Below are 57,671 nucleotides of genomic sequence, written 5' to 3' on the forward strand. Positions count from 1 at the left end.
AGCCATGCTTGCCAGCCCGCGGTGGCACTCGCCTAAGTGTCGCCCCCAAAGGCCCAATCGGGCTTGGATCGCGCACGGTCTGCCGCCCGAGAGGTTTCAGCGCGCTGGTTCAGCACCAAATAGCTTCGGCACAGCGCTACGCGCTGCCGTCGGGTATGCGAGGGACACCTTCGAAGAAGAAGCGCGCGCAAACCCGCTTGACCCATCGGCCGCGAAGCGGGCCGGAGCTATTTGGTGCTGAACCAGCGCGCTCAAGGTTATGGCTCGTCAGACCGTGCGCGATCCAAGCCCTTGTCTGCTTGTGGGGGCACTCGCTACTGCCGGGCCATTAGGCCAATCGCCTGTGCCGCGGCCGGTGTGAACTGCTTAGGCTGGGGATAGCTGTTTCTTTGGTTACTTTCTTTGCAGCAGCAAAGAAAGTGACTGCCGCCCCGCACAGGGGCAGTGCTAATGAAACGACGCGAAATCAGGATTTCATAAACTCCGGGATCCGGCAAAAAAACCCAAACCACCAAAGGCAGAACCAATGAAAGTTCAACAGATCAAACAGAGCATTGCGATTGAGGGATTAGAAAACTGGGGCACAGCGGGCCTTCCCGGCCCACAGGAAATCAAAATCTCCGGCGTGCAAAAAGTCATCCCAGGCAGCGAGGCCATCGATACCGGCGTATTCGAATGCACACCCGGCACGTATCGCCGTTCGATCAAGCAGGCGGAAGTGATGCATTTCCTGGCGGGCAACGGCCGCTTCACCCCCGACGGTGAAGACACGATTCACTTCACCGGCGGCGATACGCTCTTCTTCGCGGCGAACACCGAAGGCACATGGGAAGTCGATGAAACCATGCGCAAGGTCTATGTGATCTTCTGAACCCGCGACAGGACGCGGCCATTTCACTGACATAACATCAGGTCATGGTCACTCCAACAATTCCGGCGTTGCCGCCGCGTATTTGACTCAATATATTTTTAGTCATCCACGCGCCGTCCCCGCTTTCGGTCGAAGCCATGCGGGACCGCGCGATCCGCAAGACATCCGCTTCAACCGTGTCGAGGAAAACGCCGTGATGAACATTGCAAGGTTCCGCTGTCCGCACTTCGCCGTTCGCCCGCTCGCCATGACTTTGCTGCTCTCCATCGCAAGCGCGGCACCCGCGTTCGCGGCGGGCAAGATCACGTTCGTGTCGCAAGGCGGCGCGTATCAGGAAGCGCAGACCAAGGCGATTCTCGACCCCGCCGCGAAACAGCTCGGCATCACGATCAACCAGGACAGCATTCCGGACGCGTGGCCGCAGATCAAGGCGCAAGGCGCGACCGGCAAGCCGATCTGGGATGTCGTCGATACGCCGCCCTCCAACTGCCTGCGCGGTGGACGCGAAGGTCTGCTGGAAAAGCTCGATTTCTCGAAGATTCCCAACGCGGCGACGGTCCCCGAGAAATACCGCACGCCGTATTCGGTCGCGTACGAGTTCTATTCGACCGTCATCGGCTATAACAAGAAGACGCTCAAGAAGGTGCCGCAAAGCTGGAAGGACTTCTGGGACGTGAAGAACTTTCCCGGCACGCGCGCGCTGCGCAACGATCCGATGACCGTGCTCGAAGCCGCGCTGCTCGCCGATGGCGTGCCGCGCGACAAGCTCTATCCGCTCGACGTGGACCGCGCGTTCAAGAAGCTCGAAGAGATCAAGCCGAACATCACCGTATGGTGGACTTCGGGCGGACAGTCCGCGCAATTGCTGCACGACGGCGAAGTCGATATGACGATGATCTGGAATGGCCGCGCCAGTGCCGTGATGAAGGATGATCCGGACGTCGCCTTTACGTTCAACGACGGCATTCTGCAGAACACGCAGCTTTGCATCCTGAAGAACGCACCGAATATGAACGATGCCGTGCGCTTCCTGAACGCGGCCCTGTCGCCGGAATTGCAGGCGAATCTGCCGCTGTATATCGACTACGGTCCGGGCAATCCGGCCGCATTCAAGACCGGCAAGATCACCGAAAAACGCGCGGCCGAATTGCCGAGCGCGCCGGCCAATGCGGCGAAGCAGGCGCTGCTGTCGGAGGACTGGTGGGCATCGGAGCCGGGGATTCAGGCGAAGGCGCGCTGGCTCAAGTTCATGCAGTAGCGCGGCTTAAGCGCCTCACGTGTTCGACTATCTGATTCTGGGCGGCGGCTCGGCTGGTTGCGTGCTGGCCGCGCGCCTTTCCGAAGATGCGCACGCGAGCGTATGTCTCGTCGAAGCGGGCCGCGATATCTCCGCGCACACGATGCCCGATGCCATTCGCAGCCGTTATCCGGGCCGCGCGTATCTCGACACGCGCAATATCTGGCAGACATTGAAAGCGCGCATGAGCCGCAGCGCCACCACGCGACGCTACGAACAGGCGCGTCTTCTGGGCGGCGGCTCGGCCATCAACGCACTGATGGCCAATCGCGGCGCTCCCGCCGATTACGACGAATGGGAAGCGCTCGGCGCGTCGGGCTGGAACTGGCGAACTTGCCTGCCCTACTTTCGCGCGCTCGAAACGGATTGCGATTTCAGCGGCGCATTGCACGGCAGCGATGGCCCCGTGCGTATTCAGCGAACGCCGTGGCCGCGCATATCGCCGTTCGTGCGGGCGGTCCTTGGCTCGCTTGCCGAAAGCGGTCATGCATTGCACGACGATCAGAACGGGCCGTGGCAAGACGGCGCGTTCATCGGTTCGATCGCGGTCAGTGCGAAGGGCGAACGCATCCCGACTTCCGTCTGTTATCTCGACGACGCCGCGCGCGCACGCAGCAACCTGACGATACGCACCGGCGAAGTCGTCGAGCGCATTCTGTTCGACGGCAAGCGTGCGACCGGCGCGCGCATCGTGCGCGCTGACGGCACGCGTGAAGACCTGAAGGCGCATCGCGTGATCGTATCGGCGGGTGCGATTCATAGTCCTGCATTGCTGATGCGAAGCGGCATCGGTCCCGCCGATGAGCTCGCCTCGCTCGGCATCGACGTGCTTGCGGATCGTCCTGGTGTCGGGCGCAATCTGATGGAGCATCCGTCGATTGCCGTGTCCGCGTATCTGCCGCGCGCCGCGCGCACGCCGTTTGCGGACGAACATCACGAGCAGGCGATCGTGCGCTTCTCTTCCGGCTTGCCGAATACCGTTCAAGGCGACATGCATGGCGCGATCCTGTCGCGCTCGGGCTGGCATTCGGTCGGATATCGACTCGGCACGATCTTCTTCTGGGTCAACAAGTCGTATTCGCGTGGACGCGTGACGCTTGCATCGGCGAGTGCATTCGATGAACCCGATGTCGATTTCGCCATGCTCTCCGATTCGCGCGATCTCGAACGGCTCAAGCTTGCGTTGCGCTTCGGCGCTTCCGTTTTGTCGTCGCCATCGATGAATGCGCATCGCGACGCGATCTTTCCGTCGAGTTATTCGCCGCGCGTGGCGGCGGTGGCTGTTCCGGGCACATGGAACGCGGTGCAGCGCGGCGCGTTGAGCGCGTTGCTCGATATCGCCGGACCGTTGCGCAGTCCATTGATCGAGCATGTCGTGACGCAGGGCGTGACCATCGACGAACTGCTCGAAGACGATCACGCGATGACGGCGTTCGTGAAGCGTTCGGTGGGCGGCACCTGGCATCCGTCGGGGACATGCCGCATGGGGGCGTCGGACGATCCATTGGCCGTAACCGATGCGCGCGGCGCGGTCTATGGCGTCGAAGGTCTGCACGTGTGCGATGCATCGCTGATGCCGTCGATTCCGTGCGCGAACACGAATGTGCCGACGATCATGATCGCGGAACGCGTGGCGGATGTGTTGCGTGGCACGGCGCATGACAGACGCGAACCGGCCACGCACACGCTCAACTACGCGCCATAACCCACGATCCCCTTCACCTCAAGAAACGCCTCCAGCCCCCACTCCCCATATTCACGCCCATTCCCCGACTGCTTGTAGCCACCGAACGGCGAGCCCGGATCCCACGCCGGATAATTGACATAGACGCTGCCCGCGCGCATCTTCAGCGCCACACGCCGCGCGCGTTCCTGATCCTTCGACTGCACATAAGCCGCCAATCCATAAGGCGTGTCGTTGGCGATGGCGATCGCTTCTTCCTCATCGCGATACGGCATGATCGCGAGCACCGGACCGAAGATTTCCTCGCGCGCGATCGTCATCGACGGGTTCACGTTCGCGAACACCGTCGGCTTCACGTAGTAACCGCGTTCGAGTCCATCAGGACGTCCTGAGCCGCCCGTCACCAGCGAAGCACCCTCTTCGATGCCGATATCGATCAGCCGCTGCACGCGCCCGAACTGGACCTCGCTGACCACGGGGCCCATCGTCGTCGCCGGATCGCCGGCCGGTCCCACGCGATGCCTGCCAGCCGCGCGCAAGGCAATCTCGACAGCCTCGTCATGGCGCGATGCGGGCACGAGCATGCGGGTCGGCGCATTGCACGACTGACCGCTGTTGCTGAAGCACGAGTTCACGCCCGCGGTCACGGCGGCTTCGAGATCGACATCGTCGAGCAGAATGTTCGCCGACTTGCCGCCCAGTTCCTGATGCACGCGCTTCACGGTCGGCGCGGCCAGTTTCGCGATCTCGATGCCCGCGCGCGTCGATCCGGTGAACGACACCATATCGACATCGGGATGCGCGCTCAGTGCCGCGCCGACGGTCGGTCCATCGCCATTCACGAGATTGAACACGCCTTTGGGCACGCCCGCCGCATCCATGATCTCGGCGAACAGCACCGCATTCATCGGCGATACTTCGCTCGGCTTCAGCACCACCGTGCATCCCGCCGCAAGCGCGGGCGCGACCTTGCACACGATCTGATTGATCGGCCAGTTCCACGGCGTGATGAGCGCGGCCACGCCCACCGGTTCGTGATTGACGAGCGTCGTGCCCTTCCTGCGCTGCCACGGGAAGTGCTCGACCGTGCGCAGCGTCTCCTCGATATGCCGCCTGCCGAGCGCGGCCTGCCATGCATGCGCGAGCTTCGTCGGCGCGCCGATCTCGCGCGAGATGACGTCGGCCATCTCGTCGTAACGCGCGATATACGCTTCGAGCATGCGCTCGAGCAACGCGACGCGTTCTTTCACATGCGTCTGCGAGAACGATACGAATGCACTCCGCGCCGCGGCCACCGCGCGATCCACATCGCGCGCATCGCCGAGCGCGACTTCGCCGATCGATTCTTCCGTCGATGGATCGATGACAGGCAAACGCGTGCTGCCGAAAGGCTCGACCCATTCGCCGTCGATATAAAACTGCTGTAGATGTCGCATGTTTTTCCGTAGTGAAAGAGTCAGGCCCGCGCGGCCGGCGATGAACGCCTGCTCACGACGACGATCATCACGAGGCACAAGGTCAGCGCCGTCAGCATCGTGCTGATAGCGGCGATGGTCGGATCGATTTCATCGCGCAACGTGACGAACATGCGGCGCGTGAGCGTCTGATTATTGCCGCCGGAAATGAACAGCGCAACGACGGTTTCATCGAGCGCCTGAATGAACACGAACACCGCGCCGGAAATCACGCTGGCCTTGATCTGCGGCAGCGTCACCGCCATGAATGCGCGAAAGCGGTTCATGCCGAGACTGCGCGCGACCATCTCCTGCGTGCGATCGAACGTGCGCAAGTCCGCGCCGACGGAAATCAGCACATAAGGCAATCCGAGCATCGTATCCGCGATGATGAGTCCGCCGAGCGTGTTCACATAACCCATCTGCGTGAATACGAAGAACACGCCCACCGCGACGATGATGATCGGCACCATCAAAGGCAGCATCAGCAGCGGGCGCAGATAGCGCAAGGACCAGTGCGATCCGTACTGAATGCCATAAGCCGCCGCGACACCGACCGGCGTCGCGATGAGCGCCGCGCACGTCGAAGCCGCGAAGGTGGTCTTCGCGGCTTCGATCCACGCGGGGTTATCGAAGAACGCGTGATACCAGCGCAACGAATAAGCTGGCGGCGGAAACGTCAGAAAGCGCGCATCGGAAAAAGAAAGCGGCACCACGATGATCACCGGAATCATCAGGAACGCGAGTATCAGCATCACCGTTGCGCCCAGCGTCACGCGTCCAAACGATATCGAGTTCATTTCGCCCCCAGCGTCTTTTCGAGCGGAATCACGCGGCTCACGCCGTAGAAGATCGCGAACACGCAGATGAGCAGCACCACGCTCACCGAACTCGCCGCACCCCAGCTGTTATAGATCTCGACGTTGCGGCTCACGATCATCGACACAATCATCGACTTGCCGCCGCCCATCAGTTCCGGCGTGATGTAAAAACCGAGGCACAGCACGAACACGAGCGTCACGCCCGCGAGCACGCCGCTCATCGACAGCGGCAGGAACACGCGCCAGAACACATGCAAGGGCGATCCGCCGAGACTCGCGCCGGCCTGCGATAGATTCGGCGGTATCTTCTGCATCGCGGAATAGAGCGGCAGCACCATGAACGGCAGAAGGATATGCACCATCGCGATGATGGTGCCGAACTGGTTATACGAAAGCTGCAATGGCCGGTCGATCAGGCCCGCACCGAGCAGCGCCTTGTTGATGAGGCCCGTGCGTTGCAGCAACACGAGCCATGCATACGTGCGCACGAGCACGCTGGTCCAGAACGGCAGGATCACCATGCCGAGCACGAGCGCGCTCCATCGCGGCGATATCGACGCCGCGAAGTACGCGACCGGATAGCCGAGCAATAGCGTGATGGCCGTCACGATGAGACTGAGCTTGAACGTCAGCAAAAACGTGTCGAGATACGCGCCCGTGAAGACGCGCCTGTAGTTCACGAGCGAGAACACGCCATCGTGATAGAAGGACTGCCACGACAGCCATGCGAGCGGCGCCACGAGCAGCACCACGATCACCAGCAGCGCGGGCGCCATCAACAGCAGCATCGTGCGATCTTCACGACGCTGATGGCGCACCGAAGGGTCGATGGTCGCGGCTTGCATCACGGCGGTGTCCTGGAGAATCCGTTTGGCTGTCGTCATCATGCACCCACGGCGTCGAGAAACTGATACCACGCGGCGACAAGCCTCACGCCCGGCGCGCGCAGCGCATGGAACGGCACGGGCCGCAAGCCGTCTTGCGCGAGCAGCGCGAGTTCCGGCTTGTCGCCGAGCGCCAGCGCAGCCGCGTGCTGGCCGATGAGGCTCGCCATCGCGACGCCCGTGCCGTTGTAGCCGAGACAGAACGTGGTGGCGTCGTCGCTGCGTCCCACGTGCGGCAGCGCATTGAACGTCATGCCGACATAACCCGACCAGCGATATTCCACGGCTACGCCCTTCAGTTGCGGAAAGAGCGCGACCATCGCGCGTTGCAGCGCATCGAAGCCGGTCGGCTCGCCTTCCTTGCCGAACGCATCGCGGCCGCCGAAGAGCATGCGGCCATCGACCTTGCGGAACCACTTCATCATGCGGCGCGTTTCCGTATAGCTGCGGCGATTCACCATGAGTTGCGAATCGAGTTCAGGCGATAGCGGCGCCGTCGCGATCATCGCGCTTCTGAACGGCACGAGCTCACGATGATACGAAGCGGTTGCATCGGTCAGATTCGAGTACGCGTTGGTCGCTACGATCACCTGCTTCGCGCGCACCGTTCCGCCGGGCGCCTTCAACAGCACGCGGCCGTCCTGCGCGCGCGACATGTCGATGACAGGCGTCGCTTCGTAGATCGGCACGCCGCGCGCGGTCAGGGCCGCCGCGATGCCGCGCACGTATTCGAGCGGCAGGATCGTGCCCGCATCCGCGCTCAACACGCCGCCGACGAATGCCTTCGAACCCGTTTCTTGCTCCACTTGCGCGCGCGACAGCACGGTCATCGACGTATCGCCGAGCGTCGTGCGCACCCAGTCCGCTTCGGCGCGTATCGAGTCGAATGCGCGCTCCGTATGCGCGCATCGCAAGCTGCCGGTGTGTTCGAACTGCGCGCGAGTCAGCTTGAACTCGTCGATGAACGCCTCGACCGTGCGCACGCCTTCATGCGCGAGCCGATGCATGCGCTTCGCCACATCGACGCCATGTGCGCTCGCAATCGCCGGAAACGAGAGACGAAACTTCGACGACACCACGCCGCCATTGCGACCGCTCGCACCCCAGCCGACCGGATTCGCATCGAGCACCGCGCATTCGACGCCGCGCTTTTGCAGCGCATAGGCGGCGCTCAAGCCCGAATAACCCGCACCGATGATCGCTACGTCCACGCCGATGTCGCGTGCGAGCGGCGCGCCCGTGCTGACCGGCGCGTCCATCGTGGGGACGCGCGCGGCCATCGCCCGCCAGAGCGAATCGGGTTGCGGGCGCGATGGTGTCGTCGGGGCGCGCATCGTCACGCGGCGGCGCGCACTTCGTCATCGACGGCATCCGCGAGCGCTGCGAGCGTCGCGAACTTCCATGTCGGCGTCGTGACGGCTTCGGGCACCGGCGTCGCACCGAAGCCCTTCATGCCCTGACGCCGCTCGATCCAGCACGTCGCATAACCGAGCTTCGTCGCGATGCCGATGTCGTGATACTGGCTCTGCGCCGTGTGCAGAATCTCCTCGAACTTGTAGCCGAACGCGGCCTGACGTCCACGGTTATAAGCGAAGAATTGGGGATCGGGTTTCGCGACGCCGGTTTCATCGCAACACACGGTATCGTCGAACGGATTGCCGAGCGTGTGCGAATACGCCGACAACGCGACTCGGTCCGCATTGGTCATCGCCACGAGTCGAAAGTGCTTGCGCAGCCGCTTCAACGCAGCGACGGAATCTTCGAATGCGGGCCATTCGAGCACGTCGCGCTGAAACGCGGCGGCGGATTGCGGATCGTCGGGCAGGCCGAGTTTCTTCGCGAGATGCAGATACACGTTCGCCATCTCATGGCTCGATCGGCCCGGATGCTTCGCGCGCCCTTCCATGTACGGCTCGAAAATCTGATCGTCGGTCAGGTCCTTCGCCTTCGGCCCGCCCAGGCGGCGCACGGAGTCGAGCACGCCCTTTTCGAAGTTGATCAGCGTGCCGACGACATCGAACGTCAGGACCTTGAAATCGGTGAGATTCATTGCTTCATCCTCTACGGGTTGCGGTGAAAAGAATCAGGCCGACACGACGATCGTGTCTTGCGGATCGAGCGCGACGGTCATCGATGCACCCGGCGCGGGAATGCGTCTGCGCGCGTCGTGGCCTCCGGGTTGACGCAGACTGATCGCGGTGCCGTCGGCGAGCGCGGCGAACACACGCAGGCTCTCGCCTTGATAAAGCACTTCGGTCACGCGGCATGAAAGGCGGTTCGCGTTCGCATGACGATTCTCGCCGTCGATGACGAGCTTTTCCGTTTGCACCGCGAGCAGCAGCTTGTCACCGCTCGGCAACGGATGTGCGGTACGCAGGACGGTATCGCCGAGACGCACGGCATCGTGGCCGGCGCGCGTGACATCGAGCATCGTCGCTTCGCCGATGAAGCTTGCGACGAAGGCATCGCACGGGCGATCGTAGAGACGCTCGGGCGTATCGATCTGCACGAGCCTGCCGTCCTTCAGCACGGCGACGCGATCGCTCATCGTGAGCGCCTCGCGCTGATCGTGCGTCACGTTGACGATGGTCGCGCCAAGCTGCCGATGCAGTCTGCGCAATTCGATCTGCATGGTCTCGCGCAATTGCTTGTCGAGCGCGGACAAAGGCTCGTCCATCAGGATCAGTTGCGGCTGAAACACGATCGCGCGCGCCAGTGCGACGCGTTGCTTCTGTCCGCCCGAAAGCTGATGGATGCCGCGGCTTTCATAGCCTTTGAGCTCGACCATCGCGAGCGCTTCGGCGACGCGCTTCGCCCATGTCGATTTCGGCTCGCGACGCGCGCGCAACGAGAACGCGACGTTCTCGCCCACGCTCATATGCGGAAAGAGCGCGTAGTTCTGAAACACGATGCCGATATCGCGTTTGTGCGGCGGCGCGAATGTAATGTCTCGCTCGCCGACCCACACGCTGCCCGAAGTCGGCTGGACGAAGCCGCCGAGAATCCCGAGCAGCGTCGTCTTGCCCGAGCCCGAAGGTCCGAGCAGCGAGACGAACTCGCCCGGCGCGATATCGAGCGATACGTCGTCGAGCGCGGTAACGCCGCTGTATCGCTTGGTCGCGGACCTGATCGACACTCCAGTTTTCGCGCGTGCATCCATGGCGTTCATCTCGTCGGAAAGGAGAGCGGTTGAGAAAATACTAAGTCGCGATGTTTTTGACGGCAATTCCAAAATTGTTGGATCGGGCATAACATGAAGTCATGCCAAACCTTCGCAGGAAACTGCCGAGCGCGAATGCGCTCTTCGTGTTCGAAGCGGCCGCGCGCTGCGGGAATTTCACGCGTGCCGCGCAAGAGCTTTATGTGAGCCAGCCCGCCGTCAGCCGCATGCTCGCGCGCATGGAAGACCATATCGGCGTGCGGCTTTTCGAACGCGTGCGCGGCGGTATCGAACTCACGGAAAGCGGAGAGATTCTCTATCGCAAGATTTCCGAAGGCTTCAGCGGCATCGAAAGCGCGATCCGCGAAATCGAGGCGCGCGCGACGGGCGTCGAAACGGTCACGCTGTCCGTGTCCACCGGCTTCACGACGCATTGGCTCATGCCGCGCATGAGCCGCCTGAATCAGGCGTTTCCTTCGATCGACATGCGGTTTCAATTGATATCGGGGCGCATCGGCGGGCCGCTCGTCGATGTCGATCTCGGCATGCGCTTTCTGCACGATGAAGAGATCGATGAAAACGCCGTGCTCGTGATGCCCGAAATGCTGCTGCCGCTGTGCAATCCGCGTTATCACGAACTCGCGCAGACGGAAGCGGCGCGCGCACATGGCGATACGGTCATCGTCATGGATGACGAGGAGCGCGGCTGGCACGAGCGTTTTCATGCGTTCGCTTCAAAGGAGCGTCACGCGGCGGGGATGCTGCGCTTCAACGATTACGCGATCGTCGTGCAGGCGGCGCTGCTCGGGCAAGGCATCGCGCTCGGCTGGCTGAACGTGACATCGCACTGGCTCGCGCAAGGCGCGCTCGTGCCGGCCGAAGAGGAACTGCTCGTCACGAGCCGCCGCTGCTGTCTGCTCACGCCGCCGAACCGGCCGATTCGGCCCATCGTCGCCAGCGTGCGCGAATGGATTATTCAGGAAGCGTTAAGCGACATGCGCACTGTCGAGAGCAAATACCCGCGATTGGGTTTGCGCGACGCGCTTCGTCAAACCGGCATCGAACTCGGCTGAGCGCGCCTTTTTTCGCGTGCGCTCGACGAATGCGCTCGGCGTCATGCCGCACAAGCGCTTGAAGTGCCGCGCGAGATGACTCTGATCGAAGAAGCCGACTTCAGTCGCGACGACCGACCCCGGCACGCCCGCGAGCAGCAAGGTCTGCGCGCGTTGTACGCGCAACTCGCACAGGTACTTGTAGGGCGAAAGCCCGAATTGCTCGCGAAACACGGTGGCGAAGCGCGATACGCTCAGCGCCGAGAGATCAGCGAGTTGCGCAAGACTCACGGTCTGGTCGAAATTGGCTTCGATATAAACGAGCGCGTCGATCAGATTGGCCTGGCTCATGGCGAAGTCTCGGAGGTGATCGATTCGGCGTGCGTCGACGAGGCGCGCTGAAATCGTCTAATGGAAAACGATGTGAGATCGATGGGCGTGCTGCCGCTATCGAGCACTTCGGCAAGCGTTTCGCCGACGCCCGGTCCAATTTGAAAGCCTGAACCGCTGAAGCCGAACGCGTAGAAAAGGCCATCGGTTGTCGAGCTCGGGCCGATCACCGGCTCCGAATCCGGCAGATAGCTTTCCACGCCGCTCCACACGCGAATCACATGCAGCGCGCGCATCGCGGGCACCATGCGGCGAAACTGCGCCATCTGCGCGACGGTATTCGCGGGCAGGACCGATGCGCGTCGCGTGCCTGCATCGGCGGGACCAGGAGGGCCGCCACCCAGCACGATATTGCCGCGCGGAATCTGCCGGAAATACACGCTCTCTTCCTTGATCGACGTGTACACGCCCATCGAAAACGGGAAGACGTAGGGCACGGGTTCGGTCACGGCCATCTGCGGACCGCGCGCGCTGAGCGGCACAGGTTCGCCGAATTGCGTCGATAGCGCATTGGCCCACGCGCCCGCGCAGATCAGTACTTGCTCCGCGCGATACACGTCGCCCGTTGCGGTTTCCACGCGAAAGCCGCCCGCTTCCTTTTCGACGCGCACCACTTCCGTGTTCTCGACGATATGCGCACCGAGCCGCGCCGCCGCGCGACCGAACGCGGGCGCGGCGAGACGCGGGTTCGCGTGACCGTCCAGCGGCGAGATCGATGCGGCGAGCACATCGCGGCCCAGAAAAGGAAAACGCCTGAACATGGCCGCGCCTTCCACCACTTCGAGATCGAGGCCACAGGCGCGCGCATCGGCGGCATAGCGATGAAAATATTCCGCATCATGCGCGTGATAGCACACACGCGTATGACCCGATGGCAGGAACTCCACGTCCTCGCCGAGCAACTCGCGCGAACGACGCCAGGTTTCGAGCGCACGATTCGACATCGCAAGTTGTTCGAGCGCGCGGCCCTGCCGGCGCACGCCGCCGAAGTTCACGCCGCTCGCCTGCTGTCCCGTCAGACCACGTTCGAGCAGAATCACCGAACGGTTGCGCTGGCGTAAAAAGAAAGCGGTCGACGTACCGACGATGCCGCCGCCGATCACGATCACATCGGCGCGCGCGGTCATTCGCTCGTCTCCATGTCCTGATGCGGCGCGAGCGCCATCGGCAGCGGTTTGACGGGCGCCTGCCCGCGCAAACGGCCGACAGCTTCGAGCGGCACGCGTGCCTCCGCCGCGATGACCTCCGCGCCCGCATGCGCGCAGAAGCGGCCCTGGCATCGGCCCATGCCGACGCGCGAGAAAGCCTTTGCGCGATTCGCTTCCTTCGCGCCCATGTCGTTCACGACGCGTCTCAGTTCGCCTGCGCTGATCGCTTCGCAGCGGCACACGATGGTCTCATCCGGCAACGTGGCGGCGAATCGCGCGGGCCACGGGAACGCCGCGCGCAAGCCAGCCGCGAAGCGTGTGAAGCGGCCTAGCTGGATGCGCAACTTGTTCGCCTCATCTTCATTGGAGATCATGCCGATGTCTTTCATCGCCGCGAGCGCCGCGAGCCGCCCGGCGCGTTCAGCCGCATCCGCGCCGCGCACGCGTGCGCCGTCGCCTGCGAGATAGACGCCTTTCACATTGCTGCGGCCGTCTTCATCGGCGACAGGAAGCCACTGCTGCAACGCTTGATCGAAACGGAATTCACAGCCTGCGAGATCGGCGAGTTGCGTTTCGGAGCGCAAGTGATAGCCGAGCGCGACGGCATCGCATTCGACTTCGAGCATCGCGCCATCGGCGAGTTTGACGCGCACGCCTTGAACGCCATGCTCCGGTGTGCCTCGAATCTCGACCGGCGTGATGCCGCGATGAACGGGCACGCGCGCATCCTTGAGAACCTTCATCAACGCGATGCCCTTCTTCAGCGTCGATGGAATCGCGAGCAGTTGCGGCAATGCGCGCAAGCGTTGCGCGAACGTGGATGTATCGAGCACCGCGCTCACCGTCGCGCCCGCCTTCACGTATTGCGCGGCGACGAGATACAGCAGCGGACCCGTGCCCATCATCACGACGCGCGAGCCGATCGCACAGCCCTGCGATTTCAACGCAACCTGCGCGCCGCCGAGGCTATACGTTCCCGCGTGATGCCAGCCGGGCACGGGCATCAGACGATCGGTCGCGCCGCTGCAAACGATGAGCGCATCGAACCCAAGCTCGCGATGACGCGTGCCGCTCACCATATGCACCGAATTCGGCGCGACGTTCCACACGAGCGTATCGGGCACATAGTCGATGTTCGGGCGCAATGCATCGAACGCCTCGTGCAATGCACGCGCGCGCTCTGCTTCGGTCCCGTACAAGGCGTCATATGTGCGCGTGAATCCTTCCGGCTGACGACGATAAATCTGCCCGCCATCGCGCCTGCCTTCATCGATCACCACGGGACGCAAGCCCGCCTCGACCAGCGCCTCTGCCGCGCGCACGCCCGCCGGCCCCGCGCCGATCACGATCACAGTCGCGGCCATACGCCCTCTCCAGCTTGCGAAAGACGCGTGACGATCGACATGCCTTCGACCGCCGGCGTCGTGCACGCGCGCACGCGTTCGCCATCTTCAGTCCACACCCAGCAGTCCTGGCATGCGCCCATCACGCAGAAGCCCGCACGGCGGCCATCGCCGAATTCGGAATCGCGCAAGTCCTGCTGCGAGGTGAGCAGCGCGACCATCAGCGTGTCGCCGGCGGCTGCGAGCGCGCGCCGGCCATCGATGACGATCTCGAACGTTCTGCGCCCTTTCTCCGCGACTCTCACGAAGCGTCCGCTCATGCCGTCACCGTTTCCATCGACTGCATGCGCGCGAGATCGTCGGCGCTGTGATGGCACAGAATCTCCGCGCCCGATGGCAAGGTCTTCCGCGCAGGCGGCGTCACATTGCATTTGCCGTCGATACGCGCCGCGCAACGCGAACGGAAGCTGCACAGCTCGCGCACATCGCTTTCCGGACCGAGCACGGGCAACGTACCGAGCGCCATCGCGCGGCGCGAATCGAGCCAGCCGGGACGCAGCGCGGGCACCGAATCGACGAGCAGGCCCGTATAAGGGTGGTAAGGCGGATGCGAAAGCGCATCGCGCTGGCCCGCTTCGACGCACTGGCCCGCGTAGAGCACGATGACTTCGTCGCAGATGGCGCGCACCGTCGAGATGTCGTGGCTGATGAACATGTACGACACGTTCAGCTCGCGGCGCAGTTCGGCAAGCAGATCGAGGATCGCCGCACCGACGACCGTGTCGAGCGCCGAGGTCACTTCATCGCAGAGAATGAGCTCGGGTTTCGCGGCGAGCGCACGCGCAAGATTCACGCGCTGCTTCTGTCCACCCGACAAGCCGCCTGGCTGACGCTTCGCGATCGACGCGGGCAGCTTCACCAGATCGAGCAGTTCGAGCATGCGCTTTTGCGCGGGCGCGCCGCGCAGGCCGTGATAGAAATTCATCGGCCGCGCGAGGATATCGGCGATGGTGCGGCTCGGGTTCAGCGCGGTATCGGCGTTCTGAAACACGATCTGCACGCGACGATATTGCTCCAGCGTGCGCTCCGACAACTTCGCGGGCAAGGGCTTGCCGTCGAGCAGCACCTCGCCATGCGCGCGATCGACGAGTCCCGCGATCACGCGCGCGAGGGTCGTCTTGCCCGAGCCCGATTCGCCGATCACGCCGAGCGTGCAACCGCGCTCGATCTTCAGGCTCACATCGTCGAGCACGCGCACGGCGGGCACGCCGTGCGCATCGATGCGGCCATAGCCCGCGCTCAGGTTGCGTATTTCGAGCAGCGGGACGTCGCGCGCTTCGTCGGGCATCGTCAGTTCCGCTTCGGGGCGGCGCGTCGCGGCGAGCAGTTGACGCGTGTATTCGTCGACGGGCGCATCGAGCACTTGCGCGGTCGTGCCGTTTTCGCGCACGCGTCCGCCATTCAAAACGACGATGCGGTCCGCCATCTGCGCGACGACCGCGAGATCGTGCGACACGTACACGGCCGTCGTGCCCAGTTCGCGCACCACGCCCTTGAATGCGGCGAGCACTTCGATCTGCGTGGTCACGTCGAGCGCGGTGGTCGGTTCATCGAACACGACGACGGCGGGATCGGTGATCAGCGCCATCGCCGCCATGAGCCGCTGCAACTGACCGCCCGACACCTGATGCGGATAACGATCGCCGATCGTCTCTGGATTCGGCAATGCCAGCGACCGGAAAAGAACGACCGCTTTTTCACGCGCGGCTGCGGCCGTCATCAGCTTGTGCAGCAGCGCGGGTTCAGTGACCTGATCCATGATCGTGCGCGCCGGATTGAAGCCCGCCGATGCGCTCTGCGCGACATACGCAACCGTACGTGAACGCAACGCGCGACGGCCTCTGGCATCGAGCGACAGGACATCCGTATCGCCGATCTTCACCGAGCCGCCCGCGATCGCGCATCCGCCGCGCGCATAGCCGAGCAACGCGAGCGCGATGGTCGTCTTGCCCGAACCCGACTCGCCGATCAGCGCGAGCACTTCGCCCTTCTTCACCGTGAAATCGACACCCTTCACGATCTCGACGACCGGATCGGGCGCGACGCCTGCAATCACGCGCAGGCCTTTTACTTCGATCATGTTCGTAGTCACTGTGCGCCTCCATGCGACCGCGCGCCATGACGACGCAAGCTGTCGATGAGCAGATTCACGCCGACGGTGAGTGTCGCGATCGCAACGGCAGGCATCAGCACCGCGGGCGCGCCTTCCGAAAGCCCGCCGATGTTCTCGCGCACGAGCGAGCCCCAGTCCGCGTTCGGCGGCTGCACGCCGAGGCCGAGGAAGCTCAGGCCTGAAAGCAGCAGCACGATGAACACGAAGCGCAGGCCGAAGTCCGCGAGCATCGGATGAATCATGTTGGGCAGCACTTCCACGCGCGCGATATAGAAAAGCTTCTCGCCGCGCGCCTTCGCCACCTGCACGTATTCGAGCGTCATGATGTTCACCGCGAGCGAGCGCGAAATGCGAAACGCGCCGGGGATGTAGGCGAGCGCGGCGACCATCATCAGCATCGGAATGGATGAGCCGAACGCCGCGATCACGACGAGCGCGAGAATCTTGCTCGGGATCGAGATGAGCGCATCGAAGAGGCGGCTCAGCACTTCATCGACCCAGCGCCCCGATACGGCGGCAATGAGACCGAAGAACGTGCCGATGACGCTCGCCGCCACCGTCGATGCGAGCGCGAGGCCCACCGTGTATTGCGTGCCGTAGAGAATGCGGCTCAGCATGTCGCGGCCGAGATAGTCGGTGCCGAGCAGATGCGCCGGGCTGTACGAGCCGAAGACTTCCGTCGAGGTGAACGCGCCGCCTTTATACGGCGCGATGACGGGCCCGACGAACGCGACCGCGAGCCAGAACACGACGATGAAGAGACCGATCAGCCCCAGCACGGAAAAGCGATCGACGAGGCGCTTCAACGCACCGCGCTTGACGACGACGGGCGCCTGTTCCTGCGGCGCGTCGGCGGGAGGCTGCTCGTATAGCATGGTCGTGGCGTGAGAAGAGACGTTCCGGTTCATCGTTGACGCAGCCTCGGGTTGGAGACGATCTGGGCCAGATCGGCAATGAGCACGAGCGCGAGATAGGCCGCGCAGAAAACCATCACGCAGCCCTGCACGAGCGGCATGTCGCGATTGGTGACGGCATCGACCATCAGGCTCGCGAGACCGGGATAGTTGAAGATCGATTCGACGATCACCACGCCGCCGAACAGATACGACAGCGAGAGCGCGACCGCGTTGGCGATGGGTCCGATGGTGTTCGGCAACACATGCCGCAGAACGACACGCATGGGCGTCGCGCCCTTCAGCAAGGCCATTTCCACATACGACGCGTTGAGCTGATCGAGCACGGCCGCGCGCGTCATGCGCGCCATCTGCGCGACGATCACGCAACAGAGCGTCATCACCGGCATCGCATAGGTGCGCAATAGCCCGCCGAACGACGATACATCCGACAGATACGACAGCGCGGGCAGCCAGCGCAGCTTCACAGCGAAGATCAGCACCGCGATGGTCGCGACGAGGAACTCGGGCACGGCGACGGTCGAGAGCGTGAGCACGTTGAGCACGCGATCGACGAGCGAGCCGCGATACATCGCCGATGCAATGCCGATCACGAGCGCGAGCGGCACCGACACGAGAGCCGTCAATCCGGCAAGCACGAGCGAATTCGGCAGACGCGTCGCGATCAGTTCGCTGACCGGCAGATTATTCGACAGCGACGTGCCGAAGTTGCCCGTCACCACATGCACGAGCCATTGCAGATAGCGCGTGACCGCGGGTTGATCGAGGCCGAACTGATGCCGCAGCGCCGTCACCTGCTCGGGCGTCGCCGCCTGACCGAGCGCCTGCTGCGCGGCATCGCCCGGCAACAGGCCGGTGATGCCGAACACCACCATCGACACGATGAACAGCGTGAGCACCGCGAGGCCGAGGCGCGCGGCGACGAGTCGTTGCGCATGAACTTTCATCGGATATCGCCTCTCGTTGAAGGGTTGACTTCGCGCGCCGCAACTTCGAAGACGGCGCGCGTCCGGCGTTACACCATGTTCATGCCTCGAGCCACACGTTCTCCGCGAACATCCAGCCCATCAGACCCGCGAGCGGAATGCCGCCGAGACCCTTGAGCTTCGTGGTGTGCGCATCGAGCGAGCTCTGGAACATCGGAATGCCGATGCCGCCGTCCGTATGCACGAGTTCCTGCATGTCGCCGTAGATCTTCTTGCGCTTCGCATCGTCCGGTTCGCCACGCGCGGCGACGAGCATCTGGTCGAACTGCGTGCTCTTCCAGTTCGCTTCGTTCCACGGCGCGTCGGACTTGAAGAACTGCGTGAAGATCACGTCCGCGCTCGGGCGCGCATTGATATTGCCGAAACCGAGCGGATGCTTCATCCAGTGGTTCGACCAATAGCCATCGGACGGCACGCGCACCACTTGCAGATTGATGCCGGCCTGCGGCGCGACCTGCTGCATCAGCACGGCCATTTCGACGGAGCCTTCCGCCGCCGGCGATGCATACAGTTGAATCGGCGCGTTGCCGAGCTTCGCCTTCTGGAAGTGAAACTTCGCCTTGTCGGGATCGAACGCGCGTTGCGGCAGGCCCGACATGTAGTACTTGTTGCTCGGATCGATCGGCTGATCGTTGCCGATCGCGCCATAGCCGCGGAAGATCGTCTTGCGCATCTGCTCGCGGTCCATCAGGTACGTCATGCCGCGACGGAAGTCCGCGTTGCCCGTGATGCCGCCGTCGTCGCGCATGATGAGGTCGGTGTACTGGCCCGTCTTCGTTTCCAGCACCGCGAAGCCCTGCGTGCCCTTGATGCGCTCGGTCGAACGCGCGCTCACCGCGTTGATGAGCTGCACGTCGCCGGACATGAGCGCGTTCACGCGCGCGGGCTCGTCGGCGATGCCGATGAGTTCCACTTCATCCAGATGCGGCATGCCCGGCTTCCAGTACTTCTCGTTGCGCACGCCCACGGTACGCACGCCCGGCGCGAATTCCTTCACCTTGAACGGGCCCGTGCCGATGGCCGTCTTGAAGTCCGTCGTGCCGTCCTTGATGATGAGGAAATGCGAGTCCGCGAGAATCACCGGCAGGTCCGCGTTCGCGCCCGTCAGCGTGATGGTCAGTTCGTTCGGGCCGGTCGCCTTGATCTCCTTGAACTGATCGGCGAGCGTCTTCGCCTTCGAGCCGACCGCCGGGTCCTTATGGCGCATCAGCGAATAGATGACATCCTGCGGCGCGAGCGATTTGCCGTCGTGGAACTGCACGCCGCTGCGAAGCTTCACGACCCACACGGTCGCGTCTTTCGTTTCGAGCGATTCGGCGAGCGCCATCTTGGCGCCGAGATGATTGTCGAGTTCGGTCAGGCCGCTATAGAACATGAACGCGCGGGCGTAGTCGGTGCCGAGCGCGCCCTTGGCGGGATCGAGCGTATCGGCGGCCGACGACGACTGCGTCGCCACGCGGATGCGTCCGCCCTGCTTCGGCTTGGCCTGTGCGAAAGCCGCGCCGCTCGCGCTAAGAAGCCCCGCGCCCGTCACGGACAGCAGCCCGCCCGCGGCCATCGCGCGAAGGACGTTGCGCCGCGACGCGCCACGGCGCGTCAGTTCTTCGAGCCGTTTGCCGGCATCGGCATGGGCAAGTGCTTCAGGCGATGTGTCGATGCTCATGAACTTCTCCGCGATAGGGGCTGTGAATGTCCGGCGGCTTGCTTATTGGATATGGACCGCCTGTGTTTGCTTCGATGCTTCAATAGAACACGTCTTTGATCGAGTAATACGCGCCGACGAGCGGCAAGAACCAGGGCTTGCCCGTATGGCCCGGAATCGCGGGCCAGTCGAAATCGCGCCACGGGTTCGCATCGGCGTTGCCGTTCATCACGTCGGCCATGATCTGGCCCATGTGCGTCGACATCTGCGTGCCGTGGCCGCTGTAGCCCATCGAGAAATAGATGCCGTCGTGCTGGCCCGCGCGCGGCAGACGATCCGCGGTGATATCGACGAGACCGCCCCAGCAATAGTCGATGCCCACATTGGCCAGGCTCGGGAAGATCGACGCGAGATTCGCCTGCAGAATGCGTCCGCTCTTCGCATCCGATGGACGTTCGGACGCGGTGAAACGTGCGCGCCCGCCGAGCAGCAGACGCGCATCGGGCGTGACGCGAAAATAGTTGTGCATCAGGCGGCTCGTCGTGTACGAGCGCCGGTTCGGCAGCAGTTCTTGCAGCCGATCCTCGGGCAAGGGCTCCGTCACGATGATGAACGAGCCGACTGGCGCGAGCCTGCGCCGATACCACGAGAACGGGCCGTGTTTCGAAGGGCCTGTTGCGATCAGCACCTGCTTCGCGTGCAAGGTGCCGCGCTTCGAATCGATGCGATACCCGGAACCTTCCTTCGTGATCGCGGTGACTTCGGCGTGCTCATAGAGACGCGCGCCTTGCTTCACTGCTGCTTTTGCAAGTCCGTCGGCGAACTTGCCCATATGCATCTGCCCGCCATGACGTTGCAGCAGGCCGCCGTGAAAGGCATCGGACTGCACTTCGTTGCGGACCTGCTCGCGATCGAGCAGATCGATGTCGGGATCGACTTCACGCCGGATCAGCTCGGCGGTCTTCGCGATATGTTCGAGATGATGCGGCTTCGCGGCGAGCTTGAGCTTGCCCGAAGCGAGATAGTCGCAATCGATGTTTTCTTCGCGGATCAGACGCTCGACGGTATCCACCGCCGCCGCATACGCGCGATAACAGCCTTGCGCGCGCTCGACGCCGAGTTGCGCGCGCAGCGCCGCATAGTCCTGCGCGACGCCCGTGTTGCACTGGCCGCCGTTACGCCCCGATGCGCCGCCGCCCATGCGCCCGGCATCGAGCACGACGACGCTCGCGCCGCGTTTGCCCAACGCGAGCGCCGCCGACAAACCCGTGAACCCGCCGCCGATCACGGCGACATCGGCCAGGCCGTCCGCCGGGCCTTCGCACGTCGAGATCATCGCGGGCGCGGTGTCGAGCCAGTAGGAGTCGAGTTTCATCGGCATTGCTCGCGTGAAGTGGCTTGTTTTACAGACCGAGTTGCGTGGCGAGATCGCCGATGGTGTCCACTTCGTAATACTCGTAGTACGGCGTGCCCGGCTCATGGCCGCGCTTAACGAACGCCTTGTGCTTGATGCCCATGTCGTGCGCGGTCATCAGGTCGTAGCGCAGGCTCGACGACACGTGCAGCACGTCTTCCGGATTGCAGTTCAACTGGTCGAACATGTATTCGAAGCCCTGCATGCGCGGCTTGTACGACTGCGCCTGCTGCGCCGTGAACACGCGATGGAACGGCGCGCCCAGCTTGTCGACGTTGCTCTGGATCTGATCGTTCGATGCGTTCGACAGAATCACGAGCTTGTATTTCGTGGCGAGCCGCGAAAGGCCTTCCGGCACGTCCGGATGCGGGCCCCACGTCGGCACGGCGAGGTAATACTTTTCGGCTTCGGCTTCGTTGAATTCGACGTTCATGCGCTCACATGCGCGGCGCACCGAATTGACGATCACGTCGCGATACGGCTTCCACGCGCCGAGCACTTCGTCGCGGCGATAGCCCGCGAAGAACTTGACGAATTGTTCGAGGTCGTCGCCCTGCAGACGGTCGGCGTACATCTCGCGGGCCATATCGGCCATGCGGAATTTCGTCAGCGTGCCGTAGCAGTCGAACGTGATGTACTTCGGCTCGAAATCGATCATGGTGTCAGTCCTGTCGTGTGATGAACCCGTCCGGGAGTTCAGTGGTGAAAACAAGCAACAGCGATGTGTTGAGGAAAATTTAAACAGTGCAAAAATGACTGAGCGCGTCGAATGCGTGCCTCGCGGCGATACAAGTCATGCGTTTTGAGGCATCGCCGCAGCAGAAAATGCGGCGTTCCTTTCGCACGATCGTGCGTGTTCTGTGCGCGTCATCCTTCCGTATCGATCAGCACGCTCTTGAAGCGCAGATTCGCTTCATAAGCCTGCCGCCCGAGATCCTTGCCGATGCCCGAGCGCTTGTAGCCGCCCGTCGGCAGCACGAAGTCGCTCGTGCGGCCATAGCGATTCACCCATACGGTGCCCGCTTCGATGCCGCGCACCATGCGCAGCGCCCGGCCGATATCCGCCGTATGCACGCCCGCGGCGAGGCCGTATTCCGGATGCGCCGCGAGTTCGAGCGCTTCTTCTTCCGTATCGAAAGACTGCACGGTGAGCACCGGGCCGAAGATTTCGTTGCGCACGGCGTCGTTGTCCTGCGTGACATCGCACAGCAGGGTCGGCGAATAGAACGCTCCGGGCGTCGCCGCATCCGCGCGCCTGCCGCCGCAACGCAGGCTCGCGCCGCCCGCGATGCCGCGCTGAACGATCGCATCGATGCGCTGCGCCTGCGGCTCGGAGATGATCGGCGGCAAGGTCGTGCCCGCTGCCCATGTCGCGCCCGCCTTGAGTTCGCCGAAGGCCTGCGCGATACGATCGGTCAGTTCGCCGGCGATTGCGCGCTGCACGAGCAGCCGCGAACCCGCGACGCACACTTGTCCGGCATTGCCCGTGATCGAACCCGCGATGCGCCGCGCCACTTCATCGATGCGCGGGGCATCGGCGAACACGATCTGCGGGCTCTTGCCGCCCAGCTCCAGCGTGACCGGCTTCGTGCCGGATTCCGCGCACGCGGCCATGATCGCGGCGCCGGTGCGCGTCGATCCGGTGAAGGTCACCTTGCCGATGCGCGGATGACGCACGAGCGCGTCGCCGGTCGTTCGGCCATCGCCCTGCACGACGTTGAAGATGCCCGGCGGCACGCCTGCTTCCAGTGCCAGTTCGGCGAGACGCAGCGCGGAAAACGGCGTCATCTCCGAAGGCTTCAATACCACCGCGTTGCCCGCCGCGAGCGCGGGGGCGGTCTTCCATATGCCCATCACGAGCGGAAAATTCCAAGGTGCGATTGCGCCGATCACGCCATACGGCTCGGCGATCGTCATGCCCAGATGCCGGTGATCGGTCGCCGCGACATCGCCGCCGATCTTGTCGGCGAACTCCGCATAGAAGCGGATGCTTTCGGCGGTGAACGGCACGTCCCAGTTGTACGCATCGCGTACCGGGCGCGTCGAGCCGAGCGCTTCGAGCGGCGCGAGATTGGCGGCATCGGCGGCGACGAGATCGGCGAACCGGCGCAATACCCGCGCACGTTCTCGCGGCGCGCGGCGCGCCCAGTCGCTCTGCCTGAACGCGCTGTAGGCGTTCTGCACGGCGTAGTCGATCATCGCTTCATCGGCGACGGGCACCGATGCATACACGACGCCATCCGATGGCCGCGCGACCTCGATACGCGACGCGCCCGCATCGATCAATTCGCCGCCGATGAAATGCCCGCTCCTGATGACGATGCTGGCAGGATCGAACCGGTCCATATGCGTGAGTCCTCCTCCGTGATGCTGCGTTGACATGGCTTCATCGTAGGTCCGGAGCGCCGGCATATTTCGCCGACAAAATTGCCGATTCAGCACAGCACGCGCGTTCTTGCGGCGATAACTCGCGGTTTTGCGTTGCACCACATGCACGGCCTCATGCACCGCGCGGGACAGGAAGATCGTCCTAGCCATGCGCGCTGCGCGGTGTCAAAGTCACGGTAAATGTCTTCAAGGTCAGGAGGCCGGCGTGCCCGACTCGAGCAATAACGATGTGGTCGAATACCGGGCTTTCACGCTCGACGACATTCCCGCGGCGCACGCGCTGTCGGCATCCGTCAAATGGCGGCATCGCGCGGACGACTGGCGCTTCGCGGCGCGTCTCGGCAATGGCTTCGCCGCCGTCGATCAGACCGGTGCGCTGGTCGGCACGGCGCTCGCGTTTCAGTTCGGCGCGCATGCCGCGACGCTCGGCATGTTCATCGTGTCGCCGGAACATCAGCGGCGGGGCATCGGGCGCGGGCTGCTCGACCGGCTGATCGCGACGCTCGGCGCGCGCACGCTCCTGATTCACGCATCGAACGAAGGCAGGCCGCTGTGCGAGGAACAAGGCTTCACGCGCATCGACACGATTCATCAGCATCAGGGCGCGGCGTTCCAGCCGCCGCTGGTTTCGCTGCCGCCGGGCGAGCGGCTGCGTCCGATCGGCGCGAAGGACACGCCGCGTCTCGCCGGACTGGCCTCGCGCGCGAGCGGGCTGGATCGCACGGCGCTGCTGCCGCAATTGCTCGACGTCGCGAGCGGCATCGCACTCGATCGCGATGGCGAACTCATCGGCTTCGCGCTCTTCCGGCGTTTCGGCGACGGACACGTGATCGGTCCGGTGATCGCGCCGGAATCGCCGGACCAGAGCCGCGCCAAGGCGTTGATCAGCTACTGGCTCGCGCTGAACGCGGGCATGTTCGTGCGCATCGATACGCCCTTGCGATACGGGCTTTCGTCGTGGCTCGAAGGGCTCGGGCTGCCGCTCGTCGATACCATCGAGCAGATGGCGAAGAACGGTGCGCCCTCCACGGATGCAGCGCTCGCGCAGTTCGCGCTGACGAATCAGGCGGTGTGGTAGCGGCTTGCGCGTGGACATCGGCGGAACCGATGTTCACGCCTTCGCGAGCCACGCGAATTCCGCGAAGCGATAACCCATCACGCGCCCCGACGGCGTTCCCTTCAAGCCGCGCAGGTTCGAGCTTTGCGCGTCGATGAAGTTGATGAACGCAGGGATCACGAGACTGTTCTTCTCGTAGATGATGCCCTGCATGTCGCCGTACATCTGCTTGCGCTTCGCTTCGTCGCGCTCGCGGCGCGCCTGCACCAGCAACTGATCGAACTGTTCGTTCTTCCACCCCGACTCGTTCCAGTTCGCGTTCGAACGGAAGAACTGCGTGTAGAGAAGATCGAGCGTCGGACGCGGCAGGATCGAGCCGTAGGTCATCGGATACTTCATCCAGTAGGTCGTCCAGTAGCCATCGGCGGGCACGCGGCGCACGTTGATATCGACGCCCGCCTGCTTCGCGGCCTGCTGGACCATCATCGCGGAATCGAGCGCGGTCTCGACCGACGGCGGCGCGATGATCTCCGCGCGCGCGCCCGGCGTGCCCGCCTTCTTGAAGTGGAACTGAGCCTTGTCCGGATCGAAGGTGCGTTGCGGCAATCCCTTCATGAAGTACGGATGCCACTCCGGCACCGGATGATCGTTCGCGAGCGTGCCGTGACCGCGCAGCATCACGTTCACAATGCGCTGCCGGTCATGCAGATACTTGATGCCCTCGTTGAAGTCCGAACTCTTCGTCGGCAGCATGTCCTGCCGCAATGCGAGATCCGAATAAAGCTGCGACGGACTTTCGAGCACGGTCACCTTGCCCGTCTGCTTCACGCGATCGACATCGCGTGCGGGCAGCGGCGAGATGAGCTGCACGTCGCCCGCGAGCAGCGCATTGGTGCGCGCCGCATCGTCGCCGATGCCGATGATCTCCACTTCGTCGAGATACGGAAGCCCCGGCTTCCAGAAGTTCGGATTGCGCGCGCCGATGCAGCGCTGCGCCGGCGTGAACTCCTTGCATGTGAACGGACCGGTGCCGTTGCCTTTGGAGAAGTCCGTCGTGTTCGCGGCGACGATCACGAGATGCGGAATCGCGAGCAGCGCGGGAAGATCGACGTTCGGCTCGCTCAACGTGATCTCGACCTTTAGCGGCCCGGCCGCCTTGACGGTGCTGATGCCATCCACGATCGACTTCGCCTTCGATGCCGTCGCGGGGTCCTTGTGGCGCATCAGCGAGAACACGACATCGTCGGAGGTGAATGGCTTGCCGTCGTGGAAATGCACGTTGGGCCGAAGCGTGACGGTCCACTTCACGAAGTCGTCGGATTCGAGCTTTTCCGCAAGCGCGTTCTGCGTCTTGAAGTCGGCGTCGAGTTCGGTGAGGCCGCTATAGAACATGTATGCGCGCGAATAGTCGCCGGTATGCGTGCCCTTCGCGGGATCGAGCGAATCCATCAGCGACTGGTTCGCCAGCGCCACGCGTATGCGTCCGCCGCGTTGCGGCGCAGGCTCCGTCGCGGCGAACGCGAGTGTCGATGCGCCCGGCAGGATGAGCGTTGCCGCGCCCGCGGCGGCCAGCGTCTTCATCGCCTTGCGGCGGCCAGGATCGGCGACTACGAGTTCCTTCGGCAATATCATGGTCAGCCTCGCTCGGTCATGTCGTTATGGCGGATGTTATGGCGAATACGATGCAACGGGCCTTCACAGCGCCTGACATAGCCGGTAGGCGTCGTAGATGGCCGTGTGAATATCGCGCGACGCGCTCGCGTCGCCGATACGGTAAAGACGGAACTGTCCTTCTTCGCCCTCTTGCGCTTCGGGCTGCGGCTTGCCCGTGGCGAACGCTTCGAGATCGGTGTAGCCGTCGTTGACGGAATACATGCGCGTCGCTTCGAAAAGATCATCGACCGCGAGCATGCCGCGCTCGACCACGACATGATCCGCTTCCATCTCCACGAGATCGTTCGTCAGGTGATGACGGAACACGGCGCGGCGCTTGCCGTTATCGGCCGCGCTCACCTCGATCAGCTCGATGTTCGTGCGCACGGGCACGTCCCAGCGCGCGATATTGCGCATCCACACCTGATCGTCGCCGCGTCCGCCGGTTTCCTGCGCCGGCATGCTGTCGATGAGCGCAAGCGATACATCGAGGCCCGCATCGACATAACGCTCCGCACACAGATACGCGTTGTGCCGCCCGGTGCCGTCGTACACGAGCACGCTGCCTGCGCGCGGCGGCGTTTCAGTGAGCGCATCGAATACGGACTTGCACAGCTCGCCGCCCGGCAACGCATCGAGATTCGGCAGGCCGCCTGTGGCGATGATGACGACATCCGCGCCATGATCGAGCACATCGCTCAACTCGGCATAGTGGTTGTAGCGCACATCGACGCCGAGTTTTTCGAGCTGCGACACGCGCCAGTCGACGATGCCGATGAGATCGCGCCGCCAGCTTCCTGTCGCCGCCAGCAGCATCTGTCCGCCCGCCGTCGAGTTCGCTTCGAGCACGGTGACATGATGACCGCGCGTCGCGCTGACGCGTGCGGCTTCGAGGCCCGCCGGTCCCGCGCCGACGATGAGCACGCGCTTCTTGTGCGCGGCTTCGGGCAGGTCATGCGTGAGATACGTCTCGCGCGATGTCGCCGGATTATGGATGCACGTCGCGCGGAAATTGCGGCAGAACGATGCGCCGACGCACGGCCGCGCCTCATCCTCCTTGCCCGCTTCGACGAGCTTCACGAGATGCGGCTCCGCGATATGCGCGCGCGTCATGCCGACCATGTCGAGCAGCCCTTCGCGGATCGCATAGCGCGCGGTCGCGAGATCAGCGATCTTCGCTGCGTGAAACACGGGCAGATCGACCGCGCGCTTGAATGCGGCGGCTTTCGGCAGCCACGGCGCGGACGGCACGAACATCCCCGGCATGGAATTGACCGCGAGCGACATCTTCGTGTCCATGCGCCCGAACGTGACGTTGAAGAAATCGAAGAGACCCGTGCCCTGCAGAATGCGCGACATCTCCAGCCCTTCCTCGAAGCTGCATCCGTCTTCGAGCGCGAAGCGAAAGCCCACGATGAAGTCATCGCCCACCTGCTTGCGAATCTCCTCGTGCACCTCGATCGCGAAGCGCACGCGATTCGCTGTCGAGCCGCCGTACTTGTCGGTGCGCAGGTTCACGGTCGGGTCCATGAACTGACCGATGAGATGACCGCCCGCATGTGTTTCGATGCCGTCGAGCCCGCCATCGCGGCAGCGCTTCGCCGCGATGCCGAAGTCGCGGATCACGCGTTTGATGTCCGCGTCATGGATCGCCTGCGGCATGGCGCGGTGCAGCGTTTCGCGCACGGGCGATGGCGCGATCATCGGCAGCCAGGGCTCCGTGTATGCATCGCCGCGCCGCCCGAGATGCGTGATCTGGCACATCAACGCCGCGCCGTGCGTATGGATGCGATCGGAGAAGCGCCGCAGATGCGGCACCACGGCATCGGTTCCGACGTTGATCTGCTGGAACGTGTTCGGACTGTCGATGCTGACGTTCGACGACCCGCCGAACATCGTCAGCGCGATACCCCCTTTCGCCTTTTCCTCGTGATACCGTTGATAGACCTCCTGCGGGAATTCGTCGCGCGTCAGACGGCTTGCGTGACTCGTGCTCATCACACGGTTCCTGAGCACGAGATGCTTGAGAGTGAACGGCTGAAGCAACGGGTCCGACGAAGCAGTAGTCATGGCCTGCGAGATGAAGTGACGTCGGACTCAAGGTAAGGAGGTCAATATGCGCCGTCAAATTACAAATCGATGCATGCCCCATAACATGGTGTTGTATGAGTCTGCGACTTCCTTCGCTTCAGGCGTTGCTCGTATTCGAAACATCCGCGCGGCTGTTGAGCTTCACCAAGGCTGCCGGCGAACTCAACGTGACGCCCGTCGCGGTGAGCCGCATGGTGGCGCGGCTTGAAGACGCGCTCGGCTTCAAACTCTTCGAGCGTACGAAGCTAGGGCTAACCCTGACCGATCGCGGTGCAACATTGCAGCACGCCGTCGCGTCCGGCTTCGGGCAGATCGGCGATACCATCGAGGAACTCAAGCGCGATCATGCGCAAGGCGAGATCGTCACGCTATCGCTCGCGAGCGGTTTCGCCGCGCTGTGGCTGCTGCCGCGTTATGCCGAATTCCGCCGTGCGTTTCCTTGCATCAATCTGCGCTTGCAGGTGATGGCAGGACGCCTGTACGGACCGCTCGAAGATGCGGACGTCGGCATACGCCTGCATGGTCCCGGTTCGGACAAGGACCCGCTTTTGCTGTGTCCGGAGATCATCGTTCCTGTCTGTAGTCCGAACTATCTTGCCGAGACCGGCCTGCTCGATGCGCCGAGGAACGCCGAAGGCCACGCCTACATTCATCTCGACGTAACCACGCTCTCATGGGCGGATTTTCATCGGGCGACGGGGCTCTCCGACAAGGGCATCGGCGAAGCGGTGCATCACACGGACCCCGGACTCGCCGTGCAATGCGCGATGCTCGGCCAGGGCGTCGTGCTTGGCTGGCTGCTCGCGATCGCAGCGCCGCTCAACGAGGGCAAGGTGATTCCCGCGTGGGATCGTTATATCGAAACGGGCTGCAATTACGTGCTCGAATATCGTTCGTCGACGCCTTCGGAGAGCACGCGCGCGGTGGCGCGATGGCTCATCGACGAGATGAAGAAGGAACTCGACGACGCGCGGCGCGTGCTCGCTCCGTTGAAGGCGGTCCCGAAGCATCGTGTCGAGCCCGCGTCGCCGGTCCCGTCGCCATCATGAGGCCGCAGGCGCCGCGCGATCGCGCTGCCAGCAGCGCAGGCCGAAGAGCGGCACGACGCCATACGCATGATCGAGCATGTCCGACTGCAGACTCTCGTATCGCTCCCAACGTATCTCGTCGATGAACACGCAGATCTCCAGCGCGACGATGGGCATCGCCGACTGCACGTGTCGAATCACGAGCGGCATGTCACGGCGCACGGCCGGATGCTCACGAAAATATCCGCTGAGATAGAGCCTGTATAAACCGAGGTTCGTGCGGCGCTCGCCTTCGGGCAACGCGAGCGGTCGCTCGATCGCTTCGCGCAGACGCGCGAGCAAGGCATCGTCGGGGAAGCGGATCGTGTCCGCGTCGAAGTGAATCGCGTGCCGCAGACGTCGCGCGCCAGACGCGATCATGCCGCGCCAGTTCTTCACGCTGTTCGTCAGAAGCAGCTGGCTCGGCAGCATGACGATCGTGTTGTCGAAGTTGCGCACCTTGATCGTGTTCAACGCGATATCGACCACGATGCCATCGGCGACATATCCCGGCACTTCGATCCAGTCGCCGACGCGCAGCATGTCGTAGGCCGCAAGCTGAATGCTGGCGACGAAGCCGAGGAGCGAGTCGCGGAAGATGATGATGAGCAGCGCGGTGATGGCAGAAAGCCCGGTGAGCAGATAAAGCGGCGAGCGCTCCAGCACCAGCGACACCACCGCGATCAGCGCGACCAGATACACGACGATGGTCGCGATTTGCAGAAAGCTCTTGATCGGCCGTTCGCTCGCGGAGGGAAAATGGCTGTAGCGCTCGTCAATGCTGTCACGCAACGCGAGCGCCGCGCGCACGAGCGTGTAGACCATGTAGCAGGCTGCAAGAATGGCCAGTGGCCGCCCGAGCGCGGGGATGATCGGGAACGTGAGACCGGAGAGCAGTGGCGCCGATGCATAGACGATCGCCGCGGGCACGAGCGGCGCGAGCCGGTGAAACACCCGATGGCGCTCCGCCGCGACCAGCCACTTGCGCCCTTCCTTGCGTGCGAGCCGGCTGACGATCAGAAGCATGATCGAGCGCGTGACGTAGTAGCAGATCACGCTCGCCAGCAGAATCGCCAGCAGCAGCGCGGCCACCAGCAGTGTCGCGACGAGCCAGCTCTCGGTGGCGACGTGCACTTCCCAGTCTGGTCCGACTTCGATATGCAAGGTGTTGCCGAACATGGACGCTCCCGATGTGGGCGAAGCGAGAGGATTATTCAGGCGAATCGGACGTGACGCTTGCTCTGTTGGTTATTGTAGTAGTGGTGCCGGGATGAAAAGGCACTTCGCAATTTTTGATTTTCCCGCTACAATTCGGTCCCCTTTGCCCAGGTGGCGGAATTGGTAGACGCACTATCTTGAGGGGGTAGCGCCGCGAGGCGTGCGGGTTCGAGTCCCGCCCTGGGCACCAGATCATATTCCGGAAACGCCAAGCCGACCGGCCAGGCTCAGAGGCTTCCGATGGCGGCGGACTGTCTTTGCCCGCCATGCCACCCGGATAACGCCATCCGGGCGTTTCTTCCCCAGACTACTCCGGCCATTTGCCGCCGCCAGAAGCCTCAGCCCCGCTTCGGGTCGTGACCGTAGTTGTTGCTGCCCTTCTGGCCGTCTTGCACCAGAAAAACGAGGTTCACGATAGGCAGAAGCAACCACCAGCCGCTGCGCCCCGTATCGTGCAGCCGCCGCACGCCTACTGCGATACTGGGAAGAAAAAGGGCGAAGTTGAGAAGCGTGCCCGGCGCGTCGCCCAGAGCCAGCAGCTCTTCGATGAACACGACGAAGAACGTGAAGATGCCCACGAACAACGCGAAGAACCAATACTCTTTGCGTCGCGCGCGACCGCCGAACACGGCGTATTTCTTGAGAGCCGCGAGAAACCAGCCAAAGCCGCTCTTCTCGAATGATACTTCCTTGACGACCTGCGTCGATAACTGCGGCGCGCCGCAATTGGGACAGCTCGGCGCGGTCTGGTGAAGCTGCTTCCCGCAGCCAACGCAACTCATCATACTCATCTCACTTCTCCCTCGAATTGGCGTCTCCGCCTGTTCTTTGAATTGGTTTGCCCACGAGCGACACGCTTTGATCATCGTCCGCCGCGGATAACCCCACTTCCTGCCTAGTTGCGGAAGGGCTTGTAGAACCGATGTCGCGCCTGCTGCAACATCTCGGCATCGCCAGCGCTGTCGCCGTATGCATAGACTTCGAAGTCTGCGAGCGGCTTGCCGAGTAACTGTTCGACGCGGGTCACCTTTTCGACCGCGCGGCAATTCAGGCCTTTCATGCGCCCGGTCGCCCGCGCGCCGTCGCATTCGATTTGCGTGCAGAGCAGATCATCGAAACCGAGTTTCTTTGCGATGTGCTCGAGATAAAGATCGAGCGATGCGCTGACCATGATGAGCCGATGCCCGCGCTCCCGATGCCAGCGAATTCGGTCCAGCGCGCCCGGCCGATACCACTTCGTCACATCGATCGCATGGTCGCGTCCGGCCGATTCGAGGCGCGCCCAATCGGCTCCGGTGAAAAGACGGGCGAGCAGGCGCTCCTTGAACCGGTCTCTCGTCGACAGTCCCGAGCAGACCTGAAGCGCCTGCACGGCGAGCGAAGCGAACGCGAGGTTCACGCGGACCTTCCCGAACGCCTTGAACAGGTATGGCGCGAACGTGTCCCGGGTGGTGATGGTGCCGTCGAAGTCGAACAGCGCGAGGGTCTGCATCGTCATCAGGCTTCGACCATCTGAACGACGGCAAGCCGGCCGCCATCGCCTCGAGCAAGAAGGATCTGCTGGCCATCCTTGATCTCGAGCTTTGCGCCGATCGGGACATCGGCTTCGGCACTCACGTCCCGAAGACCGGGCAGCCGTTCGTTGACGAGCCACCACTTGTCCCGATGGAACACGAAGTAACCCACGCGCGGCTTCTGATCGTCGCTCAAGCGTTCGTTCGGCACGATGAGACTGTTCGCGTGCCAGAGGAACAGCGATTGGTTGGTCCAGACCATCAGGCGATGATTGTCCGGACGAAAATTGCCTTCCTTTCGCGACGAGTACAGGTTCAGAATCGGCAGCTTGCCCTTGAAGGGTGTGTTGCAGAAGGGACATTTCGGCTTCGTCGAATTGTCGAAGACGTACCACTTCTGTTCGCAAGCGGCGTTCTGACATGGCTGAATCAGATCGACGGTCTTGACCAGTGCACCTTCCCAGTCGCCCGCGGATGGACGCTTCGACGGATCGTGGAGGCCATCCACGAAGGCGGCCTTGAAGCAACTGGCGAGATAAGGTCCGGTGATCGTGTAGGGAAGCTTTTCCGTATCGGCCCAGGGCAACTCTGTGGGCCTCACGTTCTTCACCCGTATGCGGTTGCTCGAATCGGTCGGATGTTCCACGAACAACGCGCGTTCGCCCATTGTGAGCGACTCGTCGCGCTGTTCATCCTGCATGTCATGCACTTTGCCGCCACGTAGCGGATGACGGTATAGCAGGTACATATAGATCAATACGGCGAGCGCGTGCTGGTCCGTCTCGCGTCGTGGCAGGCTGCGTTTCGGATCGTCTTTCGCGAGGTGCGTGGTCTTGACGACTTCAGGCGCGATGAAGTCCGGCGTGCCTACGACGTCGGGTGGATATTTTCCGGGCACGACGAGACCATCGACGTCGATCACGCATGCACTGCCTCGCGTGGGATTGACGAGGACGTTCTTATAAGAAAGGTCGGAATGTGCAAGGCCCGCCATGTGAAGCCGACGTATCGCCCGCGCCATCAGCACACACATTTTGAGGTGTGTCAGCCAGTCACCGAGTTCCCGTGGATCGACAAAGCGGTTCCTCAGATTCGCCGCCGCAAACCACTTCCCTTCCTTTTCCTTGCCCTTTATGGCAAGCGTGTCGTCGTTCTTTGAACCGTGTTCGAAGTAAAACTCCTTGTCATAGGCTGGAACAACTATGCCCAGTCTTCCGTCGTATTCCAGCACTGACGTCGGCCAGCAGAGCAGGTTCTTCCAGTACTCGCCGCCGACATTGTTGACGATGCCTTCACGATACTTGCTGGCAATCATCTGCAGACGGTCCTTCGCCTGCGCGTCCTGCTTTCCGCGATAAAAAGCGACTACGTACGACTTATCCGGCGAAAAGTAGACGTCCTTGATAGCGCCCGAGCCGATGATCTTGTCGACGAACTCCACGTCCTTTCCGTCAAGCGTCTTGCATTTGACGACCTTGCTCATTCCCATCCCCACAATGTTTTCTCAGCGCGCCGGCCGCCGCGGCGCGGCATCCCAGGCGATACGGGCACCCTCGCGCGTTTCACCACAGCATGGCGATCGTTCGATCGTCGTGATGTCCCTGTTTGAAGAAGTGCAGCCATTCGGCCAGGGCTCTGGACGGATCTTCCTCGATCAGCAGAGGCGAGAGTTCGCTCCACAGCGCGTTCCATTTCGAAGAATCGGCAAGTCCGTTGTCGGTTTCGAAGTACGGGTCCGACACGCCATCCGTCAACAAGATGACCGACGATATGTTCTGGTGACGTCCGATGCTCACCCGCTTGGCGAATCCATCCGCCAGCGTCGCGCGTTCGAGGAAGCGCGTCTGCCCGGCGAATTCACCGCCATCCGGTGTCCCCATCGGCTTGACGGTACCCGGCGGCGCGTAAGTGACGATGGCGCCATCGCCTATCCAGAAGGTGGCCAGAAACGTGTTGTCGCCGTCGCGCCTGATAGCCGCCGCGAGGAGCGTGGTCGCGAAACTCCGGACTGGTGCGCCGCGCGCGCCCGCTTCGCTCTCGATAGCCTCCACCGCCAGCATCGCCATGCGATGGAAGCTGTAGTGGAACTCCTCGCCGATCGTTTTGGCGTTGGCCGGGTTGGCGTCCCAGCCGTCGACGAGCGTACCGAGCTTCGTACCGAACTCGCCGTCGAGACCGTCGACCAGATAGCGGCCAGCGGTTTCAACGGCAATGCGCGATCCTTCGTGCGAAAACTCGGCGCTGCCTGCGCCGTCAGCGACGATGAGCACGGCCCAGCCGTTGTCCTGCGTCGTCGCGACGTAGAAATCGTCGTCGCGGAAGGTGCCGCCGTGTTCGTGCGAGCGGCCTCGCCGGCTCGCCGCGGCTATATGGAAGGAACCCGCGCGGATCAGTTGATGATCCAGATGCTTTTTCCGATACGGCAGCGAGCTATCCGGCTCCGTCACTTTCCACAGCGAGCGTGGATCGGGATTCGACGTCAGCCGGCATTCCCCGGACCGTACGTCGGGGAATCCCGGGAAACGCCATTGCAAGTTCAGCACGTACTCGCCGGACAGCGTGGGTACGCCACTGGCCATCTGCGTCGCCGGGTCGAAGCTGAGCCCGAAGTTCTCGGGTAACCTGAGATCGACAATTTCCAGCTCCCGTCCCCATGCGTCTCTGCCCTTGATGCGCGCCGCGTACTCCGTGCCGACGTTGCAGTTGGGCAAGACGAAGGTTGGCTGCGAGGCGGAAGTGGGTGTGGGTGCAACACGAGAGATCGGCAGTACCGGCGCGTTCGTCGCGATGGAAGCATCGCTGGTCGCGCTGTCGTCCGCTCGAACGACGGACGATTCGACCGCCCGCTGTTCGCCGAGCGGGGAAGCAGTCGTGACTTCGACGGTCTGGTCGGTCTGTGTCTGTCTCTGCGGCAGTTCGGCAGGCATCGGCGACGACGGGCCGATCTGCACGAGGTCGTTCGAATCGAAGACAGGCGAAGCTGCCTCAGAAGCAGTGGATTGCGTCACTGCAAGACCCATGCGGAGTGCCACAGAAGATGCCGTCGTCGTCTGTTGCACTACGAGGCTCTGCCGCGGCCCGACCATGATGTTTTGCGGACGCGCAGTCACGGCATCGGGATAAGACCTCTTGATCAATTCACGCAGATCCCCGACGAACTTACGCAAGAGTTCGAACACGTCATCCGATCCGGCGAACCGCTCGAGCTCGCCGTCCTGAAGTCCAGTTAGCTGAAAGATCTGGTGCTTGCTGTCGCTGCTGAAAAGCCCCTCGACCAGACCTTGCAGAACGGGGCCATAGCTGGCTCTCAGTTCAGCCACGCTCAGCCCTGCTGTTTCTATGCTCATCTGCTCACCCCTGTCCACGCAACACATCGAAACCGCCATCGTCTTCAGACGACACATACCCGAACACGACATTTTTCGTGCACCACGGACAGCGCGCTTCACCCGGCCCGCCGACGCACAGCAATTTGCTGCACGCGCATGCCGCGAAGGCCGTCGCATTGCCGCAATGCGGACAGCTCGGCGATCCGTACAGCATGGACGTGTTGACTTTGGCCTCGGCGCCTTCCGTGCCGGACCACTGGAAGTAGTCCTCGCCGATCGGATAGCAGCCGCTCAGCCGATATCCCGACACGTCGAACGCAAAGTCACGCGTGTTCACGGCGCCCGCTGCCCGGTCGTACTTGATCAGATACGGCGCTCGACTCTTCTGGCAACGCCCGACCAGCGTCACGCACGCATCGTCGGCGGCGGGCACGGCCTCTTTCACGATCTGCAGAATCTTTTCGTCCAGGATGGGCACGGCGTCGGACTGCACGCCATCGCCAGCACTCTTGCTGTGCGCCATCACCGACGACGAGACCCATTTCACGAACTTCGAGAAGGCTTCCACTTGCGCGTCATCGAATAGCAGCACGTGCTCGGTCAGTCCCTGAGCACCGACAGGTCCGCGTTCGCGCCGATGCCCACCGCGATCAGCGTCGCGCGGTGCGCATAGTCGGCGTTCCAGCGCGAGATCGCGGCCCGGAACCGGTCGGTGGGACGGCCGTCCGTGAAGAGATAGACGATCGGTTTCCAATCGCCTTTCCTGTCGGCGGTCGTGCGCACCACCGAACGGTCCATCTCGTCCATGAGCGCCGTCAGGGCCGCGCCCAGCGCCGTGCCGGCGCCCAGCGGAAGCTTCGGCGGATAGAACGACACCACTTCGACGAGCGGCACGATGGTCTTCGCCACGCCGGCGAAGGCCAGCACCGAGACATGCACGGTTTCGAGCGCGTGCGGATCGGTCCGCAGGTTCCGCACGATGGATTGCAGGCCGGACTCCATTTTTGCGATCTTGTCCCCCGCCATGGATTCCGAACAATCCAGAACGAAGAACACGGGCAATCGGCGCATCGAAGCTCTCCTGAATATAAGGGTGTTTTCAATGGCGAATCACGGACGGCCGACGCGCCACGACTCGCAGTCGCGAGCGGCATCGGACGATCCGTGGCTGCGATCAGAGAACGAGTTGAACTTCGGGCGGCGGCGGTGGAAGCGATACCTGACCGGACATTCCAGCGCTGCTCGAACCCGCCGAGACCGATGCCGACACCCACTGGAAGAAAGCGGAAAACGCAGACGCGTCCATCGTGTCGAGCAGGACGACGCGATCGGTCAGTTCTCGCAGCACGTCCTGTTTCGCCTTGGGTCCCGCGGCGCACGCGATGATCGAACCGAAGTTGCGCGACTTGATCACCGGAACGGCCCGACGGAACGCGTGGAGGTCCGACGGACTGCCATCGGTCATGACGAAGAGCAGCGGCCTCCAGTCACCCTTGCTCGCGGCGGTCGTCCTCTTCACGTCGCGATCGACACGTTCGATCAGCAATTCGAGCGCTGCGCCCATGAACGTGGCACCAGCGTCGGGAGCCGTGATTTCGCCGAGGCTCACCTGATCCAGCGGCGTGAGGGGCAGATACTCGCGAGCCTCGATGTCGAAGGTGATGATGGAGACGTGAACGCTCTCCAGCGCGAAGGGATCTTGCCGAAGCGCGCCGATCATCGCCTGCATGCCGACATTCACCGAGAGAATGGGCTCGCCGCGCATGGAACCGGACGTGTCGAGAAGTATGTAGACAGGAAGCCGCCTGCTCATGATGTCGCTCGCCGGTTACGCTCAGAGATACTTCTTCAGCCAGGTCACGAACGTGTCGGACTGATCGGGGCTGCCGATCGCATCGAACTTCCAGCCGTTCGTCTCGCGTTTGAGTTCCGCGAACAGCATGGAGCGGCAGTCGCTGAAAGCCGCGCCGCCCGACAGGTCGAAGCGCACCATTTCCTTGCTTTTGCCGTCTTCCGCGCGGATATACGCGTTACGCACCTTGTCGAAGCTCTGCTCGCGCTTCGCGCCTTCATAGATCTGAACGACGAAGACGATCTTTTCGTACACATCGGGCAGATCGTTCAGCTTGACGATGATCTGCTCGTCGTCGCCATCGCCCGAACCCGTGCGATTGTCGCCGGTCAGCCAGATGGTGCCCGTCCTGTGATGCAGGCTGTTGAAAAACACGACATCCCCGCCGACGAGTGTCGGGCGGCCTTCCTTCAGTTCGCCCAGATGATGGACCTTGCCGTCTTTCTGGCAAAGGAATGCGACGACATCGAGGTCGTATTCCTCCGCCTTCTTGCCGAACAGACTGCCGAGAATGCCGGTGTTGCTTTCGTTGATATCCCATCCGAGCCCGATGGTGACCATCGACAGATCGTATTCGTTCTTCTTCAGGCTGACGCCCTGGCCTTTTTTTAGAGTGACTGCCATTTGATGATCCCGTTACAGCACCACGTTGACTTCCGGCGGCGGCGGCGGGAGATCGCCGAGACCGCTGACTTCCTTCTGCTGGTCGACCTTCTGGCTGCCTGTCGACACCGACGCCGACACCCACTTGAAGAACGCCTTGATCGTGCTCGAATCCGCCGTGTCCAGTGCGACGACGACTTCGGTGATTTGCTTGAGGACAGCTGTGTCCGCGCCCTGACCCGCCGCGCACGCGACGATCACACCCGTGCGAACCTTGCGCAGCTTTTGCAGGCCGCGCGCCCAGTCATCGGTCGGAACGCCGTCGGTCATGATGAAGACGAGCGGCTTCCAGTCGCCCTTGACTTCCGCGGTGGTCTTGTTCACTTCCGCATCGATACGGGCGGCCAGTAACGCGAGCGCGTCGCCCAGCGCGGTCGTGCCGCTTGCCGCGAGATTCGGCGTCTGGAAAGCGGACAACTCGGTCAGGGGTACGGCCTGGCGCGCCGAGCTATCGAACGTGATCACCGAAAGATGCGCCGTCTCGAGCGCGTATGGATCCTGGCGCAGCGTCGAGACCAGAATCTGCACGCCGTTCTTGAGGGCCTCGATGGGCTCGCCGCTCATGGAACCGGACGTGTCCAGCAGCAGATAGACAGGGAGTCTTCTCATATCTTCCTCGTATTCTTCGATTTTTCGCCGGCGATCGCGATTACGCGACCTGGACGCCGAACTGCCCGCACAGCGCTTCGAGACCGCCCGCGTAGCCCTGGCCGACGGCCTTGAATTTCCATTCGTCGTTGTGGCGATACACTTCGCCGAAGATCATCGCCGTTTCGGTGCTGTAGTCTTCCGACAGATCGAAGCGGGCGATTTCGACGTCGTTATCGAGATTCACGATGCGCATGAATGCGCCCGACACCTGGCCGAAGTTCTGACGGCGCGCTTCGGCATCGTCGATGGTCACGCACACGACGACGCGCTTCACGTGATTCGGGACGAGCGTGAGGTCGATCTGCAGCGCTTCGTCGTCGCCCGCGCCCGCGCCGGTGCGGTTGTCGCCGGTATGTTCCACGGACCCGCAACGCGAGCTCAGCTGGTTGTAGAAGATAAAGTCCTCATCGCCGCGCACTTTGCCGCTTTCGGCGACCATGAATGCGCTGGCGTCGAGATCATAGTCATCGCCGTCCGTGACGCGGGCTTGCCAGCCAAGACCGACGAGAATGCGCGACAGCGAAGGCGCGGACTTCGACAACGAGATGTTGCCGCCTTTGGATAAAGAAACTGCCATGACTCTGCCTTGCGACAATAACGAGGAGGTTGAAGGATGAGCGCGTCAGTTCGCTTCGGCGTTCGGACGTGAATTGTTCTTACGGTGAATCAGCGACGACGTCATGGCCGCCGCGATGAACGCCACGCCAATGAAACCGGTCACCACTTCGCTGACGTGCCAGACGATGCTGCCGAGCATGATGAGGGCGAGCGCGCCGATCGCGTAGTGCGCGCCGTGCTCGAGGAACACGTATTCATCGAGCGTGCCTTTCTCGACCAGATAGACGGTCAGCGAACGCACAAACATGGCGCCGACCGCGAGGCCGAGCATGATGATCACCACATCGCGGGTGATGGCGAACGCGCCGATCACACCGTCGAACGAGAACGATGCATCGAGCACTTCGAGGTAGAGGAAGCCCATGACGCCCGATCGCTTCGCGACGCGGCCTGCGGCGTCGGCCTGCTCGTCGTCTTCGAAGAAGACACCAAGGCTATCGACGAGCGCATACAGGAAGATGCCGCCGACGCCGCCGACCATGACGGAGATGCGCGACGGCGTGTCGAGGGGAAAGAGCGCCTGGATCAGCAGAAGGATGGCGAGCGCGCAGATGGTGCCCGTGGAGCCGAGCTTGCCAAGGCCAGCGAGCTTCGCTTCCATCGCGCCGAGCCAGTGAAGTTCTTTCTCGTCATCGAAAAGAAACGACGCGAAGACCAGGAACAGAAAGATGCCGCCGAACGCCGCGATGCCAGTGTGAGCGCCCGCGAGATAGGCGGAGTACTGGTCGGGCGCTTCCAGCGCCATTTGCGCGACGCTGAGCAAGCCCTGACCTGTTGCCACGGCGACGACGAGAATCGGGAACAACAGGCGCATGCCGAACACCGCAACGAGAATGCCGACGGTCAGAAAAAGCTGGCGCCACTTCGGGTCCATATCCTTCAGGATCGCTGCGTTGACCACTGCGTTGTCGAACGACAGGCTGATCTCCATCACGCCCAGCAACAACACCAGCGCGACGGCTGCAATACCATTGCCCGTCGATGACTCGCCCCATAGGAAGCCTGAGATCACGCAAACGAGAGTGAAGAGGATCGAGTAACGAAAGTAACGCATCGGGAGTACCTTGGATGTTTTTTTATGAGCCGACGAGTTGTCTCATTGGCTTCTTCTAACGCATGCGATTCTGTTCGCATAACTATGCATTATCTGCACGCGCACTCAAATTCCGCTCACGGCAGCAGATGAGACGGACATACTGAACATTTATACGCCTCAGGATTGTCGCCTCTCATCAGCAACCACCATCATTCTCATTTTCAGCGGATGGTTACATATAGAAAAGGGATTGTAAATTGCACTGCTGGGCGGGGACCTGAACGTTGGATCAACGCAACTAGCGACTATCTTTGACACTATTTAATTTCAGATAGTTTATAAGAAGTACTGAAAACATTAATATTCGCGTTATCTGGTTTGGATTTCAACCGTTTGCGCCAATAGCCGCGCCCGTTCTATCAGGTTTCGCTTCGATTAATGTGTCTTTGTGTGCAGGAGTGAAAGCTGGATCGATTAGCCATGCTATCAATACCCTCCCTCTTAAACAGAAAGAGAGGCAGAAGTTGATCCAAGAAATTCGGCTGGCGAACCGGTCACTGACACTGCGTAGGCGGCGCGACGTTCATTTCACCAGCGGGGCCGAGGAGCACCGCGCCGAAAAAAGCGGGCAAGCGTTTCTCGCTGGCTCGTTCGAATGGATGCGCGATAAGGCGTTCATGTCGAAGCTGAAAGAACTTCTGAACATTGACGAGGCCGACCCCTCAAAAGTGCGCCGGAAAGTGCAACGCGCCTTCGAACTAGGCGAAGTGGTGACGATTCCGGACCCGCCAAACAACGGACTGCGTGGCGGACGCGACGGCGATGCGCCCAAGCCGCGCGCAGCCACTTTCACCCCGTCGCAACTCTTCAAGAACGCACCGCGCATAGCACGCACAGGCTCATACTATGACCGCCCGCTTCAACCACGACTTTTCGCGGACGATTGCATGGCGGCTTGGCTCGCCAAGCCCGGCGACCTGCTACCCGATGTCGGTGGCGACTCGGACCAGGGCGGCTCATTGCTTGATGATGCGCAGACGTTCGACTATCAGCCCGATATACCGGATGGTGATTTAGAAGAACTGGCGGGGACAACGAATGAGCGATACGCGGCGAAAATGCTGGGCTATGACAGCTCTACGTTCCGCGAAATGATTCACAGATTCAAGAGAGTCAACGGCGTCGGGCCAAAGGATGACCTTGAATTCGAAAAGAACGGCGACGTGTCGCTCGATGGCGAACACATCGACAACTTGCACGACTACGGCAATTAACCGGGGGCGACAATGACTAGTCACGCACTTGCGTCTGCGAGTTTCACGATAACAGGCGATCGCGTCACGCCGGACTGGTGGACACAGTACTTCGGCGTACAGCCGGATGTGGCCGTAACGAAGGGGGAGCCGCTTAAGGACTGGACAGGACAAGGCCGCACCTTCGCACGGCGGACAGGGGTGTGGGGTATTGACAGCGAAAAGGCGGTTCGAAGCGATCAGTTGGCGCCTCATCTGCGTTATCTTGTGCGGGTGCTGGAACTGCCGCGATCGGACCTTAAAGCGCATATCGAAAGTGTCGGAGCAAAGATGCGCTTTTTTTGCTATTGGGTGAACGAGGCAGGGGACCGCGTGCCCGACGTGCCCGACGATATCCGCACCATAATGGAGTCGTTGGGCGGCACCATCGAGATTGACGAGTATCGGTAGGCGGATCCTCAATTTCAGCGGGCGCGCGTCGCGCAGGTCATCTGCGTGTCGAATAGAAGGCGCGCTTCGATCTTCGATAGCTCGCGCCACGTGCTGCCAATCAGACCTTCCGACGAACACCAGTCGCATCGCCGACTTCCATCTTCTTCCGTCCCGAACGCGCCTTATGCATCTCCGGCGGCGCAGTCAACCCCGCCACCGCCGCTCCCGACTGCATCAAAAACTCCCTGAACGCATTGGCGACCTGAGGCAGACGCCGCTCCGACATATGCACCACATGCCACGCGCGCTCGATCGGCGTCGATGGCACGGGAAGCGTCGCGAGCAAGCCCGCCTGCATCTCCAGCGCGCACGCGTGCAGCGAAAGAAACGCGACGCCCAGTCCCGCTTCGACGAGCTGCTTGATCGCTTCGTTGCTCGATAGCTCCGATGCGGCATGCAGCTTCAGTCCCGCCTCCTTGAAAAGCCCTTCGATCGCGACGCGCGTGCCCGAGCCGCGCTCCCTGACGAGCAGATTCGCCGATTCGAGATCCGGCAGGCTCAGGCGCTTCGCATGCATCAGCGGATGCGACGGCGCGGCGACGAACGCCATCGGATGCTTCGCGAATGCCGCGGCGTTCGTGCGCAATTCGCGCGGTTGCCGTCCCATGATCGCGAGATCGATTTCATTCGTCGCGAGCATGCGCACGATGTCATCGCGATTGCCGATACGGAACTGCAGCTTCACGCCGGGCCGTTCTTTCGTGAAGCGCACGAGCAACGGCGGCACGAGATACTCCGCCGTCGTGATCGCGCCGATGCGCAACGTGCCGCCCAGCTCGCCGCGCAGCGCCGCCACTTCCTCGCCCGCCTCGTTCCACAGACTCAGAATCTCGTTCGCATAACGCGCCATCACCTCGCCCGCGGCCGTGAGTTGCACCTCGCGCCCCACTCTGCGCAAAAGCGGCGTGCCCGCCGCCTCGCCCAGCAGCGAAATTTGCAGCGATACCGCGGGCTGCGTGAGGTGCAGTTCGTCGGCGGCGCCCGAGATGCTGCCCACGCGCGCAACGGTCTGCAGCGTGCGCAATTGCCGGAAGGTCGTCGTCTTTAACATTAGTAAAAACTTATGGGTCGGTGATAAATACTAAATAGCGCAAATGTTTCCGCGACCTTATATTTTTTCCAACGAGGTCGTCAAGCATCCAACAGCACTCCGGGAGATCCATGATGTTGAATCCTTATGCGCAACACCAGGTCGATTCGCCCCATCGCATCGTTATCGTGGGCGGCGGCGCCGCAGGGCTCGAGCTCGCGACGCGTCTCGGCAATGGCGTCGGCAAGCGTCGCCGCGCCGAAGTGATCCTCATCGACCGTTTCCCGACGCACTTCTGGAAACCGCTCCTGCACGAAGTCGCTTCCGGCCAGATCGATGCATCGAGTCATCAGATCGATTACGCCGCGCACGCAAAGTGGAATCACTTCCGCTTCGAGCAGGGCGCGCTCGCGAGCATCGATCGTGGCCGCCGCGAGATCGTCATCGACGAGACGACCGATATCGACGGACGCCCGCTCCTGCCGAAAAGAACGCTCGCATTCGATACGCTCGTGCTCGCGCTCGGCAGCGTGACCAACTTCTTCTCGATTCCCGGCGCCGAACAGCACGCATTGACGCTGGAGACGGTGGAGCAGGCGGAGACGTTCAGGCGGCGTCTGCTATCGAGCCTGCTGCGTTCGAGTCACGCACGGCAAGCGACGCCCGGCGCGGTTGCATCGCCCGTTTCCGTGACCGTGATCGGCGGTGGCGCGACCGGCGTCGAGCTGGCCGCCGCGCTGCGCGGCTCGGCTGAAATGCTGCGCGACTACCACCTCGCGTCGCTCGATCCAGCCCACGATATCCGCATTCGTCTGCTGGAAGGCGCGCCGCGCGTGCTGCCCGCACTGCCCGAGCGCATCTCGACGCGCGCTCAGGACGTGCTCGCCGGACTCGGCGTCGAGGTTCGGCTCGGCTGCCGGGTGCGCGCGGTGGACGCGAATGCCGTATCGACCGTGGATGGCGAAACGCTCGCCAGCGACATCACGATCTGGGCCGCGGGCGTGGAAGGGCCGCCCGTGTTGCGCACGCTCGAAGGCTTGCCGTTGAACAGGCTCGGGCAGGTCATTGTCGATGGAACGCTGCAGATCGAACCCGGTTCCGGCATCTACGCGATGGGCGACTGCGCCGCGTGCGCCGCGTCGAAAGGGGAAGCGCTCGTGCCGCCGCGCGCGCAGGCCGCCTGGCAGCAGGCCGTCTATCTCGCCGATGCGCTCGCGCGCCGTCTCGATGATCGCGCCGTGCCGCTTTTCTCATATCGCGATCAGGGCACGCTCATTTCGTTCGGACGCGCGGGGGCGGCGGGCGCGCTGATGAGCGAGTTGCTGCGGCAGCCGCTTTTCATCGACGGATGGTTCGCGGCCTCGTGCTACCGGCATCTGTATCGCCGGCACATCATGGGCCTCACGGGCGTCAAGCGAGCGGTGATGTACGCCGCGAGCCAATGGCTTCGCGAACGCGTGCGGCCGACGGTGAAGGTGAACTGACGAAGTGGATCGGGCGCGGCGTCATATGAACCCGGCGGCGACACGCCGCCGTGCTGCGCCCGATCATAAAGCGCGGATCATTGAAGGTCCCACCACATAGACTCGTAAATACGCATGGCGAACCGATACTCCGATGAGTCGCGCGACTCGCACAGCAGCAGCGGCTCGATTGCGCTCACGTCGAGGGCGGGATCGCCTGCAAACAAGAGGCGTCGAATTGCACTCATCAGTGTGCCTTTGCGTTCGCTCAAGTGCTGCGATTGATCGAGCTCGTCGTACGCGATTGTCGAGGCGCTCATGTGCCTTGGCGTGGCAAGAAACGGCACGGTAATGTTGGCATTCAATGCGCCGGAAGCAATCCAGTCCCGATACAGAATGTCGATGGGATATCTGATGTCTGGTCCTGCTTCAAAGAGCTTGCGCAGCGTTTCCTTTCCCTTGGGAGTAACAGCGTAAGCAGCAGAGCAAAAAGCATAGACCGCATGCGCATTCGGGAAAGCCACGCCTACCATCTCGTGGCGATCGGCGCCCTTCGAGTCTTCCTGTTTTCGACCGGGCATATTCGTCTCTGCCGCCCTCATGAGCTGTGGCACCGCATCCTGAAAAGGTGCGCAGTCCAGGAAAAACATGTCGATTCCCGGATGAGTCGCGATTATGTTTTCGATTACGCCCTCGTTAATGACATGCGGGAGATATCGACTGAGTTCCACGTCGTCTTCGAGAATAATCGTCGCAGCGTCTTGATCGGATTCCAGGATAATCCGCTCATGCGAGCGACGGCATGCCCATACGCCATTTTGACCAACGGTGTCGAAGGGGCCATCGCACGCTCCGTCAACCGCGCGAAAGCGCTGAAAATATTGGGCCAAGCCGATTTCTTCGAGTTGCGATTGCATTGAAGCGAGTCGGTCTTCGCTTCGGTCCAGATTAATAAAATAACCGTCTAACTTAATCACAATTTACTGCCGCACGAGAAGAGATTTACGATAACATCACCGAAACGCAGCTTATCCGTTCAAGCGGAGGCGTGTCGAGATGTGAAGAGCGAAAATCACAAATCTCTATTTTTCGACTATGTAAATAATCGACAAGCGACGCGAATATCCACGCGATCGCTCTGGGCGCGACTGGCCTGGTCGACCTCTCGGTTACTCTCTGCGCAAACCGTTTGAACCGGCTGCCGTTTCACCGCATTGCCATTGCCTCGCCGGGCTGCGCGTGCCCCGATACGAGGCATTGCGATCTGAAAGCGTCGCGCTGGCTGCTCGCGGCGGCCTGACTGAAACCCTTGCTCAGCGCGTCGAACTCGACTTGCGCGGCGCTCTGGGCGCACGAGGCCGCGCCGATATCGCGGCCCTGCGCGTGGAGCATCGCGCGATCGGCGACGAGATAGGCGACGAGCGCGAACACGACGGCCTTGAAAGCTTTTTTCATGCTTGTCTCCTTGCGTTCTAGGCTAAGGGCCAGCCGGCTCCGGGCAAATCAGGGCAACCCCGAACCGAACGTATGATTTATTCGATGCGACGGCCCCACGACCCGTCATCGGTAAAAATGTCAACGCCATCCGACGCAATGAATTTGATACGCCGCAATTCCCCAAAATCTTTTCTTTTCGGTTATGCTCGTTAACCCTTAGGAATACGCCTAGCGTATTCGGGTTGCGCTTCCGGATCCAAATCTCCGCGCATCTCGTCCTGCCTTACATTCCACTGTCGCCGTGCGCTTCCAGCGAGCACGTCCATCGCGTGCTGGCCGTGCCTTGCGCCTGATTCAAGTCAAGCTTATGCATCTGCCGTCCGTTCTCAGCTTTCTCATCTGGATTCCCGTGGTGTCGGGCATCTTCGTGCTGACCTTCAGCGCGTCGGCGACGCTCTCGCGCGCCGTCGCCCTGTTCGGCGCGATCCTCGGCCTGCTGCCGGTCGTGCCGTTGCTGTCGCGCTTCGATGCGTCGTCGAGCGCGATGCAGTTCGTCGAGCGCGTCGAGTGGCTGCCGCAGTTCGGCATCTCGTACCATCTGGGCGTCGATGGCATTTCGCTGTGGTTCACCGTGCTCACGGCGGTGACGACGCTCATCATCTTCATCGCGTCGTGGCAGTCGGTCACGAAGCAGGTCGCGCAGTACTACGGCGCGTTTCTCGTGCTCTCGGGCTGCATGCAGGGCGTGTTCGCATCGCTCGACGGCATGCTGTTCTTCGTGTTCTTCGAGGCGTCGCTGATTCCGCTGTATCTGCTGATCGGCACATGGGGCGGCGAGCGGCGCGTGTATGCGGCCATCCGCTTCTTCTTTTTCTCGCTGCTCGGCTCGCTCGCGATGCTGGCCGCGCTGATCTATCTCTGGACGCAGGCGCATACCTTCGATATCGACGCATGGCGTCAGCTGAAGCTCGGCTTCACGCCGCAGATCGTCGTCTTCGTCTGTTTCCTCGCGGCGTTTTCGGTCAAGGTGCCGATGTTCCCGGTTCACACGTGGCTTCCCGACGTGAATTCGGAAGGCCCGACGGGCGCGGCGGTGCTCCTCGGCATGCTCAAGATCGGCGGTTACGGCATGTTGCGCTACGTGTTGCCGATCGTGCCCGACGCCTCCCACTTCTTCGCCCCGGCGATGATCGCGCTGTCGCTCGTCGCCGTGATCTACGGCAGCCTCGTCGCGCTCGCGCAGACGGACATGCGCAAGCTGCTTGCCTACTCGGCGGTCGCGCACATGGGTCTCGTGACGCTCGGCCTCTTCACCTTCGACCGCATGGGCACCGAAGGCGCGGTCGTGCAGATGCTGTCGTACGGCATCGTGTCCGGCGCGATGCTGCTGTGCACGGGCGTGCTCGTCGAGCGTACGAAGAACGGTTCGATCGATGCCTACGGCGGCGTCGCCAACACGATGCCCCGCTTCGCCGTCTGCGCGATGCTGTTCTCGATGGCCAATGTCGGCCTGCCCGGCACGTCGGGGTTCGTCGGCGAATTTCTGGTGCTGATGGGCGCCATCCGCCTCAATTTCTGGATCGGCGCGGCGGCGGCATCGTCGCTGATCCTGAGCGCGGCCTACACGCTGTGGATGGTCAAGCGCGTGATCTTCGGCGCGGTGAAGAACGAGCGTGTGGCCGGCCTGCGCGATCTCGGCAAGCGCGAACTCGCGCTGTTCAGCGCGATGGCCGTGCTGGTGCTCGGGATCGGCGTGCATCCGAAGACGTTCACGGACGCGATGGGCCCGTCCGTCGAGAACCTGATGTCGGCGGTACAGGGCTCCACATTGCCCGACGATGCCAGCGCGCCTTCCTACAACGCGCGTCATGAAGCGGTATCGGAGCGCACGCCGGGCTGACGTCGTCAACCGGGCGCGGCATGCCGATGCACGAGCGGCAGCCGCACCTGGAACGTGGTCCCGCTTTCGTTCGCGACCACGGTGAGCCTGCCGTCATGCCGATGCACCACGGTCCGGTACGCGATGTGCAATCCGAGACCGTTGCCCTTGCCTGGCGGCTTGGTCGTGAAAAACGGCTCGAAGAGCCGGGGCATCACATCCTCCGGGATGCCGGGTCCGGTATCCGAGATTTCGATCACCGCGCAGTTGCCTTCCCGATGCGAGCGGATCGTGAGCTCGCCGCTTTCGTCCATCGCATCGACGGCGTTGTCGATCAGATTGGTCCACACCTGATTCAGCTCGCTGCCATACACCGGCACGGGCGGCAGCGCGCGATCGTAGTCGCGCTTGACGGTGACGCCATGCTTCAGACGATGCTGCATGATGGTCAACGTGTCCTCGATCCCGTTGTGGATATCGACCACCTGCAACGGCGCCTGATCCATGTAGGAGTACGACTTCATCGCCTTCACGATTTCGGAGATGCGACCCGCGCCGAGCCAGGTCTGCTCGGACAGAAAGCGCATTTCGAAGGTCGCGGCGAGCCAGCCGATAGCCGCGCCGAATTGCTCGCGGCTCACGCGTGACGCAATGGCTTCAAGTTCGTCCGGCGCGAAGCCGGCCGCCACGAGCCGCGGCGCGATCAGCCAGGGCTTCTCCAGTCCGTGCGACGAGAGCCACTGCGCGAACTGGTCTTCGGCTTCGCTCTGCCGCAATGCGCCTTGAGGCGTGGCATCGACGGCGGGCGGCGCGCGGCTCGCCCATCCATCGAGCGTATCCATGATGCCGGAGGGCAGCGCGCTGAGGACGAGCGCGCGCGTCGCCCGGTGCAGGCTGTCGAGCGCATCGCGCATGCCGTCCGCCGCGCGCGCCACGGCCGCCGCCGGATTGTTCAGCTCGTGCGCCAGCCCCGCCGACAACCGTCCGAGCGCGGCCAGCTTCTCGCCGCTGAGAATGAACATGTCGTAGGCGCTGATGCGGCCGTACATCGACCGGAAGATCTGGCTGCTGAAGGACTCGCATTCGTTCATCAGCGTGCGCACGACGCTCTCGGTCAGCGAGACGAGATAGCAATCGGTGCTGGCGGTGAAGGTCAAGGGCAGCGGCATCCGCGCGAGCAGCGAAGCCTCCGCGATCGAAACCGGCGCGGCGCGCGTGTCGTCGATCACCTGCCGGCCCGCGACACGCTTTTCCGTCAGCAGTTCGCCTTCGAGCAGGATGAAGTGATGCGTGACGGTCTGCCCTTCGCGCATCAGAATCTCGCCGCGCTTCAGGCGAAGCTCGCTCAGATTCGAGAGCAGCCATTGCTTGCGCCCGCCGGACAGCCCGGCGAAGAGCGGCATCTCGAAGAGCATCGATGGATCGCTCATGGATTCGCGAGATATTGATGAATGAAGTGCACGGCGATCGAGCCTTCGCCCACCGCGGCCGCGACGCGCTTGACGGAATCGGCGCGCACATCGCCCGCCGCGAAGATGCCGGGCACGCTCGTTTCGAGCAGGAACGGATCGCGGCCGGGCTGCCATCCCGCAGGCGCGCGGCCGCCTTTGACGAGCGCGCGGCCCGTCAGCAGAAAACCGTGCTCGTCGCGTTCGACGACGCCGCGCAGCCATTCCGTACACGGCGCCGCGCCGATGAACACGAAGAGGCCGCTCGCCGGGACCGTTTCCGAACGCCCGGTCTGCACGTCGCGCAACGTGATCTCCGCGAGGTGGCCGTCGCCGCTCACGCTCTCGACTTCGGTATGCGGCCGCACGCGAATAGTCTCGGTCTCGTGAATCTGTTCGACGAGATAGTGCGACATGCCCACGCTCAGCGATGGTCCGCGACAGAGAATCGTCACCGAGCGCGCGTACTTCGACAGGAACATCGCGCCCTGCCCCGCCGAATTCGCGCCGCCGACGATAAAGAGATCCTGATTCGAGCAGGCGACCGCTTCGACCAGCGCCGCGCCGTAATACACGCCGGCGCCGGTGAGTTCCTGCACGCCGCGCGCTTCGAGCTTGCGGTACGACACGCCGCTCGCGACCATCAGCGCGAGACAGCTCACTTCCGATCCATCGGAGAGTCTGACGAACTTGTACGGCGGCTCGATGCGCAGTCCAACCGCGTGCTGCGTGAGGATCATCTCCGCGCCGAAGCGCCGCGCCTGCGCGAGCGCGCGCCTTGACAGGTCCGCGCCGCTCACGCCCGATGGAAAGCCGAGATAGTTGTCGATGTGCGAGCTCGTGCCCGCCTGCCCGCCTGGCGCATCGCATTCGATGATCGCGACATGCAGCCCTTCCGATGCGCCGTACACGGCCGCCGCCAGTCCCGCCGGCCCGCCGCCGACGATGACGAGGTCATAGAACGGCGTTGTCGAGCGCGTGTGCAGCCCAACCTTCTCGGCGATCTGCGCGATCGTCGGGCGGCTCGTGACGGTGCCGTCCTCGAACACGACCACGGGCAACTGACGCTGACCGGGAGCGAGCGCGTTCAGGAGCGGATCGGCCTCGGCGTGCCGTTCGACGTCGAACCAGCGAAACGGAATGTGATTGCGCGCCATGAAGTCGCGTAACAGATGCCCTTGCGGCGACCAGCGATGATCGAGAATCCGAATGCCCTGAAACGCCGAGCGCGAGGACGCGTGCCAGTCGGCGAGCAGATCGTCGAGCGCGGGATAGAAATTCTGCTCGGGCGGATGCCAGGGCTTGAGCAGATACTGATCGAGATGCACCGTGTTGATCGCGCGGATGGCGGCATCGGTGTCGGCGTAAGCGGTCAGCAGCACGCGCTTCGCTTCGGGGAAAAGTTCGATGGCCTGTTCGAGGAACTCGATGCCGCTCATCTTCGGCATGCGCTGATCCGCGATGAACAGCGCCACGGAACGATTCTGCAGCCGCAAATGCTGCGCCGCTTCCAGCGCCGCCGGGCCCGAATTCATGCGCACGATCTGATAGTGCTCGCCATAGGCGACCTGCAGATCGCGCGCGACCGCGCCGGCCACGATCGGGTCGTCGTCCACGGCGAGGATCACGGGCTTGTCCATGATGGTTCGTGCGCCCATGCGTGCGGCGCGGCTTCCGTTGCAGACATTGTAGACGCTGCGGTGAGGAGGTTTCGGGCAGCTTTCGGCATTCACAGGACAGCGCCGGCGAGCCGTTGCTCGTCATGCGCCTCGCGAGCTGCCGCCCGCTAGCGGCAGCGTCACGCAAAAGACCGTTTCGTCGCTACTCGCGCTTCCGCTCAAAACGAGCGGAAAGCTCGGGAAAACCCGCGGACATCATCCTGCGACGACGTCAAAGTTTGTTGATTTGACATTTAGTTTTCCACGTCCCGTTGCGCTTCTCCGACGCGTTCGTATGCTGGCAACACCTGCTCAATCGAGCAGGTTTTTTTGAGAACATAGACATATGCCAAAAAGCAAGCATAACGAATCATATAGCGGAGACCGAACATGATGCGACGATTCGCAGTAGTCGGAGACAAGCTCAGTAACAACGGAGAAATCTGCGATTACGAAGGGCTGATTTTCATGTTGGGTGGACATCAGGCCGCCCTCATCGATGGGGCAGCCTATTGTCCAATCTGCAAGACAACCGGATACATCGCCAAGGAAGGCGGCCCACGTCGAATGACCTTAGGTGCAAGCGAGATAGCGCTGGAGAATGACGTTGTCGTCTGTGGTTGCCCGGAACATCCCCGCATCTTTGCGAAGCTCGCGGGAGAGGCGTGGTACGACGATCTGGCCGAAAGTCTTGGCGTCATCGGTTCGCGTGCTGCGTCAAACGGGTCGATCGACGAGGCGACCAAGCGAAGCCAAAATGAAGACAAGCATACGAGCTGGTTCTACGTTTGGGACAGCGTTACAGGCGAGCCGCTGCGTAATCGGAATTTCGTCGCTCACGTAGCGGGAATCGATCAATCCGGCAGAACGGACGACAGCGGCTACGCAAAGATAGAAACAGACGGTGAGAGTGCTATCGATATGCACGTCGTTTTCTCGTCACCCAAACGCGAATTAAGTCCAGGGAGAGCCGCGTAAGTATATGGCCGCAGATTACGACATTGAACATTGGACATCCACGCGTTCGACACTGGGAGGTAGCAAAATAACGCAACATCGATCTCTGTGGATAATCAAGCCGCAACTCGGCACGTGATTATCAATGCGCTGCGCAAACAAGGCTATGAGCTGATCGAGCGATCGGATTGGCACGCAAAACCCCCGAGTGGTAACTTGCGCGAGAGTCATTGGGATTATCAGGACATTGTTTTGCATCACGCAGGCCGTAGCTACTCCTGTGGCGCGCCGTCCATTGAAGAAATACAACGTGTGCAAGCCGAGGATATGGTTAGAAGCCCGCCCTTCGACGATACAGGCTACCACTACGCTATCTCGTGCCTAGGTGAAATATACGAGGGCCGTGATATTAGATTTACCGGCGAGCACGTTGCCGGCGACAATACGGGCAAGATTGGAATAGTTTTTCTTGCGGACCTTGTGCAGGCGGGTGAGGCCTATAAAGAGGAATATAGCCGCTTGTCCTTCGTTGATAAGCTTAAGAACCTTGGCGGAATCTTAACCGATCAGGTCGTTCTTAAGCATGACAAGCCGACGCTCGAACAGATCAGAGCAAGCAGAACGTTGTGCAGCGTGCTAAAGGATTTTTTTAATATTAAAAGACTAGGTGGGCATCGAGAATATCAGCGGCTTGCAACAAACAAGGGGCGAGCATGTCCCGGAAATCTGGGAATGGATATTGTCAAATTGCTGCGCTCAGAGCTTCGCTTATCTGATCCCGGGGCGTAATCTGTTATGAGAATAAAGAGGGGCGTTGCCTTTTCTTTGATGATTGTAGTTTTGCTCATCCTCGGCTTTTGTCTAAGCGTTGGATATTACCACTCTTATATAGATCATGAGGACAATGTAATTTACTTCTTGAAAAAACGACCAACGCTAAGGAGAGAGTTCATCAATCCATTTGCAAATGAAGGAAATCCGTTGCCTACGAATGAGCTATCGCCGGACGTACGAAAAGAGCTATCCGACTATTGCAAATATGCGTACGGAAAATTGATCGACGACGAGAAGTCCCTGAAAGACTGCAGGGAACGGATGATACGGGAAGTTCAATAATCGAACGCACGGTACGTCACATTGTCTGCCAAGGCCAGTCGCTCTCGCTTGCGCGAACTCGCGAGAGCGCCATCCAAATTCGGACACCCGTATCACCATCACTGATCGATGCGATGAATCGGGTGCGATTTCCCCCGCAACAAGACTTCACGTCCCCAACCACCCCGAAAGGCTTATGATAAGCACCTGCCGCCGTCCGCATCCACGCCCGCAAAACGTGGAAACGCGCCACACTCGGCAAGGATCGAGAAGCACGCTAACATCTGATCATACGCGGACCGCACGCCCGCCTTGCATCGCCTGCTCCACCCGAAATTTGAAATGCAATCGTTCGATATGCAGTCAATGGAGGCCTGGACATGAAGAAGAATTCCGCCGCCGTCTGGATCCTGGTCGCGATGGTCATCGGCATCGGGGTCGGCTACATGATCTACACGAGCTTCCCCGACAAGAAGACCGCCACGGAAGTCGCCGGCTACATCGCGCTCGTGTCGGACGTCTTTCTGCGGCTCATCAAGATGCTGATCGGGCCGCTCGTGTTTTCCACGCTGGTCGTAGGCATCGCGCACATGGGCGACGCGGCCTCCGTCGGGCGTGTGTTCGCCAAGGCGCTGGGCTGGTTCATCACCGCCTCGCTCGTTTCCCTGCTGCTCGGCCTGCTGATGTCGAATCTGCTCAGGCCCGGCGACAACCTGGGATTGCCATTGCCCGACATCGGCGCATCGGCGAATCTCGCGACCTCGAAATTCACGCTGAAGGACTTCGTCGGCCACATGGTGCCGCGCTCGTTCGCCGAAGCGATGGCCAATAACGAGATCCTGCAGATCGTCGTTTTCTCGATGTTCTTCGGCGTCGCGCTCGCCGCGCTCGGCGATAAAGGCAAGGTCCTGCTCGCCGCGATCGATCAGCTTTCGCACGTGATGCTGAAAATCACCGGCTACGTGATGAAGCTCGCGCCGCTCGCCGTGCTCTCCGCGATGGCCGCCACCGTCGCGGTCAACGGGCTGACCATCCTGCTGAAGTTCGCCGTCTTCATGGCGGATTTCTATCTCAGCCTGTTTCTGCTGTGGGGCCTGCTGGTGCTCGCGGGCTTCGCGTTTCTGCGGCGGCGCGTCTTCAGGCTCCTGTCGCTCATCAAGGAAGCGTTCATGCTTTCGTTCGCGACCGCGAGTTCCGAAGCCGCGTATCCGAAGATCCTCGACGCGCTCGACCGCTTCGGCGTAAAGCGCAAGATCTCCAGCTTCGTGATGCCGATGGGCTACTCGTTCAACCTCGACGGCTCGATGATGTACTGCACCTTCGCGACGCTCTTCATCGCGCAGGCGTACAACATCCATCTGTCGCTCAGCACGCAGCTCACGATGCTGCTGATCCTGATGCTGACGTCGAAGGGCATGGCCGGCGTGCCGCGCGCGTCGCTGGTCGTGATCGCGGCCACGCTCAATCACTTCAACATTCCCGAGGCGGGCCTGCTGCTGATCCTCGGCGTGGACACCTTCCTCGACATGGGCCGCTCCGCCACGAACGCGGTCGGCAATTCCATCGCGAGCGCGGTCGTCGCCAAGTGGGAAGGCGAGCTGTTGTCGGAACGGGACGCGGCAGCTAATGCGGCGCGCATCGAAGCCGAACAGGAAGCCTCGCTGGCGCATCCGGCGCAGGTCTGAGGGAGGCGAGCCATGAAGACGCAGCGCTTCTGGGCGGCGCTGGCTCTGGCCAGCCTGCTCGCCGTGGCCTTCGTCGCGCGTGCGGCCGACGACGTGCAGACGCCTCCGCCGAACAACGACGCCTACGCGCCCGCAACCTTGTCGGGCACGCTCGCCAAGGCGCGCGACACGGGCACGATCGCGCTCGGCTATCGAGAATCGTCGGTGCCGTTCTCCTATCTCAATGCGCGCAAGGAGCCGATCGGCTATTCCATCGAACTGTGCAAGGCGCTCGTCGCAGCGGTCGGCAACGCGGTCCACAGGACCCTGAAGATTCAGTGGGTGCCGGTGACGCCGGAGAATCGTATCGATGCGGTCGCCGATGGCCGCGTCGATCTCGAATGCGGCTCGACCACGAGCAACGTCGAGCGGCAAAAGCGCGTGGCCTTCTCGCCGATCTTCTTCGTGGCCGGCACCAAGGTGATGGTCAAAAAAGGCTCGCCGATCCGGTCGTTTCGCGATCTCGCGGGAAAGAAGGTCGCGGTGACGGCAGGCACCACCAACGAAAAGGCGCTGCGCGACATCGACAGGAAGTTCGGCCTCGGCATTCAGTTGCAGGTCGTGCCGGACCACGCGGAAGGCTTCGCGCGCGTGGCGAACGGTCAGGCCGATGCATTCGCCACCGATGACGTGCTGCTGTACGGCCTCATCGCCGAGAACGCGGCGAAGGGCGGCGCCTATCAGGTGATCGGCGATTATCTGTCGTATGACCCGTACGGCATCATGTATCGCAAGAACGATCCGCAACTCGCGCAAGTGGTGAGGGACACGTTCCAGGAGCTCGCGGCGGACGGCGAAATCGAGCGGCAGTACAAGCGCTGGTTCCTGCAACGTCTGCCGTCGGGCACGAGCCTCGACATGCCGATGAGCGCGCAGCTCGAAAGCATCATCGAGACGATGGCGGGCGGCGAGGCGCAGTGAGCGCGCGCCGCTATTCGTCCACCAGTTGGCGCACGCGCGCGGCGAGCGTTTCGATCGCGAACGGCTTGGTCAGCACCTGCATGCCGGGCTCCAGCCGGCCGTTGCCGATCACCGAGTTTTCCGCGTAGCCGGTGATGAAAAGCACCTTCAGATCGGGGCGCGTCTGCCGCGCGGCATCGGCCATCTGGCGGCCGTTCATGCCGCCGGGAAGCCCGACATCGCTGATGAGCAAATCGACCCTGACATTCGATTGCAACAGCTTCAGCCCGGCCACGCTGTCGGCCGCTTCGATCACCTGATAGCCGGCCTCTTCGAGCACATCGACGATCAGCATGCGCACGCTCGGTTCATCGTCGACGATCAGCACCGTCTCGCCCGCCTCCGCGCCCGAGATGGGCGACGCGGCGTGATCGGCGGCGTCGCCATCGACACCGCCATAGAAACGCGGCAGATAGATGCACACCGTCGTGCCCTGCCCGGCTTCCGAATAGATCCGCACCTGACCGCCCGATTGTCTCGCGAAGCCGTAGATCATCGAGAGTCCGAGGCCGGTGCCCATGCCGATCGGCTTGGTGGTGAAGAACGGATCGAACGCCTTCGCGATCACGTCGGGCGTCATGCCGGTTCCGGTGTCGGTCACGCACAGCGACAGGAACTGGCCTTCGGGCATGTCGTGGGTCTGGGCCGCGCGCCGGTCGATCCATCTGTTGGCGGTTTCGATCGTGATGCGCCCGCCGTCGGGCATCGCGTCTCTGGCATTGAGGCACAGGTTCAGCAGCGCGTTTTCGAGCTGGCCCGAATCGACCAGCGCGGGCCACAGACCCGCCGCGCCGACAGCCTCGACCTTGATGCCCGGCCCGGCCGTGCGCTGGATCATATCGGTCATGCCGTTCACGAGCGCGTTGACATCCGTGGGTCGCGGATCGAGCGTTTGCCGCCGCGAAAACGCGAGCAGCCGGTGTGTCAGTGCCGCCGCGCGCCGCACCGCGCCTTGTGCCGCGACGACGTACTTGTCGACCTCGGCGATGCGCCCCTGGCTCAGCCGGATGCTCAGCAACTGCAGCGAGCCCGACACGCCCGCCAGCAGATTGTTGAAGTCGTGCGCGAGGCCGCCGGTGAGCTGGCCGACCGCTTCCATCTTCTGCGCCTGTCGCAGTTGCTCTTCCGCGCGCATCAGCTCCGCCGTGCGCTCCGCGACCCGCTGTTCGAGCGTTTCATTGAGCGAGCGCAGCGACGCGTCCGCGCGATCGCGTTCCTCCTCTGCATGCTTGCGCGCCGAGATATCGCGAAACAGCACCGATACCTGCCGCAGGCTTGCCGGTTCGACGCGCGCCGCCGACACCTCGATGTGCCGGCCCGCTGTCAGAAAGTAGCGCTCGAATCGGGTTGGGACGCCGGTGCGCAGCACGGTGCCGTAGAGTTCGATCCAGTGGTCGGCCTCGGTCGGATCGATCTCGCGCAGGGTCTTGCCCATCACGTCCGGAATGCCCGTATGCCGCTCGTATCCCGAGTTCGCTTCGACGTGAACATAGTCGCTGAGCGGTCCATGCGGGCCGTCGAAGAATTCGATGATGCAGAAGCCATCGTCGATTGCGTTGAAGAGCGCGCGATAGCGCGCCACGGCGGAGAGACGATGTGCGTCGGAATCGGGGACTTGGGTCATCGGAGGGAATACGGTTGATCGCGCGGCGAGAGCTACGGCAACCCTAGCACACGGCGCACCCGATAAAAACGTCCTGTGCGCGCGACGAACTTTCGTCCAGTCTTCTGCGGTATTTCAGGCGGGGCTCGCCAGCATCACCCGATTGCGGCCGCGTGCCTTCGCGTCGTAGAGCGCCTCGTCGGCGGCGCGGATGAGCGCGCTCACGTCGTCATCGCGCTCCGGCCGCCAGCTCGCGAGGCCGATGCTCGCCGTGACGCGGCCGAACTCGCTGCCCGCGTGCT

52 protein-coding genes and 1 tRNA gene (1 of these 53 running past the window's edge) are annotated in these 57,671 nt (G+C 62.5%); 15 read left to right on the forward strand and 38 right to left on the reverse strand.

Translation table 11 applies throughout. From position 1 onward, the window contains the following. Positions 1–526 precede the first annotated feature (526 nt). The 3 genes from PQR08_RS26295 (at position 527) to PQR08_RS26305 (ending at position 3,873) form a co-directional block, all read left to right on the forward strand. Positions 527–871, forward strand: coding sequence for a cupin domain-containing protein (locus tag PQR08_RS26295; protein ID WP_250486286.1), 345 nt, complete (start codon positions 527–529; stop codon positions 869–871). Positions 872–1,067: 196 nt separating this feature from the next. Then, complete coding sequence (locus tag PQR08_RS26300) at positions 1,068–2,129, forward strand: ABC transporter substrate-binding protein (RefSeq protein WP_250486287.1); 1,062 nt, start codon at positions 1,068–1,070, stop codon at positions 2,127–2,129. Positions 2,130–2,148: 19 nt separating this feature from the next. After that, positions 2,149–3,873 (forward strand): GMC family oxidoreductase, encoded by a 1,725-nt coding sequence (locus PQR08_RS26305; RefSeq protein ID WP_250486288.1) that lies wholly within the window; start codon positions 2,149–2,151, stop codon positions 3,871–3,873. On the opposite strand, the gene PQR08_RS26310 is transcribed toward PQR08_RS26305, so the two are convergent. The 6 genes from PQR08_RS26310 to PQR08_RS26335 are packed head-to-tail and all read right to left on the reverse strand — an operon-like array spanning position 3,861 to position 10,171. After that, positions 3,861–5,288, reverse strand: coding sequence for an aldehyde dehydrogenase family protein (locus PQR08_RS26310; RefSeq protein WP_250486289.1), 1,428 nt, complete (start codon positions 5,286–5,288; stop codon positions 3,861–3,863). The genes PQR08_RS26305 and PQR08_RS26310 overlap by 13 nt on opposite strands. A 20-nt stretch (positions 5,289–5,308) precedes the next feature. Next, a complete protein-coding gene (locus PQR08_RS26315) occupies positions 5,309–6,106 on the reverse strand; it encodes an ABC transporter permease (RefSeq protein ID WP_250486290.1) in 798 nt (265 codons plus the stop codon). After that, the gene (locus PQR08_RS26320) at positions 6,103–7,014 is read right to left on the reverse strand and encodes an ABC transporter permease (protein WP_250486291.1); all 912 of its coding nucleotides are present in this window, start codon (positions 7,012–7,014) and stop codon (positions 6,103–6,105) included. The genes PQR08_RS26315 and PQR08_RS26320 overlap by 4 nt, the downstream gene beginning before the upstream one ends. Beyond that, positions 7,011–8,345 (reverse strand): NAD(P)/FAD-dependent oxidoreductase, encoded by a 1,335-nt coding sequence (locus PQR08_RS26325; protein ID WP_250486292.1) that lies wholly within the window; start codon positions 8,343–8,345, stop codon positions 7,011–7,013. Before PQR08_RS26325 ends, PQR08_RS26320 begins: the two co-directional genes overlap by 4 nt. Positions 8,346–8,347: 2 nt before the next feature. After that, positions 8,348–9,061: an HAD-IA family hydrolase gene (locus tag PQR08_RS26330; protein WP_187606663.1), complete on the reverse strand. Its 714-nt coding sequence runs from the start codon at positions 9,059–9,061 to the stop codon at positions 8,348–8,350. Between the two features lie 33 nt (positions 9,062–9,094). Next, complete coding sequence (locus tag PQR08_RS26335) at positions 9,095–10,171, reverse strand: ABC transporter ATP-binding protein (RefSeq protein ID WP_035503914.1); 1,077 nt, start codon at positions 10,169–10,171, stop codon at positions 9,095–9,097. A 101-nt stretch (positions 10,172–10,272) separates the two neighbouring features. Between PQR08_RS26335 and PQR08_RS26340 the strand changes: the two genes are divergently transcribed. Beyond that, a complete protein-coding gene (locus PQR08_RS26340; RefSeq protein ID WP_250486293.1) occupies positions 10,273–11,244 on the forward strand; it encodes a LysR family transcriptional regulator in 972 nt (323 codons plus the stop codon). Here PQR08_RS26340 and PQR08_RS26345 read toward each other — a convergent pair. From PQR08_RS26345 to PQR08_RS26395, 11 genes are all read right to left on the reverse strand, one after another. Continuing rightward, complete coding sequence (locus tag PQR08_RS26345; RefSeq protein WP_250486294.1) at positions 11,158–11,574, reverse strand: helix-turn-helix domain-containing protein; 417 nt, start codon at positions 11,572–11,574, stop codon at positions 11,158–11,160. The genes PQR08_RS26340 and PQR08_RS26345 overlap by 87 nt on opposite strands. After that, positions 11,571–12,740, reverse strand: a complete 1,170-nt coding sequence (locus PQR08_RS26350; RefSeq protein WP_250486295.1) for an NAD(P)/FAD-dependent oxidoreductase — start codon at positions 12,738–12,740, stop codon at positions 11,571–11,573. Before PQR08_RS26350 ends, PQR08_RS26345 begins: the two co-directional genes overlap by 4 nt. Continuing rightward, entirely contained in the window at positions 12,737–14,125 is a 1,389-nt protein-coding gene (locus PQR08_RS26355) for an FAD/NAD(P)-dependent oxidoreductase (protein WP_250486296.1), read from the reverse strand. Before PQR08_RS26355 ends, PQR08_RS26350 begins: the two co-directional genes overlap by 4 nt. Further along, positions 14,110–14,424 carry a (2Fe-2S)-binding protein gene (locus PQR08_RS26360; RefSeq protein WP_250486297.1) on the reverse strand — a complete coding sequence of 105 codons (315 nt, stop codon included), beginning with the start codon at positions 14,422–14,424 and terminating at the stop codon, positions 14,110–14,112. Before PQR08_RS26360 ends, PQR08_RS26355 begins: the two co-directional genes overlap by 16 nt. Beyond that, positions 14,421–16,244 (reverse strand): ABC transporter ATP-binding protein, encoded by a 1,824-nt coding sequence (locus PQR08_RS26365; protein ID WP_250486350.1) that lies wholly within the window; start codon positions 16,242–16,244, stop codon positions 14,421–14,423. Before PQR08_RS26365 ends, PQR08_RS26360 begins: the two co-directional genes overlap by 4 nt. Before the next feature lie 8 nt (positions 16,245–16,252). After that, on the reverse strand, positions 16,253–17,185 hold the full coding sequence (locus PQR08_RS26370) for an ABC transporter permease (RefSeq protein WP_035503857.1): 933 nt from the start codon (positions 17,183–17,185) through the stop codon (positions 16,253–16,255). Next, complete coding sequence (locus PQR08_RS26375) at positions 17,182–18,138, reverse strand: ABC transporter permease (RefSeq protein WP_035503859.1); 957 nt, start codon at positions 18,136–18,138, stop codon at positions 17,182–17,184. The genes PQR08_RS26370 and PQR08_RS26375 overlap by 4 nt, the downstream gene beginning before the upstream one ends. Before the next feature lie 79 nt (positions 18,139–18,217). Next, complete coding sequence (locus tag PQR08_RS26380; RefSeq protein WP_035503861.1) at positions 18,218–19,840, reverse strand: ABC transporter substrate-binding protein; 1,623 nt, start codon at positions 19,838–19,840, stop codon at positions 18,218–18,220. Positions 19,841–19,919: 79 nt separating this feature from the next. Continuing rightward, the gene (locus PQR08_RS26385; RefSeq protein ID WP_250486298.1) at positions 19,920–21,194 is read right to left on the reverse strand and encodes an NAD(P)/FAD-dependent oxidoreductase; all 1,275 of its coding nucleotides are present in this window, start codon (positions 21,192–21,194) and stop codon (positions 19,920–19,922) included. 28 nt (positions 21,195–21,222) lie between these two features. Then, the gene (locus PQR08_RS26390) at positions 21,223–21,891 is read right to left on the reverse strand and encodes a haloacid dehalogenase type II (protein ID WP_062258951.1); all 669 of its coding nucleotides are present in this window, start codon (positions 21,889–21,891) and stop codon (positions 21,223–21,225) included. 209 nt (positions 21,892–22,100) lie between these two features. Further along, positions 22,101–23,579 carry an aldehyde dehydrogenase family protein gene (locus tag PQR08_RS26395; RefSeq protein WP_250486351.1) on the reverse strand — a complete coding sequence of 493 codons (1,479 nt, stop codon included), beginning with the start codon at positions 23,577–23,579 and terminating at the stop codon, positions 22,101–22,103. A 247-nt stretch (positions 23,580–23,826) separates the two neighbouring features. Between PQR08_RS26395 and PQR08_RS26400 the strand changes: the two genes are divergently transcribed. After that, on the forward strand, positions 23,827–24,699 hold the full coding sequence (locus PQR08_RS26400; RefSeq protein WP_250486299.1) for a GNAT family N-acetyltransferase: 873 nt from the start codon (positions 23,827–23,829) through the stop codon (positions 24,697–24,699). A gap of 33 nt (positions 24,700–24,732) precedes the next feature. Here PQR08_RS26400 and PQR08_RS26405 read toward each other — a convergent pair whose 3' ends face one another. Then, positions 24,733–26,310, reverse strand: coding sequence for an ABC transporter substrate-binding protein (locus PQR08_RS26405; protein ID WP_250486300.1), 1,578 nt, complete (start codon positions 26,308–26,310; stop codon positions 24,733–24,735). Positions 26,311–26,373: 63 nt separating this feature from the next. Continuing rightward, the gene (gene oye / locus PQR08_RS26410; protein WP_284509145.1) at positions 26,374–28,401 is read right to left on the reverse strand and encodes an oxidoreductase; all 2,028 of its coding nucleotides are present in this window, start codon (positions 28,399–28,401) and stop codon (positions 26,374–26,376) included. Between the two features lie 95 nt (positions 28,402–28,496). Here oye and PQR08_RS26415 point away from each other — a divergent pair, with 95 nt between their 5' ends. Next, positions 28,497–29,471, forward strand: coding sequence for a LysR family transcriptional regulator (locus PQR08_RS26415; protein WP_250486302.1), 975 nt, complete (start codon positions 28,497–28,499; stop codon positions 29,469–29,471). Here the strand turns inward: PQR08_RS26415 and PQR08_RS26420 are convergent. After that, complete coding sequence (locus PQR08_RS26420; RefSeq protein ID WP_250486303.1) at positions 29,466–30,668, reverse strand: mechanosensitive ion channel family protein; 1,203 nt, start codon at positions 30,666–30,668, stop codon at positions 29,466–29,468. The genes PQR08_RS26415 and PQR08_RS26420 overlap by 6 nt on opposite strands. A gap of 144 nt (positions 30,669–30,812) precedes the next feature. Between PQR08_RS26420 and PQR08_RS26425 the strand changes: the two genes are divergently transcribed. Further along, positions 30,813–30,897 (forward strand) — tRNA-Leu (locus PQR08_RS26425). 148 nt (positions 30,898–31,045) lie between these two features. Here PQR08_RS26425 and PQR08_RS26430 read toward each other — a convergent pair. The 11 genes from PQR08_RS26430 to PQR08_RS26480 all read right to left on the reverse strand — a co-directional run bounded on the left by PQR08_RS26430 (position 31,046) and on the right by PQR08_RS26480 (position 40,388). Beyond that, positions 31,046–31,573 carry a DUF805 domain-containing protein gene (locus tag PQR08_RS26430; protein WP_408162850.1) on the reverse strand — a complete coding sequence of 176 codons (528 nt, stop codon included), beginning with the start codon at positions 31,571–31,573 and terminating at the stop codon, positions 31,046–31,048. A gap of 29 nt (positions 31,574–31,602) precedes the next feature. Then, a complete protein-coding gene (locus tag PQR08_RS26435; RefSeq protein ID WP_250486304.1) occupies positions 31,603–32,205 on the reverse strand; it encodes an HAD-IB family hydrolase in 603 nt (200 codons plus the stop codon). Beyond that, complete coding sequence (locus tag PQR08_RS26440) at positions 32,205–33,704, reverse strand: helix-hairpin-helix domain-containing protein (protein WP_250486305.1); 1,500 nt, start codon at positions 33,702–33,704, stop codon at positions 32,205–32,207. The genes PQR08_RS26435 and PQR08_RS26440 overlap by 1 nt, the downstream gene beginning before the upstream one ends. A gap of 79 nt (positions 33,705–33,783) precedes the next feature. After that, complete coding sequence (locus PQR08_RS26445) at positions 33,784–35,568, reverse strand: PP2C family serine/threonine-protein phosphatase (protein WP_250486306.1); 1,785 nt, start codon at positions 35,566–35,568, stop codon at positions 33,784–33,786. Between the two features lie 4 nt (positions 35,569–35,572). After that, the gene (locus PQR08_RS26450; protein WP_250486307.1) at positions 35,573–36,142 is read right to left on the reverse strand and encodes a TerY-C metal binding domain-containing protein; all 570 of its coding nucleotides are present in this window, start codon (positions 36,140–36,142) and stop codon (positions 35,573–35,575) included. Positions 36,143–36,150: 8 nt separating this feature from the next. Next, a complete protein-coding gene (locus PQR08_RS26455) occupies positions 36,151–36,621 on the reverse strand; it encodes a VWA domain-containing protein (RefSeq protein WP_250486308.1) in 471 nt (156 codons plus the stop codon). A gap of 103 nt (positions 36,622–36,724) precedes the next feature. Continuing rightward, a complete protein-coding gene (locus PQR08_RS26460; RefSeq protein ID WP_250486309.1) occupies positions 36,725–37,363 on the reverse strand; it encodes a VWA domain-containing protein in 639 nt (212 codons plus the stop codon). 21 nt (positions 37,364–37,384) lie between these two features. Next, a complete protein-coding gene (locus PQR08_RS26465; protein WP_238212045.1) occupies positions 37,385–38,026 on the reverse strand; it encodes a TerD family protein in 642 nt (213 codons plus the stop codon). Between the two features lie 12 nt (positions 38,027–38,038). Further along, positions 38,039–38,674 (reverse strand): vWA domain-containing protein, encoded by a 636-nt coding sequence (locus tag PQR08_RS26470; RefSeq protein WP_187607096.1) that lies wholly within the window; start codon positions 38,672–38,674, stop codon positions 38,039–38,041. A gap of 40 nt (positions 38,675–38,714) precedes the next feature. After that, complete coding sequence (locus PQR08_RS26475; RefSeq protein WP_238212044.1) at positions 38,715–39,293, reverse strand: TerD family protein; 579 nt, start codon at positions 39,291–39,293, stop codon at positions 38,715–38,717. 45 nt (positions 39,294–39,338) lie between these two features. Continuing rightward, positions 39,339–40,388, reverse strand: coding sequence for a DUF475 domain-containing protein (locus PQR08_RS26480; RefSeq protein WP_250486310.1), 1,050 nt, complete (start codon positions 40,386–40,388; stop codon positions 39,339–39,341). Between the two features lie 506 nt (positions 40,389–40,894). Between PQR08_RS26480 and PQR08_RS26485 the strand changes: the two genes are divergently transcribed. After that, positions 40,895–41,644, forward strand: a complete 750-nt coding sequence (locus tag PQR08_RS26485; RefSeq protein ID WP_250486311.1) for a hypothetical protein — start codon at positions 40,895–40,897, stop codon at positions 41,642–41,644. A gap of 12 nt (positions 41,645–41,656) precedes the next feature. Then, the gene (locus PQR08_RS26490; RefSeq protein ID WP_250486312.1) at positions 41,657–42,073 is read left to right on the forward strand and encodes a DUF4279 domain-containing protein; all 417 of its coding nucleotides are present in this window, start codon (positions 41,657–41,659) and stop codon (positions 42,071–42,073) included. Between the two features lie 100 nt (positions 42,074–42,173). On the opposite strand, the gene PQR08_RS26495 is transcribed toward PQR08_RS26490, so the two are convergent. Then, the gene (locus PQR08_RS26495; protein WP_187607091.1) at positions 42,174–43,166 is read right to left on the reverse strand and encodes a LysR family transcriptional regulator; all 993 of its coding nucleotides are present in this window, start codon (positions 43,164–43,166) and stop codon (positions 42,174–42,176) included. Between the two features lie 110 nt (positions 43,167–43,276). Between PQR08_RS26495 and PQR08_RS26500 the strand changes: the two genes are divergently transcribed. Then, positions 43,277–44,629 carry an NAD(P)/FAD-dependent oxidoreductase gene (locus PQR08_RS26500; protein WP_250486313.1) on the forward strand — a complete coding sequence of 451 codons (1,353 nt, stop codon included), beginning with the start codon at positions 43,277–43,279 and terminating at the stop codon, positions 44,627–44,629. Positions 44,630–44,706: 77 nt separating this feature from the next. On the opposite strand, the gene PQR08_RS26505 is transcribed toward PQR08_RS26500, so the two are convergent. After that, positions 44,707–45,525 (reverse strand): glycosyltransferase family protein, encoded by an 819-nt coding sequence (locus PQR08_RS26505; protein ID WP_250486314.1) that lies wholly within the window; start codon positions 45,523–45,525, stop codon positions 44,707–44,709. A gap of 289 nt (positions 45,526–45,814) precedes the next feature. After that, the gene (locus tag PQR08_RS26510) at positions 45,815–46,063 is read right to left on the reverse strand and encodes an adhesin (RefSeq protein WP_238212037.1); all 249 of its coding nucleotides are present in this window, start codon (positions 46,061–46,063) and stop codon (positions 45,815–45,817) included. A 349-nt stretch (positions 46,064–46,412) separates the two neighbouring features. Between PQR08_RS26510 and PQR08_RS26515 the strand changes: the two genes are divergently transcribed. After that, positions 46,413–47,945 carry a complex I subunit 4 family protein gene (locus PQR08_RS26515; protein ID WP_250486315.1) on the forward strand — a complete coding sequence of 511 codons (1,533 nt, stop codon included), beginning with the start codon at positions 46,413–46,415 and terminating at the stop codon, positions 47,943–47,945. A gap of 5 nt (positions 47,946–47,950) precedes the next feature. Here PQR08_RS26515 and PQR08_RS26520 read toward each other — a convergent pair whose 3' ends face one another. Both PQR08_RS26520 and PQR08_RS26525 read right to left on the reverse strand, forming a co-directional pair. Next, positions 47,951–49,354: an ATP-binding protein gene (locus tag PQR08_RS26520; RefSeq protein WP_250486316.1), complete on the reverse strand. Its 1,404-nt coding sequence runs from the start codon at positions 49,352–49,354 to the stop codon at positions 47,951–47,953. Continuing rightward, positions 49,351–51,012, reverse strand: coding sequence for an FAD-dependent oxidoreductase (locus tag PQR08_RS26525; protein WP_238292107.1), 1,662 nt, complete (start codon positions 51,010–51,012; stop codon positions 49,351–49,353). Before PQR08_RS26525 ends, PQR08_RS26520 begins: the two co-directional genes overlap by 4 nt. 408 nt (positions 51,013–51,420) lie before the next feature. Here PQR08_RS26525 and PQR08_RS26530 point away from each other — a divergent pair, with 408 nt between their 5' ends. From PQR08_RS26530 to PQR08_RS26545, 4 genes are all read left to right on the forward strand, one after another. Further along, complete coding sequence (locus PQR08_RS26530) at positions 51,421–52,008, forward strand: PAAR domain-containing protein (RefSeq protein ID WP_250486317.1); 588 nt, start codon at positions 51,421–51,423, stop codon at positions 52,006–52,008. 87 nt (positions 52,009–52,095) lie between these two features. After that, positions 52,096–52,776 (forward strand): peptidoglycan recognition protein family protein, encoded by a 681-nt coding sequence (locus PQR08_RS26535; protein WP_250486318.1) that lies wholly within the window; start codon positions 52,096–52,098, stop codon positions 52,774–52,776. 686 nt (positions 52,777–53,462) lie between these two features. Continuing rightward, entirely contained in the window at positions 53,463–54,767 is a 1,305-nt protein-coding gene (locus PQR08_RS26540; RefSeq protein ID WP_238212026.1) for a dicarboxylate/amino acid:cation symporter, read from the forward strand. Positions 54,768–54,779: 12 nt separating this feature from the next. Then, positions 54,780–55,727: an amino acid ABC transporter substrate-binding protein gene (locus PQR08_RS26545; RefSeq protein WP_250486319.1), complete on the forward strand. Its 948-nt coding sequence runs from the start codon at positions 54,780–54,782 to the stop codon at positions 55,725–55,727. 10 nt (positions 55,728–55,737) lie between these two features. Here PQR08_RS26545 and PQR08_RS26550 read toward each other — a convergent pair whose 3' ends face one another. Together PQR08_RS26550 and PQR08_RS26555 are read right to left on the reverse strand one after the other, a co-directional pair. After that, positions 55,738–57,390: a response regulator gene (locus PQR08_RS26550; protein ID WP_250486320.1), complete on the reverse strand. Its 1,653-nt coding sequence runs from the start codon at positions 57,388–57,390 to the stop codon at positions 55,738–55,740. Between the two features lie 114 nt (positions 57,391–57,504). After that, on the reverse strand, positions 57,505–57,671 hold the 3' end of the coding sequence (locus tag PQR08_RS26555; RefSeq protein ID WP_238292099.1) for a sensor domain-containing diguanylate cyclase. It continues 1,357 nt past the right edge of the window; only the last 167 of its 1,524 coding nucleotides appear in the window; its start codon lies off the right edge, out of view — the gene reads right to left on this strand; the stop codon is at positions 57,505–57,507.

Origin of the sequence: Caballeronia jiangsuensis (assembly GCF_046030135.1) — a bacterium.
GTDB classification, from domain to species: domain Bacteria; phylum Pseudomonadota; class Gammaproteobacteria; order Burkholderiales; family Burkholderiaceae; genus Caballeronia; species Caballeronia jiangsuensis.

Coding starts and splice junctions, on each gene's coding strand:
- PQR08_RS26480 (WP_250486310.1), bottom strand. CDS start 40,388: ATGCGTTACTTTCGTTACTCGATCCTCTTCACTCTCGTTTGCGTGATC.
- PQR08_RS26310 (WP_250486289.1), bottom strand. CDS start 5,288: ATGCGACATCTACAGCAGTTTTATATCGACGGCGAATGGGTCGAGCCT.
- PQR08_RS26510 (WP_238212037.1), bottom strand. CDS start 46,063: ATGAAAAAAGCTTTCAAGGCCGTCGTGTTCGCGCTCGTCGCCTATCTC.
- PQR08_RS26455 (WP_250486308.1), bottom strand. CDS start 36,621: ATGCGCCGATTGCCCGTGTTCTTCGTTCTGGATTGTTCGGAATCCATG.
- PQR08_RS26370 (WP_035503857.1), bottom strand. CDS start 17,185: ATGAACCGGAACGTCTCTTCTCACGCCACGACCATGCTATACGAGCAG.
- PQR08_RS26335 (WP_035503914.1), bottom strand. CDS start 10,171: ATGGATGCACGCGCGAAAACTGGAGTGTCGATCAGGTCCGCGACCAAG.
- PQR08_RS26375 (WP_035503859.1), bottom strand. CDS start 18,138: ATGAAAGTTCATGCGCAACGACTCGTCGCCGCGCGCCTCGGCCTCGCG.
- PQR08_RS26395 (WP_250486351.1), bottom strand. CDS start 23,579: ATGGACCGGTTCGATCCTGCCAGCATCGTCATCAGGAGCGGGCATTTC.
- PQR08_RS26405 (WP_250486300.1), bottom strand. CDS start 26,310: ATGATATTGCCGAAGGAACTCGTAGTCGCCGATCCTGGCCGCCGCAAG.
- PQR08_RS26435 (WP_250486304.1), bottom strand. CDS start 32,205: ATGACGATGCAGACCCTCGCGCTGTTCGACTTCGACGGCACCATCACC.
- PQR08_RS26545 (WP_250486319.1), top strand. CDS start 54,780: ATGAAGACGCAGCGCTTCTGGGCGGCGCTGGCTCTGGCCAGCCTGCTC.
- PQR08_RS26330 (WP_187606663.1), bottom strand. CDS start 9,061: ATGAATCTCACCGATTTCAAGGTCCTGACGTTCGATGTCGTCGGCACG.
- PQR08_RS26490 (WP_250486312.1), top strand. CDS start 41,657: ATGACTAGTCACGCACTTGCGTCTGCGAGTTTCACGATAACAGGCGAT.
- PQR08_RS26525 (WP_238292107.1), bottom strand. CDS start 51,012: ATGGACAAGCCCGTGATCCTCGCCGTGGACGACGACCCGATCGTGGCC.
- PQR08_RS26365 (WP_250486350.1), bottom strand. CDS start 16,244: ATGATCGAAGTAAAAGGCCTGCGCGTGATTGCAGGCGTCGCGCCCGAT.
- PQR08_RS26380 (WP_035503861.1), bottom strand. CDS start 19,840: ATGAGCATCGACACATCGCCTGAAGCACTTGCCCATGCCGATGCCGGC.
- PQR08_RS26550 (WP_250486320.1), bottom strand. CDS start 57,390: ATGACCCAAGTCCCCGATTCCGACGCACATCGTCTCTCCGCCGTGGCG.
- PQR08_RS26520 (WP_250486316.1), bottom strand. CDS start 49,354: ATGAGCGATCCATCGATGCTCTTCGAGATGCCGCTCTTCGCCGGGCTG.
- PQR08_RS26430 (WP_408162850.1), bottom strand. CDS start 31,573: ATGATCAAAGCGTGTCGCTCGTGGGCAAACCAATTCAAAGAACAGGCG.
- PQR08_RS26505 (WP_250486314.1), bottom strand. CDS start 45,525: ATGCAATCGCAACTCGAAGAAATCGGCTTGGCCCAATATTTTCAGCGC.
- PQR08_RS26420 (WP_250486303.1), bottom strand. CDS start 30,668: ATGTTCGGCAACACCTTGCATATCGAAGTCGGACCAGACTGGGAAGTG.
- PQR08_RS26355 (WP_250486296.1), bottom strand. CDS start 14,125: ATGGCCGCGACTGTGATCGTGATCGGCGCGGGGCCGGCGGGCGTGCGC.
- PQR08_RS26530 (WP_250486317.1), top strand. CDS start 51,421: ATGATGCGACGATTCGCAGTAGTCGGAGACAAGCTCAGTAACAACGGA.
- PQR08_RS26515 (WP_250486315.1), top strand. CDS start 46,413: ATGCATCTGCCGTCCGTTCTCAGCTTTCTCATCTGGATTCCCGTGGTG.
- PQR08_RS26470 (WP_187607096.1), bottom strand. CDS start 38,674: ATGAGAAGACTCCCTGTCTATCTGCTGCTGGACACGTCCGGTTCCATG.
- PQR08_RS26340 (WP_250486293.1), top strand. CDS start 10,273: ATGCCAAACCTTCGCAGGAAACTGCCGAGCGCGAATGCGCTCTTCGTG.
- PQR08_RS26295 (WP_250486286.1), top strand. CDS start 527: ATGAAAGTTCAACAGATCAAACAGAGCATTGCGATTGAGGGATTAGAA.
- PQR08_RS26475 (WP_238212044.1), bottom strand. CDS start 39,293: ATGGCAGTTTCTTTATCCAAAGGCGGCAACATCTCGTTGTCGAAGTCC.
- PQR08_RS26300 (WP_250486287.1), top strand. CDS start 1,068: ATGAACATTGCAAGGTTCCGCTGTCCGCACTTCGCCGTTCGCCCGCTC.
- PQR08_RS26350 (WP_250486295.1), bottom strand. CDS start 12,740: ATGACCGCGCGCGCCGATGTGATCGTGATCGGCGGCGGCATCGTCGGT.
- PQR08_RS26360 (WP_250486297.1), bottom strand. CDS start 14,424: ATGAGCGGACGCTTCGTGAGAGTCGCGGAGAAAGGGCGCAGAACGTTC.
- PQR08_RS26440 (WP_250486305.1), bottom strand. CDS start 33,704: ATGAGCAAGGTCGTCAAATGCAAGACGCTTGACGGAAAGGACGTGGAG.
- PQR08_RS26460 (WP_250486309.1), bottom strand. CDS start 37,363: ATGAGCAGGCGGCTTCCTGTCTACATACTTCTCGACACGTCCGGTTCC.
- oye (WP_284509145.1), bottom strand. CDS start 28,401: ATGACTACTGCTTCGTCGGACCCGTTGCTTCAGCCGTTCACTCTCAAG.
- PQR08_RS26495 (WP_187607091.1), bottom strand. CDS start 43,166: ATGTTAAAGACGACGACCTTCCGGCAATTGCGCACGCTGCAGACCGTT.
- PQR08_RS26385 (WP_250486298.1), bottom strand. CDS start 21,194: ATGAAACTCGACTCCTACTGGCTCGACACCGCGCCCGCGATGATCTCG.
- PQR08_RS26320 (WP_250486291.1), bottom strand. CDS start 7,014: ATGATGACGACAGCCAAACGGATTCTCCAGGACACCGCCGTGATGCAA.
- PQR08_RS26500 (WP_250486313.1), top strand. CDS start 43,277: ATGATGTTGAATCCTTATGCGCAACACCAGGTCGATTCGCCCCATCGC.
- PQR08_RS26540 (WP_238212026.1), top strand. CDS start 53,463: ATGAAGAAGAATTCCGCCGCCGTCTGGATCCTGGTCGCGATGGTCATC.
- PQR08_RS26390 (WP_062258951.1), bottom strand. CDS start 21,891: ATGATCGATTTCGAGCCGAAGTACATCACGTTCGACTGCTACGGCACG.
- PQR08_RS26465 (WP_238212045.1), bottom strand. CDS start 38,026: ATGGCAGTCACTCTAAAAAAAGGCCAGGGCGTCAGCCTGAAGAAGAAC.
- PQR08_RS26325 (WP_250486292.1), bottom strand. CDS start 8,345: ATGCGCGCCCCGACGACACCATCGCGCCCGCAACCCGATTCGCTCTGG.
- PQR08_RS26445 (WP_250486306.1), bottom strand. CDS start 35,568: ATGAGCATAGAAACAGCAGGGCTGAGCGTGGCTGAACTGAGAGCCAGC.
- PQR08_RS26415 (WP_250486302.1), top strand. CDS start 28,497: ATGAGTCTGCGACTTCCTTCGCTTCAGGCGTTGCTCGTATTCGAAACA.
- PQR08_RS26345 (WP_250486294.1), bottom strand. CDS start 11,574: ATGAGCCAGGCCAATCTGATCGACGCGCTCGTTTATATCGAAGCCAAT.
- PQR08_RS26315 (WP_250486290.1), bottom strand. CDS start 6,106: ATGAACTCGATATCGTTTGGACGCGTGACGCTGGGCGCAACGGTGATG.